Raw genomic sequence first — 57,671 nt, forward strand, 5'->3', positions numbered from 1 at the left:
AAAGTAACAACTCTTTCCACTTCTACAAGCTTTTAAATACCTTTTTTTAATACTTCCTTAACTTTAATTTCTAACTCACTGAATTCCTGTTTTTTGTGAGTGAAAGTTTTTTGCCTTTTCACAGGTGGTTTTAGGAAGGAAGTGCGGGTTTAAGGCTGGTTTGTGAGGGTTATCCGTTTTGTACGGGTTTTACTTTTGCGGAATATCCCCTGGATAGGGCTGTTTTGTCGCTTTTGCTTCGTTTTTTACTCTTATATATAAGGAGAGTCTTTCGCGTTGTTTACCAATTTGGACTGGTTTTTACTCAAAGCCCCGATGGAAGCGGCATACCCTGCCCCTTTCGGCAGGGAGAAAGCGAACAGCGGGAAAGAACTTTATCAATAAAACGCGGAGATCACTGCTAATATATAATAGGTACTAATAAAAAAGCCCGAAGGGATGCTTCGGACTATTAGTTATATGGTATAGTATTATTTGATTAATCGAAACGAAGTGCTTTAACTGGTGAAATTTTTGTAATAATATATGACGGGATAAGCAGCAACGTTACACATACTATTATTGTACCCACATTTATAATGAGTATTGCAGGAATATCTATGGTTACTGGTGCAACGGTTACATAATAATTTTCTGGTGGCAGCTTGATGACTCCAAAATACTTTTGTATTAACAGCAATCCGATACTTATAGCATTACCCCAAAGAAGTCCTTTTATAATAAGGTAAGCTGCATTGTATAAAAATATTTTGCGAACGCTCCAGTTTGTAGCACCTAATGCTTTTAGCATACCAACCATTTGGGTACGTTCCAATATAAGTACCAATAATGCCACTACCATATTTATAGTGGCCACAATTACCATGATCACAATAATAACAAGAATATTAAAGTCGAACAATTTTAACCATTCGAAGATATTGAAATACTTCATCTCTATAGTTTCGCTGTTTAACGTAGATGGTATTGCTTTATAGATCTCTTCTCCTTTTTCTTTTATCTTACTAAAATCGTCAATAAAAACCTCGAAGCTTCCTACCTGATCAGGTTTCCATTTATTGATACGCTGTACATGACGGATATCTCCTATTAGATAAGTGGCATCGAATTCCTGAAAACCGGAATTATAAATACCCACCAGTTCAAACCTTCTTAAATTTGGCATACCATTACCTTCTTCTTTCATAAAAAAGGTATTGAACTTATCCCCTACTTTTAGCTGAAGCCTGTTTGCCAGATATTCTGAAAGCATGACTTCATTGTTGAGATTTTGTTTCAAATTTGGTTTTCTTCCCGATACGATATACTCTTCAAGTACATCCCATTTGTATTCTTTACCCACTCCTTTAAACACAATACCCTCGAAAGCATCTTCTGTACGAATAATTCCCGCTTTAGATGCTACTGCCTGCACATGTTCTATACCCTCTACATTTTTAAATGTTGGATAAAAATCCTGATGTATGGATATGGGCTCGACACTGACCTCTGATTGGTTGTCGTCATAATTGGAGATTATCACATGCCCATTGAACGCTGATACTTTTTCTCGTATCTTATCCTGCAGTCCAACACCTGTTGCTACAGCAATTACCATCATGATAATCCCTATAGCTATAGCGATGATTGCAATTTTTATAATTGGTGCAGATATACTACTTTTATGGTCCTTTGCAGTAACCAGCCTACGGGCTATGAAATATTCTAAATTCAAGTGCTTATGGTATCTTATTCGTTTTTCAAAAATACAGTTTTATTCTCATTTATATTTATCGCGGGCTGCGGAAATTCTGTAAAGCCGGAAAAGACTATTCTGACCCCAGCTATCGCAGACAATAGACCACTTATTGAAGATACACTGAAGAATAAAACAGCTATTGATGACAAAATAAAAACCGGTGCCGAAAACTTTAAAAACTACGCTCATTTATTAAGAGACAAAAAAGTAGGGGTTATTACCAACCAAACAGGTATCGTTACACTTGAAGGAACAGGCAAAACAATATCTCTGGTTGATTTTTTATTGGACAAAAAAATAAACATTACAAAAATATATGCTCCCGAACATGGCTTTCGTGGTACAGCAGATGCCGGCGAGCTTATTAAAGATGGCAAAGACACTAAAACTGGTATTCCTATTATCTCATTATACGGGAATAATAAAAAACCGAAACCTGAACAACTTGCAGGAATTGATATTCTTGTTTTTGATTTACAGGATGTAGGCGCCCGTTTTTTTACTTATATCTCATCCTTACATTATATAATAGAGGCATGTGCCGAAAATAACGTTCCGCTTATTGTTCTGGATAGACCAAATCCTAATGGTGGCATTGTTGACGGTCCTATTTTAGAAAAAGGGAATACAAGCTTTATAGGTATGCACCCGATACCTACGCTTCATGGAATGACGATAGGCGAATATGCTCAAATGATTAATGGTGAAAAATGGACAACGAATGATACTCCTTGCAAGCTAACTGTAATTACGTGTTCTAATTACAACAGGAATATGCCTTACAGCCTGCCGATAAAACCGTCGCCAAACCTACCTAATGACCAGGCTATAAACCTTTATGCCAGCCTTTGTTTTTTTGAAGGAACTAATGTGAGCATGGGAAGAGGGACCAATAAGCAATTCCAAATTTACGGTTCTCCTTATTTGCCAAAAGCAAAATTTGATTTTTCTTTTACTCCGGGACCAAACGTAGGAGCCAAAGACCCAACCTATAATGGCATTGAATGTTATGGTGAAGATCTTTCGAAAGCAGAAAAAGTTAACCGTATTGAATTGAAATGGCTGTTAAAAGCCTACGCTAATACGGAAGATAAATCTAAATTCTTCATTCCGTTTTTTACCAAGCTTGCAGGAACTCCTAAATTACAGCAGCAGATAGAAAGCGGAAAAACGGAAGCAGAAATTCGTAAAAGCTGGGAACCAGACATTGCCAAGTTTAAAGGTATGAGAAAGAAATACCTTATTTATGCTGAGTAAGCTTAGGCTTCTTTCTTAATGTTTTGACAAAGTGTTTCGGGTTATCAATAGTGTTTTGTACTTTTCGGTTATAGTAATCGTAAAAAATAAAGCCATGAATATTCCAGAAAAAATTGACAACATTATACAATATATCGTCCAGTTTATAGAAAAGATGAAAGGCTATGTTGAAGCCATTATCGAGTTCTTTGCTCACCTAAAAGACCGCATAGAAAATCTATTGGAATATATTGATGAAAAGATACAAGGCATAAGCAGTGTTGTGGAAGAATTAAGAAACCACAATAAAGAAGAAATTGCTGCTTAAACTTTTGGGCCTTCCTGCTGGGAAGGCTTTTTCTTTGAAATTCCTTTTACAGTTTTTACCAGCGCCCTGTTTGCATAATACAATAAAGCTACTACGATAAAAACAGGTATCGTAAGAAACCCAATTTCGGCAATTTTACCTACCCAGGTAGTTGTAATTACACTGCTGTTTATAAAAAAAAGTCCTATTGCTATTACTACAGACACTATTAACAGCATAAAAAATCTACTGATCTTTTTCATAAAATATGTTTAATTTATTTCCTGCCCAAATTGCAGTAAATAACCATTGTTATCATAAATGGCAAACTCGCGCATACCATACTCAAAAGTTTCAATTTCGTAACAAACCTTACAACTGTCTTTCCATTGTTCCCACAAAGCATCAACATTATCTGTAGAAATATATAAAGAGCCTGTAAAAGCGGGTTCGCTAAAAGGTATATGTTCGTTAGGATAAGCTGCCATAATTTCTACATTGTCTTTTTTCAAAGACGCCCAACCCCAGCTTTCTTCAAAAGCAGCACATTCAAAGCCCAAAACTGTAGTATAAAAAGCTACCGTCTCGCTTAACTGCTTTGTATAGATGATAGGTTTAAGTGTGATGAACTGTGCCATACCTTAATTTTTGTGTAAAACTAAACAATTTTCTTTTTCATTTCTTCAACTATATTATATGCAGCCGGGCATATGGCAACATTTTTTAGTGTAAGATCTGTTATCTGCTGGAACTTCTTTCTGTCAGTATGCGGAAACTCACGACAGGCTTTTGGCCTAACGTCATATATCATGCAGTAATTTTCATTATCCAGAAACGTACACGGCACGCTCTGTAGCACATAATCCCTGTCTTCGTCAATGCGAAGGTATTTTTCTATAAACTGCTGTGGTTTTTGACGCATGTGTTTTGCTATACGTTCTATATCAGCCAAAGTAAACAGAGGACCAGTCGTTTTACAACAATTTGCGCAGGTAAGGCAGTCGGTCTTTTTAAATTCTTTATCATGCAGTTCCTGCATAACATAATCCAGGTTTTTTGGCGGCTTCTTTTTAAGCTTATCAAAAAACTTTTTGTTTTCGTTATGCTTATCTTTGGCAAGCTTTGGAAGTAACTTTAAAAACTTATCCATCACGCAGTACATTTATCAATCATCAGGCAAAAGTATAAAAAAATGAAAGACCTTTTTGGAAAAGCAATACTCGACTATCAAACCGGCAATAATCCGGAGAATTTAATTACTGAAACCTCTATATCTGAAGAAGATGAAATGAGTGTAGCCTACCTTTTCAGGGAGTATGCCGAAATGCCGAAAATGGAGCAAAAGGCTTTACAGCTTGCCAAAGGCAGGGTACTGGATGTGGGATGCGGCGCAGGCAGCCATAGCTTGTACCTTCAAAACGAACGCCAGCTGGATGTTACTGCTGTAGACATTTCGCCAAGTGCTGTAGAAGCCTGTAAGCTGAGAGGTATTAAAAGAGCAGTAGCGATGGATGTTATGCAAATAAAAAATGAAAAATTCGATACCATACTGCTTTTAATGAATGGCGCCGGAATGTGTGGCAAACTATCCAAAATGAGTCCGTTCCTTCTAAAACTAAAGTCTCTTTTGAATGAAGGAGGACAGATTCTATTAGATTCGTCAGACATTATCTATATGTTCGATGAAGATGAAGATGGCGGTAAGTGGATACCATCTGACACAGAATATTATGGCGAGGTATTTTTCAATATCTCCTATAAAGGCGAAAGCGAAGAACCTTTTGACTGGATGTATATTGACTACAACACATTGCAAAATGCGGCACATGCCAATGAAATGCAATGTGAACTTGTTTTAGAAGGTGAGCATTATGATTATTTAGCAAAACTTTCTATATAATAAATAAAAATCCCGCCAATGGCGGGATTTCTTATATAAAAGAGCGTTATATAACTACTCCATGTATTTCATCATGATAGACTGAAGACCCATTCCCCATTCCTGACCTACTACTTGTCCTTTTTCGAATAGTACACCAGTTTTTGCTGCTGCTTTCTTTCCTACCGGAGTTTCATAGTACTTGATCATTGCTTTAATATCGTCATGTGTAAACTCAGTCATGTAAAGATCTGCCATTTTACCGATCAGTTCCTGAATAGATACATCAAGATCTTTTTTAAATGCTGCTTGCTTGTCTGCTGGAGCATTTTTAACGATATCTTTTGTCATCATTTCAAAAGTCGAAGCTGTTCCACTTATGTTAAGAAATTTAACTGCATCTGCTTTAAAAGCTGCATCCTGTGCCATCCCCATTTGTGCAACCAGCATAAAAGCTACTGCTACTAATAATTTTTTCATTGTAATAATTTTTGGTTAACTTGTAATTTAAAGGAGTAAATATAATTAGTATTCTTTAAATATTTATAATGATTATGGAATATTAAGATACTTATGTGTTTGTAATGATACTCTCCATTTAGGATTTTGCATTACATAGTCTACAATAAGCGGTGTCATCTCTTCTTTCTTACTCCATTCGGGCTGTAAAAACAATATGGCATTATCGTTTACTTTTTCCGCCTGCTCTTCCGCAAATATAAAATCGTGCTTGTTATGAATAATCATTTTTAGCTCGTGCGCATGCGCATATACTTCTTCTGTTGGAAGTTTTGTCTTCTTTGGAGAAAGACATATCCAATCCCAGGTTCCTGAAAGCGGATAAGCTCCTGAAGTTTCAATATGTACATTCAGATTTTCCTCTTTTAACTTATTAGTAAGCGGATCCATATTCCAGGTAAGAGGTTCCCCTCCCGTAATTACAATCGTTTTTGCATACTTTTTAGCATTCGCCACGATAGTATCTGCACTTGTAGGCGGATGCAGTTCTGCATTCCAGCTCTCTTTAACATCACACCAATGGCAGCCTACATCGCATCCGCCTACGCGAATGAAATATGCTGCAGTACCTGTATGGTAGCCTTCACCTTGTATGGTATAAAACTCCTCCATCAGTGGCAGCATCTCTCCTTTTTCTACTTCTATCTGTATTTCCTTCTTCAACATTTTATCTCAAAATAGGGCGCAAAGATACGCATTAATCCCTTAAATATAAGCTAATAAAAAACCGACGGCAGTGCCATCGGTTTTTTATTATTCTTAAAAGATAAGATTATTTTAATCTTTTCAATTCGTTTTTAACATACTCGTCATTTGGATCAAGAGCAAGCGTTTTATTAAAATATTCAATAGCTTTTGCCTTGTTAATTACAGCATAGTAAGCACCCGCATTAGAGTAAGCATCAATTAAATTCTTTTTCTGTTTCGCAATCTCTGCATCACCTTTAGCTGTAACAAGCTCAATATACTTATCATATGCTTCAGCCATTGTTTTTAATGACTCCGCAGACTGGATGTACCTGTTTATTTTAGCTTTATATAAATAAGCATCTAATGCATCAGGAGACATTTCGATTAACTTCGTTAAAGCAGCATCTGCTTTTTTAAGGTTTTCAATGTTCCCTTTTTGAGCTTCAGGTGATTTATTCACGTGATCAAAATACACTGAATATGCATAGAAGAAGCTATCAAGAGCCATGTTTCTGTCTTCAGGATTTGTAATAGCTACTCCAAATACTACAGATGCAGGACCATATAATTTTTGTTTGAATAATTTCTGACCTACTGCATTAAATTCGTTCGTAATAGCGATGTCTGTTTCAGCAGCTTTTTTGATGTTGTTTATGGCAGCATCAAATGTTGCCTGATCTTTTATTACCGTGTTACCTTTTTCATCCTGACCTACACTTGATGCAAGGTTAGCAAGACCTAAGTAAAGGTAATCTCTTGCAATAATACGTTTAGGATCTGCTTTTGCAATCCATTCGTTCATTGCTTTAGAACTCGCCTCATATTTACCATTCTCGTAAGAAGCATAAGCAAGGTAACGAAGTATCCTTGGATTAACTTTATCCATTTGCTGCATCTTTAAAGCCTCAGCTTCAAGTGCTTTATAGTCGTCAGTTAATAAAAGGAAATCAGCATGTCTCATACGTGAATTAAGTGAATAATCCGTTAACGACATGTATTTCTCATAGTATCCTAATGCTTTAGTATTGTACTCTGATTTTTTTGCAGGATTTGTTACACCCCAGATATAGTATGTTTCAGCAAGTTCTCTGTAAACCGGTCCGTAGTTAGGATTTGCAGCAATTACAGCATCAAATGCTTTTATTGCTTCCGGGAAAGCTGCTCTTGTATTTTTTGTAATAACACCTAATTGCAGTTTAGCTCTCAACAAAGTATTGTCAAGTTCATAAGCAATACGGTATTCTTTATATGCTTCATTTTGGTTTCTGTCACCATAGTAAGCATCACCAAGGCTAAGATGTGCCTGTGCGGATTTTTGATCTTTTGCTACTGCTTTATTGAGTACAGCAATTGCTTTTTTATAATCCGGCTTCTCTGCATTAATGTAAGCACGGCCAATGTATATAAGCTGCTCAATATCTTTTTTCTTAAGATCTTTTTCTACTGCATCAAATTTTGCCTGAGCAGCAGCAATATTACCATCGTTAAGATCGATATGACCTAAACCAATAGTATTGTATTCGGCATTATTTTTTACAGCTTTCCCTTTATTAAAATAAATAGCTGCAGAATCTTCTTCTGTTTGTTTAAGGTAGATGTCTCCTAAAAGGAAATAATTCTTACCCTCATCCGGCGATGATGCCAATAATGATTTTAAAATTGTTTTTGCTTTTTGGTATTGTTCGGCATCAATTGCTTTTTTGGCTTCGTTTACATCCTGAGCAGATGCAACACCAAAAAACAATAATGATAAACCTAAAAACTTTAATTCTTTCATTTCTATTTTTTTTAATTCTACTTGTACTAATTTATAGTTCTTTGCGAACTTCTATTTCTCTTGAAGGTATGGTTACCGGCAGCAGCCCTGATTTTAAAATTATACGCTGTCCTTCCGGAGAGCTAATGTAAATTGCAAAACCCGTGCCTAGGCCATCACCGCCACGATAATTTAACACATACAATTTTCTTGTTAATGGGTATAATCCTGTAGCTATATTACTTTGGGTAGGTTTATAATACTTTTTCTGCCCTTTGTCAATTTTAACATTATCCACAGCTAAAACGGTAATATTGTCTACATATTTCATCAACGAAACTGGGGGTTGTACCAACCAGTTCACACCAACAATACCTATTGCTCCAGGAGTATCATGAACATACTTGATAACTTCCTCATTCGTTTTTAATGAATATACGTTTTGCGAAGGTACTTGTTTAACCCCTGCTAATTTTAAAAGATACTGTACAGTACTTGAATTTCCATTATCAAAAACAAGTTTTTGTACTTTATCTGATGTATTCCCTTTAAGCACTTTTAAAACGTCTTCAAGATTAACAACAGTATCTTTAGCTGTTTTGTTTGTAATAAATGCAATAGCATCTGTTGCAAACGGTGTAACTTCAGGCTTAATTCCTAATTTCTCAAAATGAGATTCTTCCTGAGCTGTTAACAACCTTGGCAAAACCACTACAGAAGCAGAGTCCTGCAATAATGCATTTATAATTTCATTTTCAGTCATGTTAACCTGAGTAACGTGTGACCTACTGTAAACACTATGAAATACAGCCAGTACATCTTCCACAATCGGTTGCACGGTATTGTCTACCAGCACCTTCGTTTTCCCTGCAATTAGTGTTTCGTTAACCGCTTTCCCATCCGGAGTAGTTTTATCTCCTTTACAGGAAAAAAACATTCCTATAACAAAGATACAAAGCAGGATGGTCCTTTTGAAATAATTCATATATTATGCTTTAATATTTATGGTAATTGAAAAGGTATATAATGACCTTACGGCTTTATTTTTCTTTATTCCGGAAGACCATTTTTTCTCAACTTTGCTCAAAACTCTTATAGCTTCTTTTCCCATTTGAAAACCAGGGTCTTTAAGAATTTCAAAATTACTCATAGATCCATCAATTTCAATAATAAACGACACTGGTATTACGAAGTTGCCACCACCTTCTATTTCGGGAATCCTAAAATTGGTATTTACACATTTATAGAAAGCAGCAATACCTCCCGGGAATTCAGGTTTTGTGTCGAGTTTAGATTCTTTATAAACTTTACCATCGTACTTTTCAGGTGGTGTCGATACTTCCTGAGCATTTGTCAATAACGGAAATAAAGCAACTAATACAAATAGTATCTTTTTCATAGCGATATTTATCTGTTTTGCCACAGCCTTATAAACCTAAAAAAAGAATAGGCAATAAGTAATGTTCCCATGGCTAATCTTCCATTATAACTAAGCGTCAATGGTATCTGATCCCAGAATATTATCGTTAATCCTAATATAAAATACATTAGGAAAAACACTATACCTAAAACAAACAGAAATCGCTGTATAGGCGATTTCTGTATTGGTTCTTGAGATTGTTTTCTTGAAAGCATCTCTTTATGTACTAAGACTTAATGTTGATAGTAATAGGAAGTGTGTAAGAAGCTCTTACAGGTTTACCGTTTTGAATACCCGGAGACCATTTTGTTTTAAGCGATTTTAATACACGCTCTGCTTCTTTTCCTAATCCGTAACCCGGATCTCTTAAAATCTTAATTGCTGTAAGACTTCCATCTCTTTCTACAACGAAAGATACGTGGATCTTAGCGGTAAGATTCTGATCTAATTCCGGAATTCTAAAGCTGTTATTAACATACTTGTAGAAAGCTGCGATACCACCAGGGAACTCAGGCTGAACCTGAAGACCTGCAGAAGTATATACAGTATTATCCGGAGCTTCTACTCCTTTATCAAGATCTCCTGACGGTTTACCAATATTGATATCACCAGTAGGACTTGCTTCTGCATTTCTTGAACTTGGATCAGCTTCTTTAAACTGCTCTTGTTTCGGTGGATCATCCGGCACTTCTTCTTTCTTAGCTGCTTCAAGCGGCTTAAGCTTTACTTCCTCAACAATAGACTTAGGCGCCTGTTGCTGCTCTACCACCGGTGGTGGTGGTGGAAGCGGCTCCTCGTCTGGCGGTGGCGGAAGATCGATCACTTCAATGATCTTATCTACATTTTCTTCTTTTTCTTTTGATGCAATACCTTCTACCATTTCGTAGATTTTAGGTGATGCTACAAGAAAAACGAATAACGCTGCGCCAATGATAAGTGCCTTTATAGTAGTCTTAGGATTTTCAGAACGAAGCTGGTAAGCTCCATAGTTCTTGTTACGGCCTTCAAAGACCATATCAATCCATTCTCTATTAAATATATTCAGTTTTGACATAATTATAGTTTTTATATTAAATAAGATGGATTAGTATAATCCAGTCTTAGTTAACAAGTCAATTTCTCCAGGCGTAATATCACCAATAGCATACAGCTGCGGATGTGTAATTGCCATTTCGTCTAATATATCCACAAGGTTACGGTAGTTAGCCTTATCACTTGCTTTAATATTTACAATAAGCCCTTCACCATCTTTAAAGCCATCTCTTTTAGCGATAGCCTTACCATACTCAATTTGTTTAAGCAGGTCTTTTCTTATGCCATTTTTACCATATACCGCTTCTGTAGGCGGTATTATTGGCGTCTCAAACTTACCCATATACCAAAGGATCTTATTATCCTTACCGATAAGAATGGTCATCATTCGCTCTTCAGGGATTTTTGTCGTAGGAGTATCGTCCTTTGCTTTATCCGGCATTGCAAGCGGCATCGACTGCGGCTTTGACAACGTAGTGGTAAGCATGAAGAAAGTAATCAAAAGGAATGCCAAATCTACCATCGCTGTTAAATCTACTCCCGGGTTCGATTTCTTACTTCTTACCTTGCCGCCGCCTTTTTTGCCCTCGCCGGTATTTAATTCTGCCATTTTATATTATTTTATAAAATTAAAAATTTTTGTCTCTTAAACCGGTCACAAGGAAGAACCTGTTTTTCTTTTGCTCCTGAAGAATATCAATTATTCTTTTGATAGTAGTATAATCTTCTTTAGCATCACCTTTTATAGCGATATCAAGATCTTTGTATACTACATCTTTTTCTCCATTAGCAATTTTCTCGTCAAGTACTTCTTTTTCAGCTTCCCTTGCAAATTTAACCCAATTGGTTAATTCATTGTTTATAGAGTCATAAGGTATACCTTTTTGAACACCTTCTTTATTTCTTTCTTCAGCATTAAGTTTCAACAAGCCTTTAAGCTGGTTCAACGGAACACCGAAACCTTCCATAGTAGAAAACGTTTTATATTCGTCTTCAGTGAAAGCTACTTTGTACTGTGCAGAAATACGCTCAAGCGTTTTCTTTCTCACATCTGCGCCCGGTATAGTAAAGAACACTTCTTTATCTCCAACAGTGATTGTAGCAACACCTTCTTCAGGCAGCTTTTCAAGTACTGTAGAAGCAGGTGCATCTACCGGTTTAGGCTCAGGCTGTTTTGCAGTAGCAGTCATAATAAAGAATGAAAGCAAAAGGAATGCCACGTCGCACATTGCGGTCATGTCTATCCTGGTGCTCTTCTTTGATATTTTAACTTTAGCCATTATTGATTTTTATTAGCTTATGATAACCTGAAAGTGTATTTTGAGAAATACACTTTCAAACTTCATATATTATTATACTTCTATCTACTGATTATGCATTGTTGGCACGAGACCTGAAACGTCTGTACGTTTGTACAATCGTGAAACCAGCCTCATCAATAGAGTAAGTAAGCTTGTCAATTTTAGACGTAAATAAGTTATAAGCGATAATTGCAACTGTAGAAGTTCCAATACCTGTAGCAGTGTTGATAAGTGCTTCAGAGATACCATTTGCAAGCTGAGCAGAGTCAGGAGTAGTTCCAGCTCCAAGAGCAGAGAACGCCTTGATCATACCTGTTACCGTACCTAGAAGACCCATAAGTGTACCAACAGATACAAGTGTAGATATAACAACAAGGTTTTTCTCAAGCATTGGCATTTCTAATGAAGTAGCCTGCTCAATTTCCTGCTGGATAGCAGCTTCAGCTCTTTCACTGTCAAAACCTTCTCTTTTAACCTCTTCATATTTTAATAAACCAGCTCTAACAACGTTAGCTACAGTACCTTGCTGTTTATCGCACTCTACTATTGCTTCGTTGATGTTACCAGTACTGATTTGTCCTTGTACTTTTCTTAAGAAAGACTCTACGTCTCCTTTACCTGATGCTTTGCTGATAACAAAGAAACGCTCAAATGAGAATACGATAGACATAAGTAAAAGTCCCATTAACACAGGTACCACATACCCTCCTTTATAAACCATTCCAAGATAGTTTCCTACTACTGGGTGCCCGGCTTCGGCCCCTTTCTCAATCATTTCCTTTGCATTTTGAAAATTGGAAGAAGCTCCCATGATGAACTTCCATACAAGGAATCCTACGATTAAACATGCTACGATAGCTAATCCTGCGAATACGTTAGACCCTTTAGAATCACCTTTTTTTTCAACATTCTGAATAGATGCGTTTGCCATTTTTTTTAAAAATTAAGTTTCTGATTTTTTAATAATAGTTTCTTATTGTTAAAATTTCTTTTGTATAAGAGTCGCAAATTTATACCATTAAGGCATAAAAAAAAATAAAATGATTTCTTTTATCAATTCTTAACATTAATTTATTGCAATCATAAACTACAGGAAATCCCTCATTTAAAGATTTTGCTTATACAATATCCATTTTTTTAAACTCAAAACTATAATTTTTTGTAAATTATTTGATTTTAATATAGATTACGTATAAATAACATAAAACAGCAACATTTATTGTGCAGGCATTCCAAATTATTTTATGTTGTGGTTTTTAGCCTTATTTTTTTAATAAACATTAATAAACCGCAACCAGTTGCAGTAATTTCGTACAGAGAAAACGTTTATATGTTCAAAAAATCATTTTAACGCTATGAAAGCAATAACGACCATAGGACTTCTTGTATTGTCAAATATATTTATGACGCTTGCGTGGTACGGCCATTTAAAGTTTAAAGACTTAAAATGGTTTGAAAACCTGGGATTAATATCCATTATACTCATCAGCTGGGGATTAGCTCTATTTGAATACTTTTTTCAGGTTCCGGCAAATAAAATAGGGTTTAAAGAAAATGGAGGACCTTTTACACTAATGCAGTTAAAAGTAATACAGGAAGTTATTACACTTATTGTATTTACCATTTTCTCGCTTCTGTTCTTTAAGAACGAAACGTTTAAATGGAACCATGCTGTTGGGTTCTCATTTTTAGTACTTGCTGTTTATTTTATCTTTAAGAAATAAACAGCAAGCATTATATATATTATTAAGGTGTATCGAGCAGCTCCAGTATTTTATTATCTACTTCGGCGCTATCCCATTTTTTATCGATGTCATGCATAAGCATTACCTCGTCCATGATAGCTTTTTGACGGTCGCCAATAGCCAGCGCTTCAGAATAAGGCCTATAACTAAAGGTTACTCTACTATATAAAGGAAGCCATTTTTCAGGATACTTTTCAGAGAAGCGCTTTTCGATCTTCTTTTGCAGTAAAAATTTGGCATCGGCTGTTTTAGACCTCATTTCCATAAAATTGCGATACGACAGCTCTGCTATGGCATCGGCATTTGGCTTACGGCTTTTTTCATATTCTTTAAATATGGTTTTCCAGTCGTCGCCATACTCACCCATTAATTGGTTAAGTATTGTTATATCTTCAAAGCCTGCGTTCATACCATGACCATAAAAAGGTACAATAGCATGGCTGGCATCTCCTATTAGTGCAACTTTATCTTCATACGTCCATGGGTAACATTTCATGGTAACCAGTGTACTGGTAGGATTTTTAAAGAAATCTTCAACCAACATAGGTATTACATCGACTGTAGAAGGAAAATATTCAGCAAAAAATGCTTTAAGAGTATCTTTATCTTTTAATGACTCGAAAGAGTTCTCTCCTTCAAACGGCATAAATAAGGTACAGGTAAAACTACCATCAAGATTAGGCAGTGCTATAAGCATGAAATCCTGACGCGGCCATATATGAAGGGAGTTTTTATCCAGCTTATGAGTTCCATCCGGATTTGCCGGAATATTTAACTCCTTATATCCTGTATTCAAGAACTCCTGAGAATAATTAAACATGTTTTGGCGCTGCATTCTGTGGCGTATTCTTGAAAAAGCACCATCTGCCCCAAAAACCATATCATAACCTCTATCATCCCATGCGCCCTGTTCTGTTTCTCCTGTGTGCAGTGTCGCATCAGCAAGTGTTACATCCCAAACCTTGGTTTCAAAAAAGAACTCCACACCTTCGGCTTCAGCCAAAGAAACCATTTTGCGGTTAAGCAGTCCTCTTGATATCGAATAGATACTCTCCCCTTCATTGCCATAAGGCTGATAGTTGAGCGGCTGCCCAACAAGGTGGATTGCCCTTTTATCCATCGGTATCGCCATTTCGCGAATTTCTTCTGACAGGCCCATATCATCCAGAGCACGCCAACCACGATGTGACATGGCGAGATTTATTGATCTTCCGGAAAATTGAATGGTTCTGATGTCAGGACTACGATCATATACATGAACCGAGTGCCCTGCTCTTTTGAGGTATATCGCGAGTAGTGATCCGACTAGACCGGAACCAACAACTGCAATTTTTAAGGGAGTTTGCATGAAAATTGTTCTATAAACAGTACAAAAATACTTAATTAATATACAGCTAGCCCTGATTTTAGCTATTTATTTAACGACCTGTTTTATTAAGAAAATTTTGGGTATTAAAGGATTCTTAATTAATTAACACACTTGCTCTTAAAGAAGTAATTTTAACTCACTAACTATTTAAAAATTTACATTATGAGAGATTTAGTCTGGTTAATCGTCGTTATACTACTTATTGGATGGCTAGTAGGATATTTTGGTTTTGGTGAATCTGTAGGTGCTTTAATTCATATCCTATTAGTATTAGCAATTATAGGAATCCTATATAGACTTGCTGTAGGCAGGAGACCCTAGCTTAAAAGCACTATTGAAACTACCCAAAAACAAAACCCTTAATATTAAGGGTTTTTTTATTTAACAGTGCTAATTTTTTCCGTACTTTGTTTAAAGGTGTATCAGTTTATCGAGGCATCTAGAAGTACCCTTCTGGTGCATTTGTAAAATAAACAACTCCTAAAATTACTGTTGGTTAATTTAGCACTTTACATTATGGCTTTTGAATATATAGAAATTGAAAGAGTCGAAAAACTCACAAAAAAAGAATTTATAGAGAATTATTACAAGCCTCAAAAACCTGTAGTTATTACAAACCAAATTGATGACTGGCCCGCTTTTACTAAATGGAATTTTGATTTTTTAAGGGAAGTTGCCGGAGATAAAACTGTTCCATTATATGACAGCCGGAAAACAGATTATACGAAAAAGGTAAATGAACCCGATTTCACCATGACAATGTCTGAATACATTGACATCTTAGAAAAAGGCCCTACCGACCTGCGTATTTTTCTTTATAACCTAATGAAAGATGTACCTTCAATGAAAAACGACATGAAATGGCCGGACCTGGGACTTCGATTACTCAAAAACTTACCGTTAGTATTCTTTGGCGGTCAGGAGGCAAAAGTGTTCATGCACTATGACATTGATTTCCCTAATATCTTCCATTTTCATTTTGAAGGAAAAAAGCAATGTGTACTGGTAGATCCTAAAGAAACAAAGTACATGTATCGTCTTCCCTATTCATGGATATGCAATGAAGACATTAATTTTGATGATCCTGATTTTGAAAAATTCCCTGCCCTAAAAATGGTTAAACCTTACATTACCAACTTACAGCACGGTGAGATGCTTTATATGCCCGAAGGATGGTGGCATTATATGAAGTACTTAACACCCGGTTTTTCATTAAGTCTTCGTTCTTTGGCCGGAAGACCTTCAAATTTAATTAAAGGTTTTGCAAACGTAGCCATTATACGCTATTATGATAACTGGATGCGAAAGCGCAAAGGCCAGGCTTGGTTAGATTATAAGGATGAAGAATCCATCCGAAGAACAAACGCCTTACTTAAAAAATAAAAAAGAAGCGCATCTTTACGGGTGCGCTTCTTTTTTATCAAAAATCTATTTTTTCTTTGCTTTAGCCTTCTTTTTTGCTTTGGCTTTTTTCTTTGCTTTCTCTTTCTTTTTAGCTTTCGCCTTATCTTTTGCTTTTTGTTTTTTCTCTTTATCTTTCTTTTTAGCCTTTGCTTTTTTTGCTTTCTCCTTATCCTTTTTCTCTTTTAGCTTGGCTTTTTTCTTATCCTTTTCTTTTTTTGCTTTTTCTTTGTCCTTCATCTTTTTAGTTTTCTTTTGGTTAGTTTTTAAATCTCCTTCAACTCCAATCTCAGTCCCCTCAGTTTTAATTCCTTTAGGTTCTTTAATCTCAGTCACTTCTTTAGCAGGTGCTTTTGCCGTTTCTGCTGGTTTCTTTACTGCTGGTTGTGCAGGTTTAGCTGCTACAGGCTTTGCTGTAGTAGTTTTTGCAGCAGCAGTTCTGGAAGGACTCGGTTTTGCAGCCGTGGTTGTTGCGCTGGCCGGTTTTGCTGTTGTTCCTGCTGCAGGTCGTGGCTTGCGTACAGGTGGTTTAGGTTTCTCTGCCGGTTTTTCAACAGGGGCAGTATCATTTAAAACTTGTTTTTCTATTTCTTTACTGCCGGCCTGACCTTCAGAAGTCGGTTCTGGAGTTTTCTTAATAGGTTCTGTCATACTAATTTTAATTAATTTATAGAATGGTCTTTAATTGCGGAACTACACTAACCCTACTTCACTGTTTCTAAATAGTTAACTGATTGTAAAGTTATTATTAGTAAAAATACATTATTAAAGAATGCGCCAATGTTAAGTTTTTCTATATAAAAATAAGTCGTAATAAATCCTGCTGAGAAACAACGGTGATTCTAAACAAAAAAAATCCAAATAATAATAAGTAGTGCCTTATTACTATCTGGATTAATACAAATATAAAACTAATAATAATGATACTATCGAAGCTGCTGTTTAACGCTATTAATTTTTATCATGAAAAAAACACAATAACAACAGTTCGATAGCTCAGTTAACACAAAAAATAAAAACTGATTCTTAAATCTAAAATGAATTAGTTTTTAATGATCTTCTTAGTTATTGCACCTTTATCAGATTGGATGTTCATCATGTAGATACCTGTAGTCAGGTCAGAAATAGTAACTTTAACCGAAGACTCACCATTTAATTTTACAGTCTTTACAGTACGTCCGTTCATATCAACAATACTAATATCCTGCATTAAGGCATTAACGGTATTATCAATGTTCAATATATCGTTTGCAGGGTTAGGGTATACTGAGAAACTGTTTGCTGCAAAATCTTCTTTACCTGTAGTACCGCCAACCGCTTTTACAACAATATTATCAAAATGCATAGTTGCCGAAGCAGCATTTATTGCACCGGTTCTACTACCTGCAAAACTTACAACGTCTACTTCATCCGGATCTAGTCCAGCAGCACTACCAGGAACAACATTACCTGCTGCAGGAAGTCCCGGTGCTATAATTTTCATTTCTCCGGTTGTTTTATTAAAAGATATTTTTATTTTGCTCCATTGGTCAGCCGGCAATTTAACCGGATCGGCCTGCGTTCCAAATGTATAATTATAGTTACCCACCGGTTGTCCTGTAGGTGTAGAGTATCCAACAATAGATAGTACTTTTGTTGACGCCTTAACTGATACTCCAACTAAAACTTTTGTAGCATCAGCATTATATACATATACTCCAAAATCGTTAACGCTTGTCGTTGCTCCACCCGGATTGATCTCAAATTCAATTTCTATCGTGTTATTTCCTGCAGTTCTTCCTATCCATGCTGTTGGTAAAGCATCTTTTTTATATAAAAACCTGCCGCCTTTATCTCCGTCCGGTCCATCTATTTTTAGGGTTTTAAGATTTGCTCCTCCTGTACTAACGATTTGGGCATTAGAAACATTTGCATTTGTACTTGTAGTAGGAGCTGCACCATTTGCCGATACTAAATAAAGTAACCCCTGTCCTGCTGCTGTACCGGCAATGTCTGTGGTAACATTACCTACTGTTAGATCATTAAAATTGAATGCCTGTAGCTCTTGAGCATTTGCCGTTATAAAGCAAGATGCAAAAACAGCTGATAGTAAAAATTTTTTCATAGTAATAAAGTATTTGTTATTAAAAAACATGTGTTTGATCTTCCTTATATTACAATACCGCTAAACACATGTTTATGCTACATAATACAACTGGATCTTAATTAATTTATAAATACAAAGATGATGGAGTAACAGCACATGTAAAAGGTTCATAAAATGCTTAAAGTGGTCGAAAAAAAGCATTTAAATAAATTTTCTAAATCATGTTTCCTGAAGTATTCTCAAAAAGAAAATTGAATTATTAAATACTATAATTACGCAACACCCCGGTCATTATAAAAATGATCCGGGGTGTTGCGTAATTTAACTTTACTATATTGATTCAGCTATTTATCGATATTTCTTCGATATTCCAAAGGAGAATGTGTAACGTGTTTTTTAAAGAATTTACCAAAACAAGACTGGTCGCTAAATTGCAATTCTTCCGCTATTTGTGAAACACTAAGTGAAGTATATGCTAATAACATTCTTGCTTCCATTAAAACAATATCGTCTATAAGCTCTCCGGTTGTTTTCCCTGAGACTTCCTTTAAAACTTTAGTTAAATGTCCTGTTGTAACAAACAAAGAATCGGCATAAAACTGTACGCTTCTTTCTTTCTTAAAATTATCTTCAAGCACTTTAAGAAAATTAAGGGTAAGTTCTTCTTTGCGGGACATTTCTATTTTTAAGCCTAAATTGTTCTTTTTGTAGAGTGCCGCAATCTCATATAATAATAGATGAAAAGTATAATCGATCATTTCTTTTCCAAACAGTCGCGGATCATTCTCTATGTTTTTTTTACGCAGCAATTCGGCAATATTGACAATGTTATCAATCTCACTTTTTTGCAGCGACATTTTAAAAGATCGCTTTTGTAGAAGAAATAAATCAAAGTCCCTTTTGTTTATACTATTGTTATAGCGAAAATCAAAAGTGAATTTTATACATACCAATTTTGTACCTTCTTCTCTTTCAATAATATTCTTTACCGTTTGAGGAGAACATATAATAAGGTCATTTGGCTCAATAATGTATGTAATAAGATCTAACTGAACTTTCATCCTTCCTGAAAGCATTAAAACAATTACATAGGCATCTGAGCGAAAAGGATATTGCAGAAAATTATCGGCAATTGTTCCTTTATCAATACATACATGCAGCCTTTCAGATTGCTGTACTACCCCCATAATTTTAGAAATCTCACCTATAGAGTGCTTCCTAATACTGTTTCTTTCCAATTTAATTGTGATTTAATGTAAATAAATAGAAATCGTAACTTATATAGGGTTTAGGGTTATGTAAAGTTATTAATTTTCATTGCAGTATTTACAAATCAAACACAAGATAGTATTTTATGATAAATTTAACATTCTGTATTTCAGTGATTTAAAAAATAAAATGCTGATTTAGAACCAATTTTAGCAGGAATTATACTCTATAGGACAGCATAACTTTATGTATTAAGCCCATAAAAAGAAAGAAAATACCTATATTGTTGTGTGAAAAATTAAGGAGCAGAATAAACTATTTAAAGAAATCATTATTATAAAAAAAAGCAAAAGAAAGTTTTTCCCTTTGCCCTAAAATCGTTTTTCATGAAATACATTCACATAAAAACAGCATTCAATTATATATTTTTAGCCAGCCTAAAACCTAAATCATCAATTTTAAACGAAGTAGGATGACTGCGCCTACGATTGGTTGCCATACAGCTTCTCGCTTCGTCATACCAGCCACCGCCTCTAAAAATGCGGTACGAACCATATACAGTCTCATCATAAATATCAGAGCACCATTCCCACACATTGCCCAGCATATCATACAATCCCCAGGCATTGGGTTCTTTTGTACCTACCGGATGTGTTGATCCTTCAGAATTATCTTTGTACCAAGAAATAGTGTTGATATCTCCATATCTAACTTCTGTAGTTCCTGCTTTGCAGGTATACTGCCATTCGGCATCTGTAGGCAGCCTGTAGCCATTTGCTTTTTCGTCAAATGACATAACATCTTGTTCTTCTAACGAATAACAGGGATTCAATCCTTCTTTCTGGGAAAGTACATTACAAAAATGTGCTGCTTCTTTCCAGGACACATTTTCTACCGGATTGTTATCTCCTGTAAAAGAGCTTGGGTTTTGTTGAATGATCTCAAAATACAATTCCTGAGTAACGGGATATTTTGCCATTAAGAAAGGTTCGATAGTAACACTCCATACATGTTTTATCCTGTCATCCCTTAATTCTACAATCCCGCCCGGAATTTCTACCATCTGAGTGCGTATTGACGCGCTTGCCGGTACTTTAATAAATTCCTGATCCATAATCATTTGTTTTCTCAAAGCTACAAGAAGTATTTAAAAAAACAAGGAAAGACTTATTCTAAAACAATACCCCGCTTGAGAAACCCTGCATAGAAATCAGGGATAGCACTTTCTTCGATCCCTTTGATAACGTCATGAACAGGATAAGAAAGTTTTATAATTTCGGGTTGAATATTTTCTTCATCAATATGTAAAACTACATAAGATGCTAATTGTTTGGCTTCCCTGGATCGCCCCACAGAACCTGCATTGATCAATACGCCAGCCGGCGAATTTTCTGTTGCTTCAATTTTGCGAATATAGGGATGATGAGTATGCCCCATAATAATAACATCTGCCTGCCCATCAATCAGCATTTGCTGAATATCTGTAAGATCATGATCTTCATAAATGTATTCCCTGTTGTTTCGGGTACTGCCGTGTACGAGAAGCACATCGATATTATTATTAGTAACTGAAACCGTAAATTTTAATTGCTCAGGAAGCATCTTTAAAAAATCCCTGCACTCATCGGTAATGGTTTGTTTTGTATAGGAAATAGCTCCGGTACGGGCTGTGGTTTCTTCATGGTTGTGCTTTGTTATAGGGATTATATCATGATCAAAAGCTACACGTTCGTCATGGTTACCCATAATGCAGGGTATCATTAAATCTCTTATCATTGCTATCACTTCATTATGCCACGGAGCAAAATCTACAAGATCGCCCAAACAATATATGGTATCAACATCCCTGGCTTTGATGTCTTCTAAAACAACCTCTAAAGCTGGCAGGTTACCATGTATGTCGCTAATTATCGCTATACTCTTCATTTGCGCCTGTTAGAAAAAATTACAATTACCAGTGCGATAACACTCCACAACAACATCTGCCATGTCGCCATATCCCACTCACCGAGCTTCCAGCTCAGCAGCCCGAAATATGTACCTACTGCCGCACCTATAAAATAGGTCGTCATATAAATGGTATTCATCCGGCTGTGTGCTTCTTCGTGAAGACTATAGATACGTGTAAAATTAGTAATTTGAGTGGCCTGTACACCAATATCCAGAAAGAAAACACTAAGAATTAAAACCGGGATCGAATACGGAAAGACCTTAATTAAAAGAATACTTCCAATGATCATAGATACTGTGATAATTAGAGATCGCTGTACATTCCCCTTATCTGCCAGTTTACCAAAGTAAGGAGCCACAAGTGCTCCTCCGATGGCAATTAATCCGAACAATCCTATAATACCTGAATTATAATTTAAAGGCGGACCGCTAAGGTGAAATGTGAGTGTGGTCCAGAAGGAGCAGAATACCCCAAAAGTAAATGCCCCCAGCAGTGCGGCCTGACGCAAAACACGGTATTCGGACACAAGCGCTAAAGTCGATTTTAAAAGATGCAGGTAGCTCCCTTTAAATTTAGAAGGTACTTCAGGCAAATAGAACTTTAATAATAGCGTAACAACCAATACCATTCCTGATGAGATTCCAAACACATAGCGCCATCCAAATAACTCGGTTATAAAACCACTAAGCACACGTGCACCAAGAATACCTACCAGGATACCACTAAACACTACGCCTACATTCTTACCTCTGTTATCTTTCCCTAATGTAGCTGCCATAGGCAATATGATCTGGGCTGGTGTAGAAAAAAGTCCCACAAAAAAACTCAGCACATACAAAACGGTAAGTGATGATGTTAGCGTTATAAAAAACAATGTAAGCACAAGCAAAGCACATAGCAAAAGAATAAGCTTCTTTCGATTGACTTTGTCGCCAAGCGGCAGTAAAAAGAACATACCTAATCCATATCCCAGCTGGGAAAGCATTGATATTTTCCCAATCTGGCTTTCGTTAACCTGTAACGATAAAGCAATTTCTTTAAGGATGGGCTGATTATAATATATATTAGCGACAATTACTCCGGCAGCGACTGCCATTAGCGGGATAACTGCCGGCCTGAAACCGGATGTACTCACAATCAATTATTTTTTTACAAAGCTAGTGGAGCGATACTTTTAAAAATTGTACTTTTAAACTCTTTTTTTGTACAAAACAACTACCAGTGGAACGTTTTATCCAACATACTCCTCTTTTTATACGGCATTTCTCTACGCAGATATGGCCTTTTCCTGTGCATAATCATAACCACTTCGAACTTGTTTTTATTCATTCGGGCAATGGGGTGCATCAATTGAACGGAGAAGAAATACCATACCAAGGCTCCTGCCTGTTCTTATTGTCTCCGTCTGATTATCATATTTTTATTATTAAAGAAGAAACAGAGTTTAGTGTATTAAAATTCAATAACCGTTATTTAGACGGCACATCATCGGACACTGCTAAAAGCGAATGGAATAAAGTGATCGACCAGCTGCTTGTTATCAGCAATACATCGGGAACAAAATTGGTCAATTCTGCCGAAGAACTGGACAAGATTCATCATCTCATGCGGATGATCGTTAGTGAGTGGGAAACGAGTCATGGTGGTTCCAGTGAAGTACTGCTTTACCTGATACGCAGTGTATTTGCTATCATCAAGAAAAATGCTTTTCAGTCTTTAGGGAGTGCTATGGTAGTAAATGAAAACCTCCCGGTAAGTATCATGAATTACATTCACAAAGAAATACACAGTCCTGCAAAATTAAGCCTTGTCGTTTTATCGGCGCATTTTAATATGGCTCCCAGTCATCTTAGCAGCTTATTTAAACGCCAGACCGGGAGTCCTATAAAAAAATACATTAGCGATTATAAATCGAAACTAATCGAGAACCGCCTTAAACACAGTGACGCTTTGATGAAAGAAATAAGCAATGAGTTTGGCTTTGCCGACATGAGCCATTTTAATAAATTTGTAAAAAAACAAATGGGCGTAAATCCAAAAGATATTAGAAAAAAGTAGATTCCAGCTGTTGGAAAATGGGAACAAATGCCCTTCCTTTTTCAGATAGGTTATATTCTATATGCAGCGGCTTCTGCGTCACCACAACTTTTTCTAAAATACCCTGTTCTTCCATATCTTTTAGTGCCACAGCAATAGACTGTTTGTTTGACCCCTCGATTTGACGCAATAATGCATTGAATCGCAACGGCCCATCTACAGAAAGACGAAATATCTGTGATTTCCATTTACCTGCAAACATTTTTAAAAGTCCTTCTACCGGACAAGTAGTATCACTCATTTTTTGATTTTTGATAGTCATTAATTTCTGACTGATTGATTCACATAAAGTAATTCTCCACCTTTGTTTCAAAATTAATCAAATTAGCGCAAAATGACTAAATCAATTACGGCAATTTATTTTCTAATGTTACTCTGCATTAGTGCCTGTTATAGTCAAGAAAAATCAGCAAAAATGAAAGACAATAAAAATCCCTTGTTATGTGATATCGAGACAGGGATATGCGAAATACCTGCAGGCAAATTAACCGAAACAAAACAAGGAATTAATCCGGATAATAAGCCTGTAAAAATTATTTATTTTACAGACCCTATCTGTTCATCCTGCTGGGGTGTAGAACCGCAATTGCGTAAACTAAAATTAGAATACGGTAATGAGGTAACTATTGAATACCATATGGGCGGACTTTTGCCTGATTGGAGCTATAATAGCGGAGGCATTAGTAAGCCGTCGGATGTGGCTCATCATTGGGATGAAGTGAGCAAATATTATGATATGCCTATTGATGGCGATGTATGGCTGGAAAACCCTTTAAATTCTTCTTATCCTCCTTCTATTGCATTTAAAGCAGCACAAATACAGAATGAAAAAAAAGCAATCGTTTTCTTAAGGATAATAAGAGAGATGGTCTTTTTAGAGAAAAAAAATATTGAAAAGTGGGAACATCTTGAAACAGCTGCTAAAAAAGCTGGGCTTGATCCCATACAATTAAAAGCCGATTTTGAAGGAAAAGCTAAAGAGTTGTTCTATGCAGATCTTGAAATGGGTAAAAAACTTGGCGTGAGGGGCTTCCCAACTTTCATCTTTTCAAATGGCACAAGCGATCCGATAACTGTTTATGGATTTAAACCCTATAGTGCATTTGAAGATAGTGTTAAAAAACTATACCCAACTGCAGCTAAAACAAAAATAGACTCTTCCTGGATAAGTTTGTTTCATAACTATAGTACCCTAACTACCAGAGAATTTTCAGAGCTATCAGGTAAATCAAGGCCGGAAAGCGAAAAACATTTGCAGAGTTTAGCAGACAATAATGAATTGCATAAACTGGTCACTAAAAATGGTGTACTGTGGTCAAAAAAAGACATCACTAAATAAACATTTAACTTAAAAGCCTCCAGGATAAGAATCATGTTAATTTGACAGGCAAAAGATTTCCCTAAGCATTACCCTGAAACTTTTTGATTGATTTTGAGAATCAATCTTTATATAGTGAAAGCAGCAGTATTTTGATTACAAATCCTTATGAGCTACATTCAAATCCATTAGTCGACAATTTTATTAGGATAAGTTTTGACACCTTATACATATCTTCCGATCTAATGAAATGTTTATCTGCTGTAAAAAACATTCAGTTTGAAAACAGAAAGATAAATGATGTAGCTCTAAATACTGCTTTTATAAAAGTAAAAGAAGCCATTAAAAATACCCAAGTACTAATTAGCAACTTATATTTTGTGTTTTATCTTCTTTTATTCCCGATACATTTATCCCGCAAATCTCTTTGAACCGATAACACAACGAATTACAACAACGGTAATCATTAACGTTCCAATACTTACCGGATGATCAGCAGCTAAATATCACCACACCGATAAACCCTTTTACCATCCAGTACTCTACTTACTATTTTGCTGCTTTCCATTATACCAATACAGTTTATTTTTTGATGATTGATTTTTTATTCTAACGGATGTATTATCGATACAGATCTGGGTGATCTGGTCACAATTGATAGAAACTCCGGTATTTTAAATAATTCTACTAATGGATCTGATGGTGCTATTTCTTTGCTAAACAATACCCAACAAGAATTCACAATTGGTATTAAACAAATGATAAATGGCATTAGTAACATTCAATATGCATTTAGCATTCATAGTAACGGCGATTTGAAAAAGATTACTCCAGCAACCAAAATTGCTTTAATTTTTTCAACAGACAACATCCAAACGGCAACAGTAATAATGAAATCTATGTCCTCCGGTGCTTTGATAGACCTTACCGAAACTACATCACGAACCGTTAATTTTAATCTTGTAAACGGCTGGAGTGCAAACGAAAATGTAACTTGGCTGTCAACGTTTGGAGCATCTACCGACATGAGCTCCTTGCTGATTAAATCATAATCTGTAGTTCTATCGCAGGTGTTTTGGTTTTAGTTTTTGCTCAGCAGATTCAACAATTTCGGCAAGTCGCTTTTGTCTTGTTTCGGGTCTTTTGGCAAGTACCAGCCATTGAAGAATTGCCTTTTTCACAGACTTACTTAAATTTTCAAAGTAGTCTTTAGCTGCCAATTTGCTATCTAGTTTGGCTTTTAGATCGTTTGGAATAATCAGTTTTTCAACATCATCTAAAATAGCCCATGAACCATTTTGTTTGGCAGTTTCAATGCATTTGTAGCCTGCTTCTGTCATTAGTCCCTTATCAATAAGTTGCTGTACTTTTTCTTTATTGATCTTTGACCAGGTACTATTAGCTTTCCGTTTACTAAAAAACTGATGAGATGTTTCTTCATCAATTCTTATCTTTTTGCTGTCTATCCAGCCAAAACACAAAGCGACATCTACTGATTCACTCCAGGTTATCGATTTTTTATCCGAACGTTTGTTATAAAAAACAAGCCATACAGAATGCCTGGAAAGATGATTTTTTTCTAACCATTCCCGCCAATCTGTATGGCTAATTGGATAAAATATTTCTATTTCTTCTTTTTGCATATTACTTTACAACTGTAGCTTCAAGCTCTATGGTTAACGTTGCGAAAAGTCCTTTAACTTCCAGCAAGGTAGTAGATTGCTGAATACCATATTTTTGAATGAAAGGTACGTAAACATCCATACACGTAGTAAAAAAATCTTGTGTTGAAGTTGTATAAATATTCAGCCTTACAATGTTATTGCATTCGTAGGCCGCTTCCTTAATCAGTTGTTCTAAATTGGCTATAGTCTGAATAAGCTGCGAACGCATATCGGCATTACTAGGTACTCCGTTAGCGTCTATAGCCACCTGTCCTGAACAGTAAAGCGTTCCTTTTGGATTTTTCACTTCAACTGCTTGTACAGAATTAGTGTTTTTACCCCAAGCCCAAGGATCAAAAGATTGTTTTTCCATTTTTTATTGTTTTAAAATTTACAATGCAAAGATGGAATGGTGTTGTGACAGCCTTATGTCAGGGGTCAAAAAAATTAATGGTATTTATCAAAATACTCTTGCAGGGTCATTTTATGCTGGTCAAATTTTTCTGTAAGGATTTCCATTTTTGAAATTCTGTCCAAACGAAAATATCTGAACTCTTTGCGTAAGTGACACCGTGCAATTAATAGCCAATTTTCATTTGTGCTTAGTAGTGCAAATGGCTCAATAATTCTGCTGGTTGTTTTATTTTGTTCGTTGATGTAGTCTATTTTAGTCAAATAGAAGTTGGTCAGAGCCGATTGTAATTGCGAAATATTATTGCTGTTTCTGTCTCTGTTTATGTTCTGTTCAAAACGGGTTCTATCTGCAAGTAGATTGGCTTTATCTTTTTCAGACTGTTTCAGCACTGCTTTTATTTTGTCAATTGCTTCGGTGTAATCTTTAATAAATGAAGTGTCTTTATTTTTAAGCACCAATTGTTCTGCAAGAATGAGTGCATTTGCCTGACTTTCTGAAAACATCACAGGTGGAATCCTGTAACCTTCCATTAAAGTGTAACCTTTTCCTTCTTCAGTCATGATAGGAACGCCTGCCTCATCCAATGCTTTTATGTCCCGATAAATTGTCCTTACGCTTACATTGAATTTCTCGGCAAGACTTGTAGCTGTTGTAAGCCGTTTAGTTTGCAGTTGTATGAGAATTGCCGTCAGTCGGGAAAGCCGTTTTGTATCGTTATCGTTCATTTTTGCCTAACTGTAGATTTACCATTGAGCCCTTCATATAGGTCCTATCAAATTTATTCTTATTTAATCAGAATAGCGCGTCCCGTTGTTTGATTGTTTTTTGAAAATGATTATTGATCTAAACGGAGAAAAGCCTTCAAATCGCTGATTCAAAGGCTTTTTAAGGCTTTTAGTGGTCTCAGAGGGATTCGAACCCACAACCGCTGGAGCCGAAATCCAGTGCTCTATCCAGTTGAGCCATGAGACCATTTATGTTTGAGGTTTAAAGTTACAAGTTAGCCAACCTGAAACTTTAAACCTAAACAATATACTTTATGTTAATGATTTTTTAACTACTGTAGAAATGGTTTTACCATCTGCACTACCGGCAAGTTCTTTTGAAGCAATAGCCATAACTTTACCCATATCTCCCATACCTGCAAAACTGTTATCTGCTATAATTTTTTTGATGATAGCTTCTACTTCTTCTTCGGTAAGCTGAGCAGGAAGGAATTTTTCAATAATTGCGGCCTGTTCTAATTCTGGGTCAGCAAGATCCTGACGTCCTTGCTCAATGTATATATTAGCACTGTCTTTACGCTGTTTTACCAGCCTTTGCAGCAACTTTATCTCTTCTTCCTGAGAAATCTCTTCTTTAGCTCCTGTCTCAGTCTGAGCCAGTAATAATGCCGACTTAACAGCTCTTAGCGATTCTAGTGCAACAGTATCTTTTGCTCTCATGGCGGTTTTGATCCCTTCCATGATTTCGTTTTGTAAACTCATAGTTAAAGCTTTAAATGTGCCTGCGAAGATAAAAAAATAACCCGAAAATACTATTATATTTTCGGGTCAAAGGTTCACATTTGGGTTAGTTAATCTACGTTATCGTGCAGGAACGAATTGTTAGAACGCAACTGTAAGTCGTCATTGCTATCTGTTCCTAACGACAAGCGCGATTTGCTATTGTCTACGCGGGAATCATTTAAATCGATTCCCATCCTTTTGTATGCCGGTTGTTTTTCGAACTCATCGATCTTAGAAGGACTGTTGTGGAATTTATAATTAAACTCCTTCATTTTTTTCCTTCTTTCTTCTGCTCTTACTCGAAGTGTTTCTTCGATAGTCATTTCTACAGGAGAAATTTCTTCATGTGCAGGAGCAAATCGTGCCTGTTCCGGCTGCTCTGTTCTCTTAACGGTTAGGTTAAGCTCAGGAGCGATTGGCTCTTCTACTTTAGCAGCAGGTTTAGAATCCATTAATTCGGTCTCTTTTTCAAGATACTCTTCTAATGAATATCTAACGATTCCTGTTTCGTTAAGTTCTGTCATCGGTACAACCTGTACCGGTGCGTTTACTTTAATATCGCGTGTTTCATCACTTAGATTAAACAGCATTCTGTCTTCTCTTCTTACATTGTCTGTAGAAAGGTCGAAAGAGAATGTAAATTGATCTTCTTTAGCGGCAATTACAAACTCAGGTTCAAAAACCTCAATTTCTCTTACATCTTTAATTTGCGGCGTAAATACCGGGGCAGCCATAACTGGTGGTGCAGGTATTGCTGCAACTGGTGTTGGGACAGCCATAACTGGTGCTGGTGCAGCAGGCTCTGGCGTTACAAACTCAAAAAATACGTCAAGACTATTGATATACTCTGAAGAAGGAAGCGATTCTATTTCAACAACTTCAGCTATTTGCTTTTTTTCCTCAATTTCAACTTCCTCCTCAAGCTCAAACACTATTTTTTCTTCAACAATAGGTTCGGCGTTCATTTCAGCTTTTGGCTGTTGTGCAGATGCAGACAGGTCAAATCCAGGCACCATAGGTCTTTGTGTAAGATCCTGAACCAGTTTTTGTCCTTCTTCAAGTGCGTGGATAATCTTTTTAGGCTCTGTATTAACGATCTCATTTTGTTGTTCTACATTAAAACCTGTAGCAATAATGGTCACGGCAACGGCATCTCCTAAAGATTCGTCTTCACCAACACCCATAATAATATTGGCGTTGTGTCCAGCTTCCGACTGGATATGGTCATTTATTTCACCTATCTCATCGATAGTGATCTCACTAGTACCAGAAACGATCAGCAACAATACGTTCTTAGCACCAGTAATTTTATTGTCATTTAATAACGGAGAATCCAATGCATCGATAATAGCATCTTTAGCACGACTATCACCCGACGCAATAGCCGAACCCATGATTGCTGTTCCACTGTCAGATAAAACAGTCTTTGCATCTTTAAGGTCAATATTCTGAGTATAGTGGTGCGTAATTACTTCAGCAATACCTTTTGAGGCTGTTGCTAAAACTTCATCCGCTTTAGAGAACCCTGCTTTAAAGCCAAGGTTACCATATACTTCTCTTAGTTTATTATTATTGATAACGATTAAAGAGTCTACCTGCTTTCTAAGCCTTTCAACTCCGGATAATGCCTGCTCTGAACGTACCTTACCTTCAAACTGGAAAGGAATAGTAACAATACCTACGGTAAGGATACCTCTTTCTTTAGCCAGTTGTGCAATTACAGGAGCCGCACCGGTACCGGTACCACCACCCATACCTGCCGTGATGAATATCATCTTGGTATTGGTATCAAGCATTTTCTCAATATCCTCTATACTCTCCAATGCCGACTGCTGCCCTACTTCAGGGTTTGCACCTGCACCTAAACCTTCAGTAAGGTCTACCCCTAACTGTATCTTGTTAGGTACCGGGCTGTTTTGCAGTGCCTGGGAGTCTGTATTACATACAATAAAATCAACACCCTTGATTCCCTGCTTAAACATGTGGTTTATCGCGTTGCTTCCGCCTCCGCCAACACCAATTACTTTGATTACGTTTGATTGATTTTTGGGTAAATCAAACGAAATGCTTCCAAATTCTGAGTTGCTCATCATATCAATCGGGTTTTATTCTGCGTTATCTAAAAAATCTTTAATCTTGTCAATGTACTTGTCAAAAAATGACCTCTTTACTCGTTTTTCTGTAGATTCCTCTACATTGTGAACAGGCTGTTGAACAGCTACCGTTTCCATTTCTTCTTCATATACCGGTTCCGGTGCAATTACCGTGTTTACTACCGGTTGTTGTCTTACCACTACTGGCTCCGGCTTTTGTAACTCTACTAAAGGCGTTGCGCTATGGGTATTGTTCCTGATACTGTTCATTACCAAACCTACTGCCGTAGCGTATAGCGGGCTTGATATTTCTTCGTCAGAGTTTCCTGCTAAATGCTCGTTAGGATAACCAATTCTGGTATCCATACCTGTAATGTATTCCACTAACTGTTTGATGTGGCTTAGCTGCGCTCCACCACCAGTAAGTACAATACCTGCAATTAGCTTTTTACGGGGATCTTCATGCCCGTAATCTTTGATCTCTACAAACACCTGCTCAATAATCTCTACCACGCGGGCATGGATAATTTTAGACAGGTTTTTAAGTGATATCTCTTTTGGCTCACGTCCGCGTAATCCAGGGATAGAAACAATTTCGTTATCCTTGTTCTCACCCGGCCATGCCGAACCAAATTTTACTTTAAGCAGCTCTGCCTGCTTTTCTATAATAGAACATCCTTCTTTGATATCTTCTGTAATAACATTGCCTCCAAAAGGGATCACTGCCGTATGGCGAATGATACCATCTTTAAAAATAGCAAGGTCTGTAGTACCGCCGCCTATATCGATAAGGGCAACACCGGCTTCTTTCTCTTCCTGGCTTAAAACAGCATCGGCCGAAGCTAAGGGCTCCAGCGTTAAGCCCGAAAGGTCCAGTCCTGAACTTTTAATACAACGCCCTACATTTCGTATGGACGATGCCTGTCCTACCACAACGTGGAAGCTGCTTTCCAGCCTGCCTCCATACATACCGATAGGTTCTTTTATTTCGTGCTGGCCGTCAATTTTAAATTCCTGTGGTAACACATGGATAATTTCTTCACCCGGAAGCATTGCCAATTTGTGAACCTGATTGATCAGTAAATCGATATCAGCGTCACCGATCACTTCTTCAGGATTGTTCCTGCTGATATAATCACTGTGCTGAATACTGCGAATGTGCTGGCCGGCTATACCTACCACCACATCGTTTATTTTATAACCGCTATTGGCCTCTGCCTCCTGTACAGCCTGCTGTATAGACTGTATTGTTTGTGTAATATTATTAACGACACCTCTGGCCACACCAAGGCTTTTGGATTTTCCAACACCAAGAATTTCCAGTTTTCCATATTCATTTTTCCTCCCGATCATTGCAACAATCTTTGTTGTTCCAATGTCTAAACCTACTGCAATGCTGTCTTTTTCCATAACCCTATTTTTTGGTGCACACAACCTGTTGTGTAAACTTCAGATTTATCGTTTTGTACTGTTCTATCAATGTATCCTTAACTGCATCCTGAAGGAATGCTTTATAGTTATTAAATTTCTTTTCAATGTTTACCGGCATGCCAAACTGAATTTCATAATTGTAATTTCTGCTTTGCATTTTCAGGTTTCCCTTTCCACTTATCTGCACGCCAATAATATTTTTCTTTAAGAACTCGTCGTCGTGAATATAATTAAGCAACAGGTGTAACTTTTCTTTTTCAATACTATCAATTTCTCCCGTTACTAAAGGCACTCGTGCCGTGTAACTATCGGATAAAGGCATAACCCCGCCCCTATGATCAATATAGTACGAGTTAAGCCCTTGATAAATTCTAGCCACGGGCTTTTTCTGCGTAATGATCGCTTTTAATTTACCGTCGACTGTAGCGTAAACCTCTGCCTTGTCAATCATTGGATTTTTGTCAAGGGATTTTTCAACGCTATTCAAATCTAATTTAACTTTCGCTATACTTGTTATACTCCCAAAATTTTGTATCAACAAGTTATTAACTTTCTCGTGCGTTATAAAGTCCTCAGCATCTGCAAATTCTATATTTGCCTCTTTTAGCTTCCTGTTTTCATTTCGTTTTGATGAGAAAGAATACAGGAAAATTACGGCGCCCAAAATGAGCACTAATCTTACATCATTCCACTTAATATTTTTCATCTAAAACCTTTTTAATATCAGGTACCATTTCGCCAATATCACCCGCTCCAATGGTTACAATTACCGTTGCATCTGTTCTTTTTAAGAACGCAAGAAGATCTGATTTTGAAACCAGTTTTTTGTTTGGGTTTTCCATTTTTTCAAGCAGCCATTTCGAAGTTATACCTTCCATTGGCAGTTCGCGTGCCGGATAAATATCCAGCAACACTATGTTTTCAAAAGCCGAAAGACTCTTTGCAAATCCGTCAGCAAAATCCCTGGTGCGGCTAAACAGGTGCGGCTGAAAAACAGCAAGCACTTTCTCATTTGGATACAACTCTGTAACCGCCTGATATACCGCATTTATTTCTGTTGGATGATGTGCATAATCATCGATATACACCAATCCCGTTTTTTTAATCTGATAAGAGAATCTTCTCTTTACACCTTTAAAGGATTCCAGTGCTTTTCTGATATCTTCAGACGCTACGCCGTAGGTTCTTGCCATTGCCAGTGCCAATACAGCATTAGTCAGGTTATGATGCCCAGGAAGCGCAAAGCGAAGCCCTGTTATTGTTTCATGCGGCGTAACAACATCAAACACATACCATCCATCTTCTATGTGAATATTAGTTGCCGAAAACTGACCTTCATTCACACCTACTGTCACTCCTTCTAACGGAAGACCATTGGTAACAAACATGTGGTTCTTATCTTCTACCTTATCTGCAAACTCCCTGAATGTCGCTTCTATTGAAGCTGTATCGCCATAAATATCAAGGTGATCGGCATCCATTGATGTAATACAGGCAATATTTGGGTGCAAGTGCAGGAACGAGCGGTCAAACTCATCTGCCTCTACTACGGTTACTGTTTTACCGCTGCCAATAAGGTTTGAATTATAGTTTTCTACAATTCCACCTAAGAAGGCAGTAACATCAAGTCCGCTTTCATATAATATATGCCCCAGTATGCTCGATGTGGTGGTTTTCCCATGGGTTCCTGCCACAGCAAAGCAAAATGTATCTTTCGTAATTATACCTAATACCTCGGCACGTTTTTTAACTACAAAATCATTAGTAACGAAGTATTTCCATTGCATATGATCTTTTGGCACAGCCGGCGTTACTACCACCAGTGTATTCTGTTTGTTTAAAAACGGCAGACCAATTAGTTCTACTTTATCTTCAAAATGGATCGCTATGCCTTCGGCCTTTAATTCATCAGTAAGATGGGTTGGCGTACGGTCATAACCGGCCACATTTTTGCCTATAAATTTAAAATAGCGGGCCAGGGCACTCATTCCGATGCCACCTATACCTACAAAATAGACGTTATGTATTTGGTTTAGATCCATTCTTTTTATAGTTTCTCAGCCTCTAAGAGACTCAGCACCTAAGTGCCTTATTTAATTAATTTTATAATTTCGTCAACAATATCTTTGGTGGCATTTATTCGCGCCAGCTTCTTTATATTTTCACTCAGTTTATACTGCTTCTCTTCATTGGCAATCAAATCAGAAAATACAGGCTGAAACTGTGTATCCAGCTGCGCTTCTTTTAAAAGTAATGCGCCCTCTTTATCTACAATCGCCATAGCATTTTTGGTCTGGTGGTCTTCGGCAACATTAGGTGATGGTATAAAAATTACCGGCTTACCTACTATGCAAAGCTCTGATACCGATGATGCTCCCGAACGGGATATCACCACATCTGCAGCTGCATATACCAAATCCATCCTGTCTATGAACGAAAGTACATTTATGCTTTCTTTATCTCCGTAGTGACGGTACTCTTCAAAATAAAATTTACCACATTGCCATATTACCTGTACACCCTGAGCCAAAAGCCACGAAAGCTCTTTTGCAATTAACTGGTTGATGCGTCTTGAACCAAGACTGCCTCCTAATACTAAAAGTGTTTTTTTAGCTGGGTCCAGTTCAAACCTTTCTATTGCTTCCTTTTTATTTTTAGCTACATCAATAATATCACTGCGAACAGGATTACCTGTAAAAACGATTTTCTCTTTCGGGAAAAAGCGCTCCAGGTTATCATAGGCAACACAAATTTTACTTGCATTCTTTGCAAGCCATTTGTTGGTTATACCCGGAAAAGAATTCTGCTCCTGTATTACCGTTGGTATACCAAGTATACCTGCTGCTTTTAATAATGGCCCGCTGGCAAAACCCCCGGTACCAATAACCACATCTGGTTTAAACTCTTTTATTATACTGCGTGATTTCACTAAACTGCTAAGCAGCTTTACCGGAAACATCGCATTATCTAATGTTAGCCTTCTTTGAATACCCGCTATCCACAAGCCAATAATTTTGTATCCTGCCTGCGGCACCTTCTGCATCTCCATCTTATCACTGGCACCTACAAAAAGTATTTCACTATCCGGGAAGCGCGATTTTAATTCATTTGCAATAGCAATCGCAGGATAGATATGTCCACCTGTACCACCACCGCTTAATATGAATTTTTTGCTGCTCATTTTTTATTTTTACTTCTACTATTTATTTTCCGAATACCGCACTCATCGGGTTTTTAGACCTGTCTTCTATTGAGAATGCTGCCGGTTCTGCCGATTGTGTATTGCCATCGGTTTCTCCCATTGCTTCGGCTTCTTCATTTTGCTGTTCTCTCAGTATGTGCTCATCGATCATGCGCTGCAATGTTGCTTCGCGTTCTTCTTTCTCTGCCATTTCCTGAGCGATCTCTTCTTCTTTTTTAGTTACACTAATAATGATTCCAATAGAGATACATGTCATCCATACCGAACTACCACCACTACTGATAAGCGGAAGCGTCTGCCCCGTTACAGGTAATAACTCTACCGCTACACCCATATTTATAAGTGCCTGAAAAATTATCGGGAATCCAAGTCCTACTATGAGCAGTTTTCCAAAGAGCGATTTTGCTTTATGTGCTGTAACAAGAAACCTGAAAAACAGCATTAGGTATAAAACCAATACTGCAAGCCCGCCTGCTAATCCATATTCTTCCACAATAATGGCGAAGATAAAATCCGAAGAAGACTGCGGAAGGAAATTCTTCTGCACGCTCTTACCCGGTCCTAAGCCATACACCATTCCAGATGCTATTGCAATTTTTGCTTTTTCAATTTGGTAATCATCTTCATTAGGCTCGTCTGATGTGAATCGTTCAATACGGTTCATCCAGGTATCTACCCTGTTTGGCATAGCATCCGGAAACGCCTTTGCAAACAAAACGAACATGACCAACATACCAATACCTACACCTATGATCGCACCTAAATACCTAAGCGGATACCTACCCACAAATACCAGCATACACACCATCGAGAAAATAAGTGCTGCGGTAGAAAAGTTAGCCGGAAGTATCAGTGCCAGTATAGCAAATACCGGAACCCACAACTCAAAGAACGATGCCTTAAAAGTGATTTCCTTATCCTGCATTTTAGCCAGGTAGCGTGCTACATAGATCATAAGCACTATCATAGCCAGTGCCGATGTTTGGAAAGTAACCCCTATAAATGGCACTTTGATCCAACGGCTGGCATTAGCACCGTCTATCACTGTACCCTGAAAAAAGGTATAGATTAGGAGCAGTCCTACAATTGGCAATGCAATTTGCGAGATCCCTTTATAGTAATGGTAGGGCACTTTATGAACAAAGTAAATAAGGCCAAAACCAATAAATATATGTACCAAATGCTTAACCAGATAACCAATAGTAGAGCCCTTACCAATTACATACACAAGGTTTGTACTTGCGCTGAAAACCGGCATGAACGAGATTAGGGCAAGCAGCATCACGAATGACCAGATCCCTTTGTCTCCCTTTAGGTTATTGATTAATTCTTTCATTTTTATTCTATTTTCTTTTCAACATCATCCTTTTCATTCTCTGAGATTCTTCGACTTCACTGCGCTTCGCTCAGAATGACAAACAGTTGTAATCTTATAAATTTTGTACCGCGATCTTAAATTGTTTACCGCGGTCTTCATAGCTTTCAAATAAATCGAAACTTGCACAAGCCGGAGAAAGCAATACTGTATCTCCTTTTTCTGAAAGTTTCTGAGCAATCTTAACAGCTTCCTGCATACTTGCAGTTTCTACTATAACATCTACTACGTTGCCAAACGCATTTATTATTTTCTGGTTATCTACACCAAGACACACTATCGCTTTTACTTTTTCTCTAACTAATGACATCAGCTCGTCGTAGTCATTTCCTTTATCAACACCACCCACAATCCATACGGTTGGGGTATTCATACTATCCAGCGCAAAAAATGTTGCGTTAGTATTTGTAGCCTTACTATCGTTTATATACTGTACATTTTGTATTTTCAATACTTTTTCCAAACGGTGCTCTACACCCTGGAAATTAGACAAACTCTCTCTGATGGTTTCTTTCCTGATGCGCATAAGCTGGGCAACTGCTGTTGCTGCCATGGCATTTTTTACATTGTGCTTTCCTTCTAATGACAGTTCGTTGATTGGCATAGTAAATTCTTCGTTAGTTATATTGCTGATAATAGTGTCGTTTTTTACATATATCCCTCCTTCTACAACTTTCGTTAAGGAGAAAGGAATTTTTTGTGCTTTAATCGGGTTGCTTTCCAGCCATTTTGAAATTATTTCATCATCTGCATCATATACCAGGAAATCGCTTTCGGTCTGGTTCATGGTAATCCTGAACTTTGCTGCTACATACAATTCATATTTGTATTCGTAACGGTCAAGGTGATCCGGACTTATGTTTGTTATTACTGCAATATGCGGGCGATAGCTTTTTATTCCATCCAACTGAAAACTACTTAGCTCCAGTACATATCCCTCATGCTTGTTTTCGGCTATCTGCCAGGCAAAGCTTTTACCTATATTCCCTGCTAGCCCAAAGTTTAACGAACCTTGTTTCAGCAAGTGGTGCGTTAGCATTGTTGTTGTGGTTTTACCATTACTTCCAGTAATCCCTATTGTTTCTACCTCTGTAAATTCTGATGCAAATTCTATTTCAGATATTACAGAAATCCCTTTTTCATGAAGTGCTTTTATAATAGGCGACTTGTCGGGAATACCAGGGCTTTTCATTACAACATCGGCGTTAAGAATTAGTTCCTCCGTATGTTTTTCTTCTTCCCAGGTTATGTCATTAAGTGCAAGAACCTCTTTGTAATTGTTTTTTATCTTTCCAAAGTCGGATAGAAATACATCATATCCTTTTTTCTTACCAAGGATGGCAGTTCCAACACCGCTTTCTCCTCCTCCAAGTACTACTAGTCGCATAGGCTATCTTAGTTTTAAGGATACTACAGAGAAAATTGCCAACAGTATCGCTATGATCCAGAATCGGGTTACAATCTTACTTTCATGATATCCCTTTTTCTGGTAATGGTGGTGTAAAGGTGCCATGAGGAAAATTCTCCGCCCTTCGCCAAATTTCTTTTTTGTGAACTTAAAGTAAGCTACCTGCAGTACTACCGAAAGGTTTTCTGCAAGGAAGATTCCGCATAGTACCGGTATTAATAATTCTTTACGAACCGCAATAGCCAGTACTGCTATAATACCTCCTATGGTTAAACTTCCTGTATCTCCCATAAATACCGATGCCGGATAGGTATTGTACCAAAGAAAACCAATTAGCGCACCCACAAATGCCGATATAAAGACCGTCATCTCCCCGGATCGCGGTATATACATTATATTCAGGTAATTTGAAAAAATAATGTTACCCGATACAAAGGCAAAGATCCCGAGGGCGAGTACGGCAATAGCCGATGTTCCTGCGGCGAGCCCATCGATACCATCGGTAAGGTTGGCCCCGTTAGATACTGCCGTGATAATAAATATCACGATAGGGATAAATATTAACCAAGCATAATTTTTATATCCTTCACCTGTCCAGGCAAGTAATTCAGAATAATCGAACTCATTATTTTTAAAGAACGGAATAGTAGTCGCTGTTGACTTCTCTTCTACACCTGCCTGAGAAATTACATTCTCTGTGCTGCTGTAAATGTTCACTTTTGCAGTATCTGTCCTTACAGTAACCGATGGATGAAAATAAAGAATGTATCCTACAATCAATCCAAGTCCTACCTGTCCTACTACTTTGAACTTTCCTTTTAATCCTTCTTTGTCTTTTTTAAATATCTTGATATAATCATCAATGAAACCAATTGTTCCCATCCAAAGTGTGGTAACAATAAGCAGCATGATATAGATATTATCCAACTTTGCCAGTAGTATTACCGGAATAAGCGTAGAGATAATAATAATCAATCCTCCCATTGTTGGCGTACCTGCTTTTTGCGACTGACCCTCAAGACCCAGTTCACGAACGGTTTCGCCTATTTGCTGCCTGCGCAGAAAATTGATGATCTTTTTACCAAAAACAGTAGAAATAAGAAGCGACAAAATAATTGCCAGCCCTGAACGGAAAGTTATGTACTGGAATACTCCTGTACCCGGTACGTCTAACTGTTTGTCTAAGTATTCGAATAAGTAATACAGCATGCTCCGTCTATTTATTTAATTGTGCTAAAATTTCTTTTACTGTTTCCATATCATCAAAGTCGTAACGCACGCCTTTAATTTCCTGGTAGGTCTCATGGCCTTTTCCGGCTATAAGAATAATATCATTTGGTCTTGCCAGCTGGCAGGCAATTTTTATAGCCTGTCTCCTGTCTACCACTGCCAGTGTTTTTTTATAATTCTGAGGTTCTACACCTTTTTCCATGTCTTCAATAATATCCTCAGGAATCTCTGTTCTTGGATTATCTGAAGTAAAAATTGCCATAGTACTCATAGACGAAGCTATGTGCGCCATAACCGGACGTTTTGTCCTGTCCCTGTCGCCACCGCAACCTACAACTGTGATAAGCTGCTCATTCCTTGTACGGATGCTTTCAATTGTACTTAGCACATTTTCCAGAGCATCAGGTGTATGGGCATAATCAACAATTGCCGTTACTTTAGTTTCTGATACTATGAACTGAAATCTTCCTGATACACTTTCCAACTCACTCATCAGTCGTAATACTTCCTGGCTTTCCAGCCCAAGGTTTACAGCCGTAGCATAGATAGCCAGCAGGTTATAAGCATTGAATGTTCCTATAAGTTTTACCCAAACTTCCTGCTCATTGATCTTAAGCAATAGTCCTGATAGTTGGTTTTCCAGTATCTGAGCTTTATAATCGGCATAAGTTTTTAGTGCATACGTAAGCTTTTTAGCCATTGTATTCTGAAGCATTATCAAGCCATTCTTATCATCTACGTTCACTATTCCAAAAGCCGTTTTAGGCAATTCGTCAAAGAACCTTTTCTTAACATCCCTGTACTCTGCAAAATTGCTGTGGTAATCCAGATGGTCGTGCGATAAATTTGTAAACACTCCTCCTGCAAACTCTAATCCTGCCGTTCTGTTTTGGTGGATACCATGAGAACTTACTTCCATAAAGCAGTACTCACAGCCTATCTCTTCCATCTCCTTCAGGTACTTGTTTATGGTAAGCGAATCGGGTGTAGTATGTGTTGCCTTATACTCAGTATCGTCTACCATTATCTTTACCGTAGAAAGCAGTCCTGTTTTATACCCTGCGTTCTTAAACATCTGATACAATAGCGATGCTATTGTCGTTTTACCGTTAGTACCTGTAATACCTACCAGTTTAATATTATGCGATGGATTGCCGTAATAGTTAGCCGCCATGTGAGCCAGTGCCGCACTGGCACTTTTTGCTTCTACATAAGTCACCCCATCTATAAGCAGTTCAGGCAGTGTTTCACATACTACAGCAACAGCGCCAAGGCTAATTGCTTTTTCTATAAAATCGTGTCCGTCACTTTGCGTACCACGTATTGCAACAAAGGCATCGCCTTTACCTACAAGACGCGAGTCGAATTCTATTTTCGCAATATTAATATCTGTTGAACCCTTTACAGCTTCAATAGATGTCCTATATAATATGTCTCTTAAAACCATCACGATAATTCCAATATTATGGTTTGATCTTTACTAATTGCCTGCCCCGGTTTAAGGGACTGTTTTTTCACTTTTCCCATGCCTATAACCTGAACCTTAAGTCCCATGTTACCAAGCAGGGCAACAGCATCCATACCACTCATGCCTACTATATTAGGAACAACATCTTTAGAAACTGCTTCTTTATCATAGTAAGCGGCATACAGCTGCTCCTGTTTTTTTATCTGCTTATCCAGTTTCTTCACCCTGTTGGTAGAAGGCACATCGGTATATATTTTTTGCGCTATCCTTTTAAATACCGGCCCCGATACATCGGCTCCATAATATCCTTTATTTATAGACGGCTTATAGATAATAACGATACAGGAATACTCCGGTTTATCGGCAGGGAAATAACCCGCAAATGATGATGAGTAATACATACCATCATCGTGACTTTTACCTTTACCGTAGTTTACCTGAGCCGTACCTGTCTTGCCCGCCATAGAAAAATTAGGTGAATACAGTTTTGAACCCGTACCCTTTTTAACCACATTTGCCAATACCGCTTTCACTTTGTCTATAGTAGCCTGCGAACATATCTTAGGGTTAATAACCTCTTTGTCAAACTTCTTAATGGTCTTATCCCACTCTTTAATTTCTTTTACAAACAACGGCCTTACCAATTCTCCATTATTAGCTACTGCATTATACAAGGCTAATGTTTGCAATGGTGTTAACGACACTCCATACCCAAATCCCATCCACGGCAATGATATCTTAGACCATGACTTATCGGTAGTTTGTGGTATTCTTGGAACACCTTCACCTTTTATAGAAACACCCAGTTTTTTATTAAGACCAAAAGCATTCAGGTGATCTACAAACTGTTGTGGGTTATTTTTATAATTATCGTAAACTGCCTGAACCATTACGGTATTCGACGAAAGCTCAAAACCACGTGCCAGGGTTATTTTGCCATAACCACCTCTTTTAGAGTCACGCACTTTTCTATTCGAATAAGTGATCTCACCACCCCTGCTATCGTACACTTTACTGGTATCTACCTTTTTATCTTCAAGCAGTGATATTAATCCCGCAAGTTTAAAAGTAGAACCCGGTTCCTGCGATTCACCCACTGCATAGTTTACTGTTTCATAATACGATCCATCTGTTGCACGGCCTAAATTAGAGATCGCTTTTACATAGCCCGTTTTGGTTTCCATTACCACCACACAACCGTGATCTGCCTCATAAAACTCTAATTGTTTAAGTAGTGCATGGTGTGCAATATCCTGTATGTAAACATCTATTGTAGAAACAATATCATAGCCATCTACAGGTTCTATTTCATTATTATCACTAATAGGCTTCCATTGGTTTTTAGCGATTTTCTGCATAAGGCGGCGGCCATCTTTACCATTAAGGTATTTTGCAAATGCCCCTTCTATACCTACAGCTTTATCCAATCCGGCATGATCTATTTCATCATACCCAATGGTTCTTTTTGCGATCTTACCAATAGGATGCTCGCGTATTGTTTTCTGTTCGGTTATAATCCCGCCTTTATAAGCACCAAGATTAAACAGCGGAAAACTTTTAATACGCATATATTCTGTAAAGCTCAACCCTTTAGCTACTAAATAATACCTATTCTTTTTGGCTCTTGCTTTTTTAAGTTCAGAGTAATAATGCTCTGACGGCTTATTAAACATTACCGCAAGCGAATCGGCAAGCGGCTCCAGGTATTTATTAAAATCTTCCGATTTAGGCGCTAAGGCATCAAATCGAATCTTATAATTAGGTATGGATGTTGCCAAAAGGCTTCCATCGGCAGAATATACATTACCTCTGTTTGCCGGAATAGTAAAATCCCTAACCGTGCGGTCTTTAGCCAGCTGACGGTAATAATCTCCCTCTACCCACTGTATATTAGCGAGCTTTACAGTAATAAGTATAGCCATCACAAAAATTGCGAAGGCTACCAGGTACATCCTGTAAGAGATTTTTTTATCGTCGTTTACTGCCATAATTTTTTAAAGAACCCTTTTTCATCTTCTTTTACAACTCTTATCTTTTTTGGCGGAACCGGAGAAGGAAATATTTCCCGTTCTTCCATCTTTTTTGAAATCGTAGATTCCATTTTGAGTTCCATTAACTCTGAGCGCCTGTCTACAAATTGCGACCGCAGCTCTTTAACCTCAGTTTCCAGCGCGCTTATCCTAAAGATCTTCTGCTCATAGTTATGAGAGTTCGCAATCATTATGATAGAAATAAGTATAAGAAATACGATAAAGCGCCAGTTTTTCATAGACCCTTGATCTACAAGATATTTTGCTTTTAATAATCCGTATACTCCGCCTTTCATCTTTTTATTTTTTTTCTGCTACGCGCAGTTTTGCACTTCTTGCCCTGTTGTTCACGTTTATTTCTTCATCGGTAGGGACGATAAGCTTCTCGATAATCTTAAATGGAACTGAGAAATTCCCAAAGAAATCACGCTCAGGTTCACCTTCAAACATACCGTTACGTACAAAACGTTTAACCAGCCTGTCCTCCAGCGAGTGATATGATATCACACTAAGCCTTCCTTCCGGTTTTAATAATTCTAATGACTGCTCTAAAAATTCTTTAAGCACATCCATCTCCTGATTTACCTCAATACGAATCGCCTGATAGATCTGAGCCAGTATCTTATTGCTTTTATGTGCAGGTAAAAAACGACCCAACACCTTTTTAAGCTGTTCAGAGTTTTTAATCGGCTCAATTTTTCTTGCCTCTACAATAGTATGCGCTAATGCACCACCATTTTTAAGTTCGCCATAATCCCAAAACACTCTTTTCAGATCTGCTTCTTCATAATCGTTCACCACTATAAAGGCATTCAGCTCGTTCTTTTTGCTCATCCTCATATCCAGCTCTGCTTCAAAGCGGGTAGAAAAACCCCTTTCTGCCACATCAAACTGGTGTGATGACACACCAAGATCTGCCAGTATACCGTCTACTTCTTTTACATTATGAAAACGAAGGAATCTTTTAATGAACCTGAAGTTCTCAGGAATCAGCGTAAAACGCGCATCATCAAGAATATTTGCCTGCGCATCTTCATCCTGGTCAAAACCAAATAATCTTCCATCAGGACCAAGCCTTTTAAGGATTTCACGGGAATGCCCGCCACCACCAAAGGTTACATCTACATATACACCATCAGGCTTTATGTTAAGTCCGTCAACCGTTTCTTTCAATAAAACCGGATTATGATATTCCATCTTCGTCGTTTAAATTACCCATTACATCTTCCGCCAGGTCTGCAAAATCCATTACCGAATCATCAATTGACTTTTCGTACTTGTCTTTATCCCATATCTCAACGATATTCACCGCCGACGATAACACTATATCTTTATCAATCCCAGCAAAGACCACAAGATCTTTTGGTATAAGCAGCCTGCCGGTAGCATCAATTTCTATTATTTTAACCCCCGCCGTGAACCTTCTGATAAAATCATTGTTCTTTTTCACAAAGCGGTTCAGCTTATTTATCTTCTGCATCATTACATTCCATTCATTCATTGGATACAACTCAAGACAGGGCTGAAAAACCGAACGTTTAAGCACGAAGCCTTGGTTGACCTCTTGGGACAACTGCTTCTTCAAAGGAGCAGGCAGCATGAGCCTCCCCTTTGTATCCACCTTACATTCGTATGTCCCTATAATGGTATTCAAGTAGTTAGGTTTGAATTGATTTTAAAGCAAATATAGATATATTTTACCACTTTGTACCACTTTATACCACTTTGTTGATAAGTTTTGCACTTTCCTACCACTCTTAAAAAATTGCGCTTTAAACCCGTAAAGCGTTAAACATTAGTGATAATACACATCTTGAAAAAAATTGATAGAAAAACTGTAAATTTTTAAGACATCTTAACATCTTCACTACATTATCTCAAAAAAAGAAGGGAGGAAAGCTCATATACTATTTAAGATTTAAATAACACAGCAGTTTGTTAATATCTCCCAAGGCTTACAAAAGGGCGGCAAAGGTTAAAAATTAACCCAAATATTATACAGTAAAATAATTTTTAAAGTTTAAAACCATATATTTGTGTTAATTTGAAATTGTTTAGAACCCAACATGCACAGCACAACAAAAGAAGGCAAATACAGTTATTTTGAAGCCGGAGAAGGCACCCCAATAATTATTTTACACGGCCTCATGGGAGGATTAAGCAATTTTGATGGTGTGGCAAATTACTTCCCACAACATGGTTACAAAATAGTTATCCCAGAGCTACCAATCTACACACAGAGTATATTAAAGACAAACGTAAAGGCTTTTGCTAAGTGGGTAAAAGATTTTATTACTTATAAAGGTTTTGACCGGGTAATATTACTTGGTAATTCATTAGGCGGACACATCGCTTTATACCACACAAAAATGTACCCTGAAAAAATGCTTGGACTTATCATAACCGGAAGTTCCGGACTTTATGAAAGTGCCATGGGCGACAGCTACCCAAGAAGAGGTGATCGTGATTATATTCAGAAAAAAGCACAGGACGTATTCTATGATCCTGCAATTGCAACTCCTGAAATCGTTGAAGAAGTTTATGCAATGGCAAATGACCGCATAAAACTGATCAAGACCTTAACGATCGCTAAAAGTGCGATTCGCCATAATATGGCTAAAGACCTGCCAAAAATGCACGTCCCTACCTGCATCATCTGGGGAAGAAACGACAACGTAACACCACCGGATGTAGCCGAAGAATTCCACAAACTACTACCTAACTCAAGCCTTTCATGGATTGACAAATGCGGACATGCTGCTATGATGGAACATCCTGATGAGTTTAACAGGCTTATGCACGAATGGCTTAAAAAGCTGGATGTAGCCCACCACCTTTTAACAGAAGATTAATTCCGGCATTAGACAAAACAACATAGTTGGCCACGAATTACACCAAACACAAATTAAGCTCATGCGGATTTGTATAATGAGTGTAATTCGTGGCTAAAAAATTTAGAGTAACTTTGCCGCTTAGAGGCAACAGCCATCAAACCCATAATACCCAGCAAAATGAAAATCAATACTGCCGAATTCGTAATAAGCAATTCCGATGTGAGCAAATGCCCAAGAGAGCCATTACCAGAATATGCATTCATCGGCAGATCTAACGTAGGCAAGTCGTCACTGATAAATATGCTTACCGATCGAAAAAGCCTTGCTAAAACATCAGGACGTCCTGGAAAGACCCAGCTTATAAATCATTTCAAAATCAATGAGAACTGGTTCCTTGTCGATTTACCTGGTTATGGTTATGCCCGTGTATCGAAGCAGACCAAACAAACGTTCCAGGCTTTTATCATGGATTATTTTGAACAGCGTGAACAATTGGTTTGTGCTTTTGTACTGATAGACATTCGTCTTGAGGCGCAAAAAATAGACCTTGAATTTATTACTTACCTTGGCGAGACCGAAGTACCTTTTTGTATCGTGTTTACCAAAGCAGATAAAATAAGCCGTGGTAAGGTAGATCAGCACGTTGCTGCCTACCGCCAAAAACTTTTAGCAAACAACTGGGCAGAGATGCCGCCACACTTTGTAACTTCGGCGACAGAGAGTACAGGTCGCGAACAGTTACTTGGCTATATTGACGAAGTAAACCAAACTGTTTTTAAAAATAACAGTTTCATATAATAGTCGGGTAAATAAACCCAGTTTAAAAATTCCTCTCTTCCATCAAAATTGTACAAACGTACTTTTTAACAGAAGAGAGGAATTTTTATTTTATAGATTGCTAATTCTAATGTTCCACTTCTTTCACACCAAAATATACACAAAGTGGAACACCATGAATTAAAAATTCTCTGAGCCCCTTATTTTTAAGGCATTCTTTATAAAAAATATTCCACTTAAAGAATAGTACTAAAAATGGAATATTATATACCATAAAAAAAGCGGCATTAAGCCGCTTTTTTTATTTCTTCTTGATCTCAAGTTTTTCTGCGAAATAATCACAAAAATCTTTCATGGTCTCGCTCATTTTTTTGTCTCCCGTTGCACGTTCAAAAGTTTCAGACATTGAAACCAGTGTTTGGTGATAAAAAACCTTCATTTCATCTACAGGCATGTCTTTTGTCCAAAGATCAATTCGCATACTCTCCTGCGCTTTACTATCCCATACAGACAGCATAACCGCTTTAGATTCTTCGTTTACCACACCACCGTCACGGGCAGTCCATATTAATTTTTCAGGAACACGGTTTTCATCCAGTTCCACGACAATGTTTATCTCTGATTTTAAAATAGTATTAGACATTACTTCTTCGGTTTGTATTTAGAATTATCAAAAATCGTTTTGGCATCAGTTGCCAAAAGCTGCTGCAAAGGTATGTTTTTATTATTTTCGGCGTATGCCTTTACGATCTGCCAGCCTAACCACTGCCCTATTCTTCCGGGTGACTCGTTATCAAGCTCAAGGTAGAATTTAGAAAAAGGTGCCGGGTTTATAAAACGCCCTGCCAGTTTAGGATCGGTGTCAAACAGTAATTTTTTATCTACAAAATAACGCCATATTTCAGACTCATTTGCTTGTGCCCATGCAAGTTGTTTGTCAGTATATGCTATTTTCTCATTGTCCGGAACATCGGGAATAAGCAAATCTTTTAAATACAATTCTTTACCATAATAGATCATAAGTCCCAATAGCGACCTGTCGCGAGGCGGTGCAATTTTATCGGCAGAAAAAGATGAAACAGCATTTGGTAATATCTGCGGAGCCTCAAATTCCTGTCTTTGGTATTTAGGAAAATCTACATAAAACTTATGGTCTTTACCCAAATAAAGGTCAAGTGAGATAAGCATTAGCGTATCGGCATAAATAACCCTGTTCGCATAATCCATTTCAGATAGTAATGTTACCACCCTTGGTGTATTAGTTTCCGGGAAATAATATTTGGTACGCTGAAATAAAGCAGCAAGATCCTGCTCTAAAGCATCTGTGTTAGGAAATTTTTTATCTACCTCTTTGTGCAGTTCCTGCAATAACGGATCTTTTATTTTTGCTACCCAAACAGCATCTTCATTACCTGCCGGGAAAAAATAAGGATACTGTTTTTTAACTGTAGCCAGTTCTTCAGGTTTGCTATCATAAAAGATATCATCAAAACGTTCAATTTTTATTTTAGGCAAAGGCACTTCTGCAATTTTAGCATCTGCTTCATTATCCTTCTTACAGGAAACGATAGATACTATAAGCGCAAGAATAAAAATGGATTTCTTCATTTTTTGGTTTTATTAATAAATTCTAATTTATGTTTTTTAATTTTAGCGCAAATATACGTACTCACCCCTAATTAACGAACAATTATGCCTACCAACTCCTCTTTTAAAGCCGAAGCTATAAATAAACACATTGTAAACTGGCTTCGAACCTATGCTGAAAACGCAAAAGTAAAAGGTTTTGTTGTGGGAATATCGGGTGGTATAGACTCTGCGCTTACCTCAACACTTTGTGCACAAACAGGATTCCCTACGCTTTGCGTAGAAATGCCTATTCACCAGGCCGAAAGCCATGTAAGCCGAGGCCGTGAACACATCAAATATTTGTGTGGAAAATTTGACAATGTATCTTCCGTAGAAGCCGATCTTACTCCGGTTTTTGAAGGTTTTAAAAAGCAGGTACCCGAAACAGAAAATCCTCACCTTTTAGCACTAACATTAGCAAATACCCGCGCAAGATTACGAATGACCACGCTGTACTATTTTGCAGGAATCCACAGTGCTTTAGTAGCCGGAACTGGTAATAAAGTTGAAGATTTTGGAGTAGGTTTTTTTACAAAATATGGCGATGGCGGGGTCGATTTAAGCCCTATTGCCGACCTGATGAAATCTGAAGTAAGAGAACTGGCAAAATACCTCGGCATAACTAATACAATCCTTACTGCAAAGCCTACGGACGGACTTTTTGGTGATGACCGAAGTGATGAAGACCAACTTGGCGCAAGTTACGACGAATTGGAATGGGCCATGCTGGAATTAGAAAAAGGAAAGACTCATAACGATTTTTCCGGAAGAGAAAAAGAAGTATTTGAAATCTATAAACGACTGAATATCATCAATCAACACAAGATGAATCCTATACCTGTATGTGAAATTCCCATGAATTTGAAATAAAATTCCTTCATTCACAATACTTTAAGATTTAAATACTTAACTTTACTATTGTCAAAACAAAAAAATCTTAATTATGATCAAACTATGCCTCGCGGATAACCATCCTGTCGTACACTATGGGATGAAGTCGTACTTTAGCGAAAATCCGCAAATAAGCTTCGCCGGTGTGGTCAACAACCTGGACAGCCTGCTCGAAACACTGGGCAAAAAATCAGTTGATGTTGCCGTAATTGACCTGGAGCTTGAGGGTCTTACCAGCATTAGCTCGGTAAAATCTTTGGTAAAGGATTTCCCTGAAACCAAGGTAATTATCTTTACCAACCTTGCAGAGCAAATCTATGCTCCAAATGCATTGAAAGCGGGTGTTTCGGCCTACGTGCACAAGAGCGCTAAAATGGAAGAACTGGAAAATGCCATTAAAAAAGTAAATGAAGGCGAAGTTGTTTTTAGCGAAGCCGTTAAGAAAAATCTTGCTTTACTTAATAAAGGTAAAAAATCCGAACGACTGTACAGAAAACTGTCTTCAAGAGAAATTGAGGTGCTTCGTTACCTTAGTGAAGGCAAGAAAAACAAGGAAATTGCAAAATTGCTTGATCTTAATGAGAAAACAATCAGCACTTACAAATTACGATTACTTACTAAATTACACGTAACTAATCTTGTGGATCTGGTAAATAAAGCGAAAACGCTTGACATTGTTTAGTCTTCTATAAACCCCCAGAAGATCAAATAAAATAATCTACTACATTACCACATAGTACCTGGATAAGTACGCTTAAACCGGTACATTAAAAAAACGTCTTGCTACTACCAGGACGTTTTTTATTTTTAAAATCTATTAAAAGAATTGGCTCCTGAGCCTGTTTATTTTCCTTGACAGGTAATTAACTAATGTATTGTAGTCGTTTACAGCAATTAGAATCTCCATATTATTAGCCTCTGGGCTCACCTGCATTTTTAAATCCTGTATAAGCCTTCCAAGCAGCAACCAGCGTAGGTCTATAATGTGTTCATTAGTGTAACCTGCAGCGGTTACTATTTTTTCTTTAACCGGAATCTGTTTTTTTTCCTCCCAGGCATTAAGAGAATACCTCTCGTCTTCCATATAAATATCCGTAGCTTCCTGTTGCAGCTGCGGCGAAAGGCCGTTTAAAAACGTATCGATAACCAATGTTTGATTTATAAGATAGTGATCAACAATACTTTTATATAAATCTTTAAATAACGGATTTGTAAATTCTATTTCATCCTCCTGCAGATTAAGATATATACGCTCATATACCTTACATGTTTTTTGTTCGGTATGTTCATATTCTTTACCATACTCATCATATTTAATATAAACATCTTCAAAATCCTGTTCGGTACCTCCGTAAAGCAACAGTATCTCAATGATCTTTCGTTCAAGACCCTCAAGAATATTTATCTTTTGCTGCTCACCAGGCATAACATCATCCTGAACCGGACGCATCGTATTTGCCTTTTGCTCTTCTTTCATTTTTTTACCGGCATTGGTAACATCCTTTTGAATAAGCTGGGCCAACTCGCTTGAAAGCACCTGCTCAGATATATCCATGATACGCGCGCATTCCTGCGTATAAATTTCGCGCTGTATCCTATCCGGTATTTTAGAGATACTGGTAACCATATCCCTGATAAGTCCGGCTTTTTTAACCGGGTCGTTCTTGGCATCATCCATCAATAAGGAGGCCTTAAACTGTATAAAGTCTTTTGCATTGTTAGCTAAATAAGCTACCAGCTCATCATAAGGTGTTTTCTTAGCAAAGCTATCCGGGTCTTCTCCATCCGGGAAAGCACATACTTTTACATTCATCCCTTCTTCAAGTATAAGGTCGATACCACGAATGGATGCCCTTAATCCGGCAGCATCACCATCAAACAGAACTGTAATGTTTTTAGTAAGCCTGCTTATCAGTCGAATCTGGTCGGGCGTTAAAGCCGTACCCGATGATGAAACCGTATTCTCTATACCTGCCTGATGAAACTGAATAACATCGGTATATCCTTCTACTAAAAAGCAATTATCCTGTTTAGCAATTGCCTGCTTGGCATGGTAAATACCATACAGCACTTTACTCTTATGATAAATATCGCTCTCTGGTGAGTTCAGGTATTTAGCAGCTTTTTTATCATTAGTAAGTATTCGCCCTCCAAAACCCAGCACCCGGCCGGACATACTTTGTATAGGGAACATTACACGTCCGCGAAAACGATCTACGTGCCTACCGTCTTCTCTAACAATAGTAAGACCTGTTTTTTCTAAATACTCCAACTTATAGCCTTTACCCAATCCTTCTTTTGTAAAAGCATCCCATTCTTCAGGGGAATAGCCTAACCCAAATTTCTTAATTGTATCACCCGTAAAGCCACGTTCCTTAAAATAAGAGTATCCAATAGCACGACCTTCATCAGCGTTTAAAAGAGTATTGTGAAAATATTTCTGAGCAAATTCCGAAACCAGGTACATGCTTTCCTTTTCGTTAGCCTGCTCCCTGTCTCCTTCGGTCTGCTCTGTTTCTTCGAGTTCTATGTTGTATTTTTTCGCTAGGTAGCGAATAGCTTCAGGATAAGTAAAATGCTCGTGTTCCATTAAGAATGCAACAGCATTACCTCCTTTTCCTGAGCTAAAATCCTTCCATATCTGTTTAACAGGCGACACCATAAATGACGGCGACCTTTCGTTACTAAAAGGACTTAGTCCTTTATAATTTGTACCTGATTTTTTTAAATTGACAAAATCGCCAATTACCTCCTCTACACGAGCAGTTTCAAAAACAGTATCTATGGAACTTTTAGATATCAAGACGTATTGGGGTGAAAAATTTGAGAAGCAAAGTTACAAAGTTTTTAACTGGATAAAGAATTTAATACATCAACAGTATTCAAGTTCTCATTACAATTATCGCGATAGCCTTAAAACAAAAAGAGGATGCTTCTTATAGAAGCACCCTCTTTTATCAAAGTACAAAACTAACCTTTACTTTTTTAATTGAAATCAAATCTTACACCAAGCGATAAGTTATTCTGATCAATATCATTGTTACTAAAAATAGTCTGCAAATCATATTTAGCATACAAGCTTGTTTGTCCGTAGCCTATGTAAGCACTTACACCATATACAAAATCGTTTACATTAAAATCACCTTTGGTTTTAGCTTTTACATCATTACCGCTGGCATCTGCATATTTTACAATTTGTTTTTCTTTTACATTAAATCCTGTATATCCCCCAAATCCAACACGGAAGCTCTGATGCGTAGGGAAATAAACTTTTTCGCCATTCATTCTCTTTTTAGTAAAGTCAAGTTCAAAATGAACCGGAACTACAAGGTTTACATAACGAAAACGGGAAACATCCAGATCAAGACCAGAATCTACAAGACCTGTTTTATTACCATCTACAGCAAATATCTTATTGTTATCTGCCCTAAGATTGTTGTACTGCAAAGACAGTCCGTATTTTATATGTAGTAAATTGTTGTTTTTAAACAATCTTGTATTCCAGGTTACACCCCACTCATAAAACTCAGAACGGTCTTTAAAGTTAGCATGATCTATTTTATCATCGGCTACCAGGCGGTTTATACCAAAAGCAAGCACAAACTGAGATGTTGTTCTTTTATACTCAAAAGTTTTAATCTTTACCTTGGTTGTATCTGCTTCGTCTTCATTATCTTTTTCAAAGTTAATAGAAAATCTGGATCTCCTTGGATTGCTAACAATTTTACCGTTTACCTTATCTTTAACCAAATCAGAAAGTTTTTGTTCTTCAACAGCTACTCCCGTTTCAATTTTCTTGGCACGCATTTCGGCAAGCTGTTGTTTTTTAGCTGCTGCATCTGCAGATGATATTTCGTTTCTTTCCAATTGTGCATTTATAGCCTCCACTTCAACTTTAAGGGAGTCCTTTTGCTTCTTTGTTATGGTCTCAATAGTTTTTGAAATAGTTCTCGCTCTTTGTTCGAAAGTTTCTGTTTCCTGAGCAGATAGTTTAGTTGCGAGCAGGCATAGTAATCCCACTACATAAAAAGTTACTGTTTTCATGTTTCTGATGAATTAAATTGTTATTTGTTTTTGATTGATGGTTTATTCGTAATTCCTGTTGGCTACAGCGGTTTTAACTGCATTAAAGTTTTTAACCACACCCTGAAATGTTTTGCTTCTATAGCTGTCTGTAAGTTCGCCTTCTACAGATGACAGTAGTGAATTAGGGTCTACTTTTACTGTAGATTTACTTTTACCCGCTGTCTGGTTTGTAGCTGCTGCGATTAGGTTTTGTGTTTCGGCAGCCGGGAGTAAAACTGTAGGTTCTTTTTTATCTGTTACTGCAAGCGCCTCCTTGTTTACAACAACTGTATTTTGTATCGTTACAGCTTTTCCGTTTGTGGCAGCATTTACTCTTTTAGTAGTTGTAGCCGCTACTGCTTTTTGATTTCTTACCGGAGCAGTTATTACGTCCTGATTTTTTATTTCCGGAACAGTAACCTGATTATCTTCTTGTTCAATTTGAGCTTCTACAGGGTGATCTACAGTTACAACAGCATCTTCTGTTTTTATAATTCCGTTACCGTTATTTTCTTTCTCCTGCTTTAAGAACAATGATCCAACCAGCAGGAATACTAAAAAACTCGCTACCATATACATCCATGTCCTGTTTGGTTTTTTCTTCTCAGTAACCGAAAGCATCGCATCAAGCCTATCCCATGCCATCTCAGTGGGCTGAATGGTTCTTTGCTCCAGCTTCTTTTTAAAATCCTTTTCTAATTTATTCGGTTCCATTGTCGTAATTCTTTAATTTGTTAATCTGCTCCTTCAACATCTTCCTTGCATGCGATAATTGCGATTTTGATGTACCTTCATTAATCCCCAGCATCTTTGCTATCTCCTGATGTTTAAATCCTTCTATCGCATAAAGGTTAAACACCATTTTATATCCATCCGGTAAACTGTCTATTAGCGACTGTATGTCTTCAACCGAGAAATGACTTTCTATATTATTAAAGGTGTCTTCTACAAAAAACTCATCTTCCAGAAAACTCACCTTTTTTTGAACTCTCAAAAAAGAGATACATTCGTTCACCATTATTCTTCTCACCCAACCTTCAAAACTCCCCTTATGCTCAAATGCTTTAAGGTTTGTAAATACTTTCATGAAAGCAGTTATCATTATGTCTTCTGCCTGCTGTACATCTTTAACATACTGCCTGCAGATGCTCAGCATCTTTGGCGCATGCTTGGAGTAGATCTTCTGCTGTGCATGCCGATTGTTATCAACTGCCAGTGCAATAATCTCTCTCTCTTCCTGATGTAAGGCTATTACTTTCAAAGCGTTTGGTTGTTTGGTTTATTAATAGTCTCCTAAAACATTATCAGGAAAACTAAAATTCGATTGGTGCTGCACAATTTGTCAATTACTAACCGACTTCTATTAGCATAGACGAGCCAACCTTAAAAAGGGTTGCACGGTAGTGTAAAATATTTTCAAATATAATGACATTAAAAAATAACTAACTGATAATCAGTCTAAAATATTGAAATAAATTTTACAAAAAAAGACTGCTCTATTGAAGCAGTCTTTTAAAAGAAACAACTTTTTGGGTTGTTTTTATATTTTTAAGAGGTAAAACTCTCACTTCAAGTGCTATTAGATAATTATATCTTTCTTTCAATAACATAATTCACCATAAGTACTAAAGCATCTTTATAGATGGAAGAAGGATAATCTGCTAAAAGCAATAGTGCTTCTTCTCTAAATTGAGACATTCGCTGCTCAGCATAATCCAGTCCTTTACTTTTCTTTACAAAAGCAATAACCTCTTTAACGCGCTTTTTATCTTTATTATGATTTTTAACCGAATTGATTATCCACTTCTTTTCTTCTTTAGTACAGTTATTAAGTGTATAAATAAGAGGAAGCGTCATCTTTTGTTCTTTGATATCTATTCCGGTAGGCTTACCAATAGCATCATCTGTATAATCAAAAAGGTCATCCTTTATCTGGAAAGCCATACCTATTAGTTCTCCAAACTTTCTCATTTTCTCAGTATGCCCTCCTTCGGGATCAACAGAGCATGCACCAAGCGAGCAGCATGCCGCAATTAGCGTCGCTGTCTTTTGGCGTATAATTTCATAGTAAATATCTTCGGTAATATCCAGCCTGCGTGCTTTTTCAATTTGCAGCAGTTCACCTTCACTCATTTCCCTAACAGCAACCGATATGATTCTTAAAAGATCAAAGTCACCATTATCTATAGATAATAAAAGTCCTTTAGATAATAAGTAATCACCTACCAGTACAGCAATCTTGTTTTTCCACAATGCATTAATTGAGAAAAATCCTCTGCGCCTGTTACTGTCATCTACAACATCATCATGTACCAGCGTAGCTGTATGGATAAGTTCTATTACAGATGCTCCTCTATAGGTACGTTCGTTCACCATGCCTTCACTTACCATTTTAGCGGTAAGAAAAACAAACATAGGACGCATTTGTTTACCTTTTCGGTTAACTATATAATAGGTAATTCGGTTAAGCAATGCCACTTTTGAAGACATAGACTCGTGGAACTTTTTCTCGAAAAGTTCCATTTCTTCCATGATGGGCTGCTTAATCTGCTCTGTAATCTTCATTGCGGCTCAAATATAGCAAATAGTTTTGTAAGGCTTATGGGTTTACTGTTTCGTTTTTGTTAGCAAGCTGTCCACAGGCAGCATCAATATCCTTACCTCGGCTGCGGCGCACTTTTACTACGATGTCATTCCTTTCTAAAGCTCTTATATATGCATCAATTGTTTCCTGGTCTGCCTGCTGAAACTCGCCATCATCAATTGGGTTATATTCTATAAGGTTAACTTTACATGGAACATACCTGCAAAACTTTACTAAAGCATCAATATCTTCTTTACGGTCATTTATATCTTTCCAAACCACATACTCATACGTAACACGGCTTTTAGTTTTACTATACCAGTATTCTAATGATTCACGAAGATCTGCCAACGGAAAATTTGAACTAAAAGGCATAATCTTAGAACGAACTTCGTCTATACCCGAATGTAATGAAACTGCCAGTTTAAAGCGAACTTCATCATCAGCAAGTTTTTTTATCATCTTAGGAAGTCCTGATGTAGAAACGGTAATACGCTTTGGCGACATACCCAATCCTTCAGGCGACGTGATCTTATCTATTGCCTTAAGCACATTATTATAGTTCATAAGCGGTTCGCCCATCCCCATAAATACAATGTTAGATAATGGTCTGTTATGATACAAACGGCTTTCGCTGTCTATAGATGCTACCTGGTCATAAATTTCGTCAGGATTAAGGTTTCGCATACGCTTAAGCCTTGCCGTAGCACAAAAGTTACAATCCAAACTGCAGCCTACCTGACTGGATACACAGGCTGTAGTACGTGTCTTTGTTGGTATAAGTACCGACTCTACTACTAAACCATCATGAAGACGCACTGCATTTTTCACAGTACCATCTGTACTTCGCTGCATTTGGTCTACATGGATGTGGTTGATAACAAAATTATCTTCCAGCATTTGCCTTGTAGCCTTTGCCACATTGGTCATATCCTCAAAAGTATGGGCATTTTTGCTCCACAACCATTCGTATACCTGGTTGCCCCGAAATGCCTTATCGCCATTTGTTATAAAAAAATCGCGCAGCTCCTCTTTTGTAAGCGCCCTAATATCTTTCTTCTCCGTTTGCATAGTGCAAAGGTAGTAACTATTTACTAATTATTTATTTCGCACTAAAACTACTCTTTAACAAGCTTATAATTACCTGATTTACCACCAGCATCAATTACTTTTAAAATATAAATACCGTTTGCTGTACCCGTAAGGTCAATAGTATTATCCCCAGATGTTAATCCACCTGTTTTTACCAAATGCCCAACTACATCATACAAACTGTATTGTGCCGATGCACTTATTGTTACTGTAAAAATACCAGCAGAAGGATTAGGATAAACGGTTACCAACTCTTGTTTTACATCCTTTAAAGATGCAGTAGGATTAAGCCTGTAATTTACCGTCATTGCATTTGTATTATTCGGATCAAGCCAGTTTTTAAGTCGGACTTCAGAAGTAGGACCTTCATCCCACGATATACCGAATCTTCCATAAACATCAAACCCTCCATTACCGCTAAGTCCGTTACATTCAGATGATCCTCCATAAAGCTGCCCTATTATTCTGCCGTTATTATCAAATAGAGGTGATCCAGACGAGCCGCCTTCGGTCACTCCATAATCCCAGCTTTCAATATTCCACATGTACTGGCCTTCGCTATTATCTATAGTTGGTGACTGAAGATCCCTAGATACTTTCATAATATCACCCGACGGGTGGTGGATACCAAATGTAGATGCAGGCGGAACTTCGCTTCTGCTCCAGCCAGCCCATACTATATTCCAGTTGGAAGGAATAGCAGCCGTTATTTTTAATAACAGGAAATCACTTTTGCCTCGTTTTGCCTTTAGTTCAGCACCGCTTAACGTTTGGTAATAATTAGGCGCATTTGTAGTACTTGGAGTATTTTGGGCACAAACAGGGTTAGGGCTTATCCAGTTAAAACGGAATGCCCATTGCGATAAATTACCGGCATAACAATGATTTGCCGTTAAGAAATAAGGTGTTCCATCATTAGTA

The 57,671-nt window shown here is 37.4% G+C and carries 60 protein-coding genes and 1 tRNA gene (1 of these 61 running past the window's edge); 13 read left to right on the top strand and 48 right to left on the bottom strand.

Annotated elements, in window-relative coordinates; genetic code table 11:
• Positions 1–478: 478 nt before the first annotated feature.
• Positions 479–1,714: an ABC transporter permease gene (locus EPI11_RS15095; RefSeq protein ID WP_128390819.1), complete on the bottom strand. Its 1,236-nt coding sequence runs from the start codon at positions 1,712–1,714 to the stop codon at positions 479–481.
• A gap of 6 nt (positions 1,715–1,720) precedes the next feature.
• Between EPI11_RS15095 and EPI11_RS15100 the strand changes: the two genes are divergently transcribed.
• Both EPI11_RS15100 and EPI11_RS15105 read left to right on the top strand, forming a co-directional pair.
• Positions 1,721–2,995, top strand: coding sequence for an exo-beta-N-acetylmuramidase NamZ family protein (locus EPI11_RS15100; protein WP_128390820.1), 1,275 nt, complete (start codon positions 1,721–1,723; stop codon positions 2,993–2,995).
• Positions 2,996–3,089: 94 nt separating this feature from the next.
• Positions 3,090–3,302 (top strand): hypothetical protein, encoded by a 213-nt coding sequence (locus EPI11_RS15105; protein ID WP_128390821.1) that lies wholly within the window; start codon positions 3,090–3,092, stop codon positions 3,300–3,302.
• On the opposite strand, the gene EPI11_RS15110 is transcribed toward EPI11_RS15105, so the two are convergent.
• The 3 genes from EPI11_RS15110 to EPI11_RS15120 are packed head-to-tail and all read right to left on the bottom strand — an operon-like array spanning position 3,299 to position 4,431.
• Positions 3,299–3,544 (bottom strand): hypothetical protein, encoded by a 246-nt coding sequence (locus EPI11_RS15110; RefSeq protein ID WP_128390822.1) that lies wholly within the window; start codon positions 3,542–3,544, stop codon positions 3,299–3,301. The genes EPI11_RS15105 and EPI11_RS15110 overlap by 4 nt on opposite strands.
• Positions 3,545–3,553: 9 nt before the next feature.
• Positions 3,554–3,919, bottom strand: coding sequence for a VOC family protein (locus EPI11_RS15115; RefSeq protein ID WP_128390823.1), 366 nt, complete (start codon positions 3,917–3,919; stop codon positions 3,554–3,556).
• Between the two features lie 20 nt (positions 3,920–3,939).
• Complete coding sequence (locus EPI11_RS15120; protein ID WP_128390824.1) at positions 3,940–4,431, bottom strand: YkgJ family cysteine cluster protein; 492 nt, start codon at positions 4,429–4,431, stop codon at positions 3,940–3,942.
• 42 nt (positions 4,432–4,473) lie between these two features.
• Here EPI11_RS15120 and EPI11_RS15125 point away from each other — a divergent pair, with 42 nt between their 5' ends.
• Complete coding sequence (locus tag EPI11_RS15125; RefSeq protein ID WP_128390825.1) at positions 4,474–5,181, top strand: class I SAM-dependent methyltransferase; 708 nt, start codon at positions 4,474–4,476, stop codon at positions 5,179–5,181.
• Positions 5,182–5,235: 54 nt separating this feature from the next.
• On the opposite strand, the gene EPI11_RS15130 is transcribed toward EPI11_RS15125, so the two are convergent.
• The 9 genes from EPI11_RS15130 to EPI11_RS15175 form a co-directional block, all read right to left on the bottom strand.
• Positions 5,236–5,640 (bottom strand): DUF2059 domain-containing protein, encoded by a 405-nt coding sequence (locus tag EPI11_RS15130; protein ID WP_128390826.1) that lies wholly within the window; start codon positions 5,638–5,640, stop codon positions 5,236–5,238.
• 72 nt (positions 5,641–5,712) lie between these two features.
• The gene (locus tag EPI11_RS15135) at positions 5,713–6,345 is read right to left on the bottom strand and encodes a 7-carboxy-7-deazaguanine synthase QueE (protein ID WP_128390827.1); all 633 of its coding nucleotides are present in this window, start codon (positions 6,343–6,345) and stop codon (positions 5,713–5,715) included.
• Positions 6,346–6,451: 106 nt separating this feature from the next.
• Positions 6,452–8,146 carry a tetratricopeptide repeat protein gene (locus tag EPI11_RS15140; protein WP_128390828.1) on the bottom strand — a complete coding sequence of 565 codons (1,695 nt, stop codon included), beginning with the start codon at positions 8,144–8,146 and terminating at the stop codon, positions 6,452–6,454.
• A 31-nt stretch (positions 8,147–8,177) separates the two neighbouring features.
• On the bottom strand, positions 8,178–9,110 hold the full coding sequence (locus EPI11_RS15145; RefSeq protein ID WP_128390829.1) for a PstS family phosphate ABC transporter substrate-binding protein: 933 nt from the start codon (positions 9,108–9,110) through the stop codon (positions 8,178–8,180).
• Positions 9,111–9,113: 3 nt separating this feature from the next.
• Entirely contained in the window at positions 9,114–9,524 is a 411-nt protein-coding gene (locus tag EPI11_RS15150) for an energy transducer TonB (RefSeq protein WP_128390830.1), read from the bottom strand.
• 247 nt (positions 9,525–9,771) lie between these two features.
• Positions 9,772–10,599, bottom strand: a complete 828-nt coding sequence (locus EPI11_RS15160) for an energy transducer TonB (protein WP_128390832.1) — start codon at positions 10,597–10,599, stop codon at positions 9,772–9,774.
• A gap of 30 nt (positions 10,600–10,629) precedes the next feature.
• Positions 10,630–11,187 (bottom strand): ExbD/TolR family protein, encoded by a 558-nt coding sequence (locus tag EPI11_RS15165; RefSeq protein WP_128390833.1) that lies wholly within the window; start codon positions 11,185–11,187, stop codon positions 10,630–10,632.
• Positions 11,188–11,206: 19 nt separating this feature from the next.
• Entirely contained in the window at positions 11,207–11,857 is a 651-nt protein-coding gene (locus EPI11_RS15170) for an ExbD/TolR family protein (protein WP_128390834.1), read from the bottom strand.
• A 91-nt stretch (positions 11,858–11,948) separates the two neighbouring features.
• Positions 11,949–12,809: a MotA/TolQ/ExbB proton channel family protein gene (locus EPI11_RS15175; protein WP_128390835.1), complete on the bottom strand. Its 861-nt coding sequence runs from the start codon at positions 12,807–12,809 to the stop codon at positions 11,949–11,951.
• Between the two features lie 424 nt (positions 12,810–13,233).
• Here EPI11_RS15175 and EPI11_RS15180 point away from each other — a divergent pair, with 424 nt between their 5' ends.
• Complete coding sequence (locus tag EPI11_RS15180; RefSeq protein WP_128390836.1) at positions 13,234–13,602, top strand: DMT family protein; 369 nt, start codon at positions 13,234–13,236, stop codon at positions 13,600–13,602.
• Positions 13,603–13,624: 22 nt separating this feature from the next.
• Here the strand turns inward: EPI11_RS15180 and EPI11_RS15185 are convergent, their stop codons facing one another.
• On the bottom strand, positions 13,625–14,971 hold the full coding sequence (locus EPI11_RS15185) for an FAD-dependent oxidoreductase (RefSeq protein WP_128390837.1): 1,347 nt from the start codon (positions 14,969–14,971) through the stop codon (positions 13,625–13,627).
• A 183-nt stretch (positions 14,972–15,154) separates the two neighbouring features.
• Between EPI11_RS15185 and EPI11_RS15190 the strand changes: the two genes are divergently transcribed.
• Together EPI11_RS15190 and EPI11_RS15195 are read left to right on the top strand one after the other, a co-directional pair.
• Positions 15,155–15,313 (top strand): lmo0937 family membrane protein, encoded by a 159-nt coding sequence (locus tag EPI11_RS15190; RefSeq protein ID WP_128390838.1) that lies wholly within the window; start codon positions 15,155–15,157, stop codon positions 15,311–15,313.
• Between the two features lie 195 nt (positions 15,314–15,508).
• Positions 15,509–16,375 (top strand): cupin-like domain-containing protein, encoded by an 867-nt coding sequence (locus EPI11_RS15195; protein WP_128390839.1) that lies wholly within the window; start codon positions 15,509–15,511, stop codon positions 16,373–16,375.
• A 45-nt stretch (positions 16,376–16,420) separates the two neighbouring features.
• Here the strand turns inward: EPI11_RS15195 and EPI11_RS19010 are convergent, their stop codons facing one another.
• From EPI11_RS19010 to EPI11_RS15230, 6 genes are all read right to left on the bottom strand, one after another.
• Entirely contained in the window at positions 16,421–17,044 is a 624-nt protein-coding gene (locus EPI11_RS19010) for a hypothetical protein (protein ID WP_164879184.1), read from the bottom strand.
• 391 nt (positions 17,045–17,435) lie between these two features.
• Complete coding sequence (locus EPI11_RS15210; RefSeq protein ID WP_164879185.1) at positions 17,436–18,497, bottom strand: T9SS type A sorting domain-containing protein; 1,062 nt, start codon at positions 18,495–18,497, stop codon at positions 17,436–17,438.
• A 326-nt stretch (positions 18,498–18,823) separates the two neighbouring features.
• Positions 18,824–19,717, bottom strand: coding sequence for a helix-turn-helix domain-containing protein (locus EPI11_RS15215; protein ID WP_128390843.1), 894 nt, complete (start codon positions 19,715–19,717; stop codon positions 18,824–18,826).
• Between the two features lie 389 nt (positions 19,718–20,106).
• A complete protein-coding gene (locus EPI11_RS15220; RefSeq protein ID WP_241657643.1) occupies positions 20,107–20,802 on the bottom strand; it encodes a formylglycine-generating enzyme family protein in 696 nt (231 codons plus the stop codon).
• Between the two features lie 53 nt (positions 20,803–20,855).
• Entirely contained in the window at positions 20,856–21,614 is a 759-nt protein-coding gene (locus EPI11_RS15225) for a metallophosphoesterase family protein (RefSeq protein ID WP_128390844.1), read from the bottom strand.
• Positions 21,611–22,774, bottom strand: a complete 1,164-nt coding sequence (locus EPI11_RS15230) for an MFS transporter (RefSeq protein ID WP_241657644.1) — start codon at positions 22,772–22,774, stop codon at positions 21,611–21,613. The genes EPI11_RS15225 and EPI11_RS15230 overlap by 4 nt, the downstream gene beginning before the upstream one ends.
• Before the next feature lie 86 nt (positions 22,775–22,860).
• On the opposite strand from EPI11_RS15230, the gene EPI11_RS15235 reads away from it, so the two are divergent.
• Entirely contained in the window at positions 22,861–23,697 is an 837-nt protein-coding gene (locus tag EPI11_RS15235; RefSeq protein WP_128390845.1) for an AraC family transcriptional regulator, read from the top strand.
• Here EPI11_RS15235 and EPI11_RS15240 read toward each other — a convergent pair.
• Positions 23,684–23,977, bottom strand: a complete 294-nt coding sequence (locus EPI11_RS15240) for a winged helix-turn-helix transcriptional regulator (RefSeq protein ID WP_128390846.1) — start codon at positions 23,975–23,977, stop codon at positions 23,684–23,686. The genes EPI11_RS15235 and EPI11_RS15240 overlap by 14 nt on opposite strands.
• Positions 23,978–24,151: 174 nt before the next feature.
• Between EPI11_RS15240 and EPI11_RS15245 the strand changes: the two genes are divergently transcribed.
• Together EPI11_RS15245 and EPI11_RS15250 are read left to right on the top strand one after the other, a co-directional pair.
• Positions 24,152–25,075, top strand: coding sequence for a ClpXP adapter SpxH family protein (locus tag EPI11_RS15245; RefSeq protein WP_128390847.1), 924 nt, complete (start codon positions 24,152–24,154; stop codon positions 25,073–25,075).
• 575 nt (positions 25,076–25,650) lie between these two features.
• Positions 25,651–26,106: a hypothetical protein gene (locus EPI11_RS15250; RefSeq protein WP_128390848.1), complete on the top strand. Its 456-nt coding sequence runs from the start codon at positions 25,651–25,653 to the stop codon at positions 26,104–26,106.
• Positions 26,107–26,115: 9 nt separating this feature from the next.
• Here the strand turns inward: EPI11_RS15250 and EPI11_RS15255 are convergent, their stop codons facing one another.
• From EPI11_RS15255 to mraZ, 18 genes are all read right to left on the bottom strand, one after another.
• Positions 26,116–26,697: a YdeI/OmpD-associated family protein gene (locus EPI11_RS15255; RefSeq protein ID WP_128390849.1), complete on the bottom strand. Its 582-nt coding sequence runs from the start codon at positions 26,695–26,697 to the stop codon at positions 26,116–26,118.
• Position 26,698: 1 nt separating this feature from the next.
• Positions 26,699–27,091 (bottom strand): RidA family protein, encoded by a 393-nt coding sequence (locus tag EPI11_RS15260; RefSeq protein WP_128390850.1) that lies wholly within the window; start codon positions 27,089–27,091, stop codon positions 26,699–26,701.
• A 74-nt stretch (positions 27,092–27,165) separates the two neighbouring features.
• A complete protein-coding gene (locus EPI11_RS15265) occupies positions 27,166–27,858 on the bottom strand; it encodes a helix-turn-helix transcriptional regulator (protein WP_128390851.1) in 693 nt (230 codons plus the stop codon).
• Positions 27,859–28,031: 173 nt separating this feature from the next.
• Positions 28,032–28,105 (bottom strand) — tRNA-Arg (locus EPI11_RS15270).
• Positions 28,106–28,170: 65 nt separating this feature from the next.
• Positions 28,171–28,620, bottom strand: coding sequence for a GatB/YqeY domain-containing protein (locus tag EPI11_RS15275; RefSeq protein ID WP_128390852.1), 450 nt, complete (start codon positions 28,618–28,620; stop codon positions 28,171–28,173).
• Positions 28,621–28,709: 89 nt separating this feature from the next.
• Positions 28,710–30,734, bottom strand: coding sequence for a cell division protein FtsZ (gene ftsZ / locus EPI11_RS15280; protein WP_128390853.1), 2,025 nt, complete (start codon positions 30,732–30,734; stop codon positions 28,710–28,712).
• Positions 30,735–30,746: 12 nt separating this feature from the next.
• A complete protein-coding gene (gene ftsA, locus EPI11_RS15285) occupies positions 30,747–32,144 on the bottom strand; it encodes a cell division protein FtsA (RefSeq protein ID WP_128390854.1) in 1,398 nt (465 codons plus the stop codon).
• Between the two features lie 4 nt (positions 32,145–32,148).
• Positions 32,149–32,871, bottom strand: coding sequence for a cell division protein FtsQ/DivIB (locus EPI11_RS15290; RefSeq protein ID WP_128390855.1), 723 nt, complete (start codon positions 32,869–32,871; stop codon positions 32,149–32,151).
• On the bottom strand, positions 32,858–34,207 hold the full coding sequence (murC, locus tag EPI11_RS15295) for a UDP-N-acetylmuramate--L-alanine ligase (RefSeq protein ID WP_128390856.1): 1,350 nt from the start codon (positions 34,205–34,207) through the stop codon (positions 32,858–32,860). Before murC ends, EPI11_RS15290 begins: the two co-directional genes overlap by 14 nt.
• 47 nt (positions 34,208–34,254) lie before the next feature.
• On the bottom strand, positions 34,255–35,346 hold the full coding sequence (gene murG / locus EPI11_RS15300; RefSeq protein ID WP_128390857.1) for an undecaprenyldiphospho-muramoylpentapeptide beta-N-acetylglucosaminyltransferase: 1,092 nt from the start codon (positions 35,344–35,346) through the stop codon (positions 34,255–34,257).
• Positions 35,347–35,368: 22 nt separating this feature from the next.
• Positions 35,369–36,703 carry an FtsW/RodA/SpoVE family cell cycle protein gene (locus tag EPI11_RS15305; RefSeq protein ID WP_128390858.1) on the bottom strand — a complete coding sequence of 445 codons (1,335 nt, stop codon included), beginning with the start codon at positions 36,701–36,703 and terminating at the stop codon, positions 35,369–35,371.
• A gap of 94 nt (positions 36,704–36,797) precedes the next feature.
• A complete protein-coding gene (murD, locus tag EPI11_RS15310) occupies positions 36,798–38,129 on the bottom strand; it encodes a UDP-N-acetylmuramoyl-L-alanine--D-glutamate ligase (protein WP_128390859.1) in 1,332 nt (443 codons plus the stop codon).
• Positions 38,130–38,132: 3 nt separating this feature from the next.
• Positions 38,133–39,359, bottom strand: coding sequence for a phospho-N-acetylmuramoyl-pentapeptide-transferase (gene mraY / locus EPI11_RS15315; RefSeq protein WP_128390860.1), 1,227 nt, complete (start codon positions 39,357–39,359; stop codon positions 38,133–38,135).
• Positions 39,360–39,366: 7 nt separating this feature from the next.
• A complete protein-coding gene (locus tag EPI11_RS15320; protein ID WP_128390861.1) occupies positions 39,367–40,827 on the bottom strand; it encodes a UDP-N-acetylmuramoyl-L-alanyl-D-glutamate--2,6-diaminopimelate ligase in 1,461 nt (486 codons plus the stop codon).
• Positions 40,827–42,836 (bottom strand): penicillin-binding protein, encoded by a 2,010-nt coding sequence (locus EPI11_RS15325; RefSeq protein WP_128390862.1) that lies wholly within the window; start codon positions 42,834–42,836, stop codon positions 40,827–40,829. Before EPI11_RS15325 ends, EPI11_RS15320 begins: the two co-directional genes overlap by 1 nt.
• Entirely contained in the window at positions 42,827–43,174 is a 348-nt protein-coding gene (locus EPI11_RS15330; RefSeq protein WP_128390863.1) for an FtsL-like putative cell division protein, read from the bottom strand. The genes EPI11_RS15325 and EPI11_RS15330 overlap by 10 nt, the downstream gene beginning before the upstream one ends.
• Before the next feature lie 4 nt (positions 43,175–43,178).
• Positions 43,179–44,075, bottom strand: coding sequence for a 16S rRNA (cytosine(1402)-N(4))-methyltransferase RsmH (rsmH, locus tag EPI11_RS15335; RefSeq protein WP_128390864.1), 897 nt, complete (start codon positions 44,073–44,075; stop codon positions 43,179–43,181).
• Complete coding sequence (gene mraZ / locus EPI11_RS15340; RefSeq protein ID WP_128390865.1) at positions 44,062–44,532, bottom strand: division/cell wall cluster transcriptional repressor MraZ; 471 nt, start codon at positions 44,530–44,532, stop codon at positions 44,062–44,064. Before mraZ ends, rsmH begins: the two co-directional genes overlap by 14 nt.
• A 412-nt stretch (positions 44,533–44,944) precedes the next feature.
• Between mraZ and EPI11_RS15345 the strand changes: the two genes are divergently transcribed.
• Both EPI11_RS15345 and yihA read left to right on the top strand, forming a co-directional pair.
• Positions 44,945–45,730 carry an alpha/beta fold hydrolase gene (locus tag EPI11_RS15345; protein ID WP_128390866.1) on the top strand — a complete coding sequence of 262 codons (786 nt, stop codon included), beginning with the start codon at positions 44,945–44,947 and terminating at the stop codon, positions 45,728–45,730.
• A 159-nt stretch (positions 45,731–45,889) separates the two neighbouring features.
• A complete protein-coding gene (gene yihA / locus EPI11_RS15350) occupies positions 45,890–46,510 on the top strand; it encodes a ribosome biogenesis GTP-binding protein YihA/YsxC (RefSeq protein WP_128390867.1) in 621 nt (206 codons plus the stop codon).
• A 280-nt stretch (positions 46,511–46,790) separates the two neighbouring features.
• Here the strand turns inward: yihA and gldC are convergent, their stop codons facing one another.
• Both gldC and gldB read right to left on the bottom strand, forming a co-directional pair.
• Positions 46,791–47,132, bottom strand: a complete 342-nt coding sequence (gldC, locus tag EPI11_RS15355; protein WP_128390868.1) for a gliding motility protein GldC — start codon at positions 47,130–47,132, stop codon at positions 46,791–46,793.
• Positions 47,132–48,097 (bottom strand): gliding motility lipoprotein GldB, encoded by a 966-nt coding sequence (gene gldB, locus EPI11_RS15360; RefSeq protein WP_128390869.1) that lies wholly within the window; start codon positions 48,095–48,097, stop codon positions 47,132–47,134. Before gldB ends, gldC begins: the two co-directional genes overlap by 1 nt.
• Before the next feature lie 84 nt (positions 48,098–48,181).
• Between gldB and nadE the strand changes: the two genes are divergently transcribed.
• The gene (gene nadE, locus EPI11_RS15365) at positions 48,182–48,988 is read left to right on the top strand and encodes an NAD(+) synthase (RefSeq protein ID WP_128390870.1); all 807 of its coding nucleotides are present in this window, start codon (positions 48,182–48,184) and stop codon (positions 48,986–48,988) included.
• A 73-nt stretch (positions 48,989–49,061) separates the two neighbouring features.
• The gene (locus EPI11_RS15370) at positions 49,062–49,691 is read left to right on the top strand and encodes a LuxR C-terminal-related transcriptional regulator (RefSeq protein WP_128390871.1); all 630 of its coding nucleotides are present in this window, start codon (positions 49,062–49,064) and stop codon (positions 49,689–49,691) included.
• A 135-nt stretch (positions 49,692–49,826) separates the two neighbouring features.
• Here the strand turns inward: EPI11_RS15370 and dnaG are convergent, their stop codons facing one another.
• The 7 genes from dnaG to EPI11_RS15405 form a co-directional block, all read right to left on the bottom strand.
• Positions 49,827–51,812: a DNA primase gene (dnaG, locus tag EPI11_RS15375; RefSeq protein WP_128390872.1), complete on the bottom strand. Its 1,986-nt coding sequence runs from the start codon at positions 51,810–51,812 to the stop codon at positions 49,827–49,829.
• Between the two features lie 182 nt (positions 51,813–51,994).
• Positions 51,995–53,053 (bottom strand): ATP synthase subunit B family protein, encoded by a 1,059-nt coding sequence (locus tag EPI11_RS15380; protein WP_128390873.1) that lies wholly within the window; start codon positions 53,051–53,053, stop codon positions 51,995–51,997.
• Positions 53,054–53,095: 42 nt separating this feature from the next.
• Complete coding sequence (locus EPI11_RS15385) at positions 53,096–53,788, bottom strand: hypothetical protein (protein WP_128390874.1); 693 nt, start codon at positions 53,786–53,788, stop codon at positions 53,096–53,098.
• A complete protein-coding gene (locus tag EPI11_RS15390; RefSeq protein WP_128390875.1) occupies positions 53,775–54,335 on the bottom strand; it encodes an RNA polymerase sigma factor in 561 nt (186 codons plus the stop codon). Before EPI11_RS15390 ends, EPI11_RS15385 begins: the two co-directional genes overlap by 14 nt.
• 326 nt (positions 54,336–54,661) lie before the next feature.
• The gene (locus EPI11_RS15395) at positions 54,662–55,639 is read right to left on the bottom strand and encodes a polyprenyl synthetase family protein (protein ID WP_128390876.1); all 978 of its coding nucleotides are present in this window, start codon (positions 55,637–55,639) and stop codon (positions 54,662–54,664) included.
• A gap of 34 nt (positions 55,640–55,673) precedes the next feature.
• Positions 55,674–56,729, bottom strand: coding sequence for a 23S rRNA (adenine(2503)-C(2))-methyltransferase RlmN (gene rlmN / locus EPI11_RS15400; RefSeq protein ID WP_128390877.1), 1,056 nt, complete (start codon positions 56,727–56,729; stop codon positions 55,674–55,676).
• 47 nt (positions 56,730–56,776) lie between these two features.
• Positions 56,777–57,671 carry the 3' portion of a T9SS type A sorting domain-containing protein gene (locus tag EPI11_RS15405; protein ID WP_128390878.1) on the bottom strand. The gene runs 722 nt beyond the window's last position, so the window shows 895 of its 1,617 coding nt (coding positions 723–1,617); its start codon lies off the right edge, out of view — the gene reads right to left on this strand; the stop codon is at positions 56,777–56,779.

Origin of the sequence: Flavobacterium cerinum (assembly GCF_004028155.1) — a bacterium.
Taxonomy (GTDB): domain Bacteria; phylum Bacteroidota; class Bacteroidia; order Flavobacteriales; family Flavobacteriaceae; genus Flavobacterium; species Flavobacterium cerinum.

Excerpts from the sequence above, each read along its gene's own strand:
- EPI11_RS15100 (WP_128390820.1), top strand. The coding sequence starts at position 1,721 with ATGGTATCTTATTCGTTTTTCAAAAATACAGTTTTATTCTCATTTATA.
- EPI11_RS15105 (WP_128390821.1), top strand. The coding sequence starts at position 3,090 with ATGAATATTCCAGAAAAAATTGACAACATTATACAATATATCGTCCAG.
- EPI11_RS15110 (WP_128390822.1), bottom strand. The coding sequence starts at position 3,544 with ATGAAAAAGATCAGTAGATTTTTTATGCTGTTAATAGTGTCTGTAGTA.
- EPI11_RS15115 (WP_128390823.1), bottom strand. The coding sequence starts at position 3,919 with ATGGCACAGTTCATCACACTTAAACCTATCATCTATACAAAGCAGTTA.
- EPI11_RS15120 (WP_128390824.1), bottom strand. The coding sequence starts at position 4,431 with ATGGATAAGTTTTTAAAGTTACTTCCAAAGCTTGCCAAAGATAAGCAT.
- EPI11_RS15125 (WP_128390825.1), top strand. The coding sequence starts at position 4,474 with ATGAAAGACCTTTTTGGAAAAGCAATACTCGACTATCAAACCGGCAAT.
- EPI11_RS15130 (WP_128390826.1), bottom strand. The coding sequence starts at position 5,640 with ATGAAAAAATTATTAGTAGCAGTAGCTTTTATGCTGGTTGCACAAATG.
- EPI11_RS15135 (WP_128390827.1), bottom strand. The coding sequence starts at position 6,345 with ATGTTGAAGAAGGAAATACAGATAGAAGTAGAAAAAGGAGAGATGCTG.
- EPI11_RS15140 (WP_128390828.1), bottom strand. The coding sequence starts at position 8,146 with ATGAAAGAATTAAAGTTTTTAGGTTTATCATTATTGTTTTTTGGTGTT.
- EPI11_RS15145 (WP_128390829.1), bottom strand. The coding sequence starts at position 9,110 with ATGAATTATTTCAAAAGGACCATCCTGCTTTGTATCTTTGTTATAGGA.
- EPI11_RS15150 (WP_128390830.1), bottom strand. The coding sequence starts at position 9,524 with ATGAAAAAGATACTATTTGTATTAGTTGCTTTATTTCCGTTATTGACA.
- EPI11_RS15160 (WP_128390832.1), bottom strand. The coding sequence starts at position 10,599 with ATGTCAAAACTGAATATATTTAATAGAGAATGGATTGATATGGTCTTT.
- EPI11_RS15165 (WP_128390833.1), bottom strand. The coding sequence starts at position 11,187 with ATGGCAGAATTAAATACCGGCGAGGGCAAAAAAGGCGGCGGCAAGGTA.
- EPI11_RS15170 (WP_128390834.1), bottom strand. The coding sequence starts at position 11,857 with ATGGCTAAAGTTAAAATATCAAAGAAGAGCACCAGGATAGACATGACC.
- EPI11_RS15175 (WP_128390835.1), bottom strand. The coding sequence starts at position 12,809 with ATGGCAAACGCATCTATTCAGAATGTTGAAAAAAAAGGTGATTCTAAA.
- EPI11_RS15180 (WP_128390836.1), top strand. The coding sequence starts at position 13,234 with ATGAAAGCAATAACGACCATAGGACTTCTTGTATTGTCAAATATATTT.
- EPI11_RS15185 (WP_128390837.1), bottom strand. The coding sequence starts at position 14,971 with ATGCAAACTCCCTTAAAAATTGCAGTTGTTGGTTCCGGTCTAGTCGGA.
- EPI11_RS15190 (WP_128390838.1), top strand. The coding sequence starts at position 15,155 with ATGAGAGATTTAGTCTGGTTAATCGTCGTTATACTACTTATTGGATGG.
- EPI11_RS15195 (WP_128390839.1), top strand. The coding sequence starts at position 15,509 with ATGGCTTTTGAATATATAGAAATTGAAAGAGTCGAAAAACTCACAAAA.
- EPI11_RS19010 (WP_164879184.1), bottom strand. The coding sequence starts at position 17,044 with ATGACAGAACCTATTAAGAAAACTCCAGAACCGACTTCTGAAGGTCAG.
- EPI11_RS15210 (WP_164879185.1), bottom strand. The coding sequence starts at position 18,497 with ATGAAAAAATTTTTACTATCAGCTGTTTTTGCATCTTGCTTTATAACG.
- EPI11_RS15220 (WP_241657643.1), bottom strand. The coding sequence starts at position 20,802 with ATGGATCAGGAATTTATTAAAGTACCGGCAAGCGCGTCAATACGCACT.
- EPI11_RS15225 (WP_128390844.1), bottom strand. The coding sequence starts at position 21,614 with ATGAAGAGTATAGCGATAATTAGCGACATACATGGTAACCTGCCAGCT.
- EPI11_RS15240 (WP_128390846.1), bottom strand. The coding sequence starts at position 23,977 with ATGAGTGATACTACTTGTCCGGTAGAAGGACTTTTAAAAATGTTTGCA.
- EPI11_RS15245 (WP_128390847.1), top strand. The coding sequence starts at position 24,152 with ATGAAAGACAATAAAAATCCCTTGTTATGTGATATCGAGACAGGGATA.
- EPI11_RS15255 (WP_128390849.1), bottom strand. The coding sequence starts at position 26,697 with ATGCAAAAAGAAGAAATAGAAATATTTTATCCAATTAGCCATACAGAT.
- EPI11_RS15260 (WP_128390850.1), bottom strand. The coding sequence starts at position 27,091 with ATGGAAAAACAATCTTTTGATCCTTGGGCTTGGGGTAAAAACACTAAT.
- EPI11_RS15265 (WP_128390851.1), bottom strand. The coding sequence starts at position 27,858 with ATGAACGATAACGATACAAAACGGCTTTCCCGACTGACGGCAATTCTC.
- EPI11_RS15275 (WP_128390852.1), bottom strand. The coding sequence starts at position 28,620 with ATGAGTTTACAAAACGAAATCATGGAAGGGATCAAAACCGCCATGAGA.
- ftsZ (WP_128390853.1), bottom strand. The coding sequence starts at position 30,734 with ATGATGAGCAACTCAGAATTTGGAAGCATTTCGTTTGATTTACCCAAA.
- ftsA (WP_128390854.1), bottom strand. The coding sequence starts at position 32,144 with ATGGAAAAAGACAGCATTGCAGTAGGTTTAGACATTGGAACAACAAAG.
- EPI11_RS15290 (WP_128390855.1), bottom strand. The coding sequence starts at position 32,871 with ATGAAAAATATTAAGTGGAATGATGTAAGATTAGTGCTCATTTTGGGC.
- murC (WP_128390856.1), bottom strand. The coding sequence starts at position 34,207 with ATGGATCTAAACCAAATACATAACGTCTATTTTGTAGGTATAGGTGGC.
- murG (WP_128390857.1), bottom strand. The coding sequence starts at position 35,346 with ATGAGCAGCAAAAAATTCATATTAAGCGGTGGTGGTACAGGTGGACAT.
- EPI11_RS15305 (WP_128390858.1), bottom strand. The coding sequence starts at position 36,703 with ATGAAAGAATTAATCAATAACCTAAAGGGAGACAAAGGGATCTGGTCA.
- murD (WP_128390859.1), bottom strand. The coding sequence starts at position 38,129 with ATGCGACTAGTAGTACTTGGAGGAGGAGAAAGCGGTGTTGGAACTGCC.
- mraY (WP_128390860.1), bottom strand. The coding sequence starts at position 39,359 with ATGCTGTATTACTTATTCGAATACTTAGACAAACAGTTAGACGTACCG.
- EPI11_RS15320 (WP_128390861.1), bottom strand. The coding sequence starts at position 40,827 with ATGGTTTTAAGAGACATATTATATAGGACATCTATTGAAGCTGTAAAG.
- EPI11_RS15325 (WP_128390862.1), bottom strand. The coding sequence starts at position 42,836 with ATGGCAGTAAACGACGATAAAAAAATCTCTTACAGGATGTACCTGGTA.
- EPI11_RS15330 (WP_128390863.1), bottom strand. The coding sequence starts at position 43,174 with ATGAAAGGCGGAGTATACGGATTATTAAAAGCAAAATATCTTGTAGAT.
- rsmH (WP_128390864.1), bottom strand. The coding sequence starts at position 44,075 with ATGGAATATCATAATCCGGTTTTATTGAAAGAAACGGTTGACGGACTT.
- EPI11_RS15345 (WP_128390866.1), top strand. The coding sequence starts at position 44,945 with ATGCACAGCACAACAAAAGAAGGCAAATACAGTTATTTTGAAGCCGGA.
- yihA (WP_128390867.1), top strand. The coding sequence starts at position 45,890 with ATGAAAATCAATACTGCCGAATTCGTAATAAGCAATTCCGATGTGAGC.
- gldC (WP_128390868.1), bottom strand. The coding sequence starts at position 47,132 with ATGTCTAATACTATTTTAAAATCAGAGATAAACATTGTCGTGGAACTG.
- gldB (WP_128390869.1), bottom strand. The coding sequence starts at position 48,097 with ATGAAGAAATCCATTTTTATTCTTGCGCTTATAGTATCTATCGTTTCC.
- nadE (WP_128390870.1), top strand. The coding sequence starts at position 48,182 with ATGCCTACCAACTCCTCTTTTAAAGCCGAAGCTATAAATAAACACATT.
- EPI11_RS15370 (WP_128390871.1), top strand. The coding sequence starts at position 49,062 with ATGATCAAACTATGCCTCGCGGATAACCATCCTGTCGTACACTATGGG.
- EPI11_RS15380 (WP_128390873.1), bottom strand. The coding sequence starts at position 53,053 with ATGAAAACAGTAACTTTTTATGTAGTGGGATTACTATGCCTGCTCGCA.
- EPI11_RS15385 (WP_128390874.1), bottom strand. The coding sequence starts at position 53,788 with ATGGAACCGAATAAATTAGAAAAGGATTTTAAAAAGAAGCTGGAGCAA.
- EPI11_RS15395 (WP_128390876.1), bottom strand. The coding sequence starts at position 55,639 with ATGAAGATTACAGAGCAGATTAAGCAGCCCATCATGGAAGAAATGGAA.
- rlmN (WP_128390877.1), bottom strand. The coding sequence starts at position 56,729 with ATGCAAACGGAGAAGAAAGATATTAGGGCGCTTACAAAAGAGGAGCTG.